Below are 54,715 nucleotides of genomic sequence, written 5' to 3'. Positions count from 1 at the left end.
CAGGTTCGCCTGAACGATTTTGTCCTGAAAGATGTCCCAGTCCTTCCGCATTATCTCGGTGAAGAATCCCCTCTCGTCTGCAAACCTTTTCAGGGGTTTGATAACTATACCCGGCAGCATAATCACACCTCCCCTAGGATATTCTTGACTACATTCAAAACCCTATCCAAATCTTCCAAAGGGTCTCCGGATAGGTAAGATGGCTTAATCTTCCCATCAACATCATGAAAGTGGTCTGGATACGTTTCAACAGATACATGGTGAGGTGCATTGTCCCAACCAGCTATCCGTCTGTCCTCTTTTATCAGCGTATAGCTGTATTTTCCGAGCGTTTGGTTGTGGTATACGTCAAAAATATACCCGCGAACCAGATAGGCCCTGACCTTAGTTCCAAAAAATTCCACTTTCAGTACGATATCGTAATCCAGCAACTTTTTTGCAACTTCCTTGAGAATTTCAGTCATTTAAGCTCCTCGATAAGCTTCTTCAGTTTTTCCACCTCTTCAACTGCGTTTCTCCACTCTATACTGTCTTCCCAGATTTCATGGCTGTCTAAAGGCACACCTTCTTTCTCGATTCTTCTTTCCAGCTCATTCAGTGAGCATCTGTATTTTTTTTCGAATTTAGTGACAATTGCGCTATAGTATTCAAGCTCGTTGAGAAGTCTCTTCACGATCTCATCGTGAACCTCACGCTTTATTGAAATCATGATATATCCTCTTTTTTAAATCTTAAAAACCTTTTTAGGACCTCACCCACAAAACATCTTCAGGGGTTTGATAACTGTGCCGGGGAGCATGACTATCGCTCCATTTCTCCCTTCAGCACCTTTAAAGCCTTTCTCAGCTCAAGGGGCTTCTCACTCAAGTATCTTGCAGCTTTTGAAACGTCAAGCGAGGAATCTCTCGGTCTTTTAGCGATCCAGTTTATCTCTTCCATCTTCGAGGGAATTATCAAACTCTCTTCCAGACCGAAGACTTCCGCAATCTCCTTGGCAAACTCGAACCTCGAAACCCTCGTTGCTCCGGCCAGGTGAAAAACTCCTCTATGCTCATTCTCCGCACATTCCAGGATCATCTTAGCGAGGTTCGTGTTGAGTGTTGGCGTAATATATTGGTCTGTGACAATTCTGACACTCTCTCCTTTCTCAAGCCTGTCAATCAGCCACAGAGCAAAGTTAACCTTGCCGCTCGCCGGCCTTGCTCCGTAAATAACACATGTCCTTGCGATGCAGAAGTCCTGACAGTGTTTCTCCCCAGCAAGCTTCGTGTAGCCGTAGTGGTTCACGGGATTCGTCTCATCCTCTTCCCTGTACATTCCCCTTTCACCATCGAAAACGTAGTCCGTCGAAACATACACGAGGAATGCACCTACCTCTCTCGCCACCTCGGCCACAACTTTTGTCCCCTCAGCGTTTATTCTGTGTGCCAGTTCTTTCTCCCTTTCACACCTATCGACATCGGTTAAAGCTGCAGTATGGATGACGACGTCCGGCCTCACCTCGCGGATAACTCCCCTGATGCTTTCCGGACTTGACAGGTCAAGTTTAACCGCCTCACCGAACTCGGGTTTGTGGCTGTGGTATCCTGAATAAACCTCATATCCTCTGTCAACCGCAATTTCTGCGATCTTGCTCCCCAGAAGACCACTTCCACCCGTGATGAACACATTCAAAGCATCTCACCCGAACTTACCATTTCAGCTTCCAGGGTGTGGGATGCAGGACTCTTTCATCCACGAGCTTCTCCCACCACCAGGTGTTCTCCCTGTACCACCTCACAGTCTCCTCGATTCCTTCGTCGAAACTGACCCTCGGCCTCCACCCCAGCTCCCCCCTTATTTTGGAGGAATCCAGACTGTACCTCACGTCGTGACCGGGTCTGTCCTCAACGAACTCTATCATGCTCTCATCCCTGCCAAGCATGTTCAAGATCGTTTTAACAACCTCCAGATTCGTCCTCTCCTCCCCGCTCGAGATGTTGTATATCTCGCCTTTCTCTCCTTCCTGCACCACCAGGTCAATCGCCCTGCAGTGGTCCTCCACGTACAGCCAGTCACGGACGTTCTGCCCAGTCCCGTACACCGGCACCTTCAGACCCATCAACGTTCGGATGATCGTCTTGGGAATCAGCTTCTCCGGGAACTGGTATGGCCCGTAGTTGTTTGTACACCTCGTGATCCTTGCATCAATGCCGTAGGTTCTTACGTACGACAGAACGAACAGGTCTCCGGCAGCCTTGCTGGCCGAATACGGTGAGGACGGCTTCAGCCTGTCATCCTCCTTAAATGATCCTTCCATTATATCACCATACACCTCGTCGGTGGAGATGTGAACGAAGACCGCATTGCTGTTGTGCTTCCTGATTGCCTCAAGGAGAGAATGCACCCCAACCACGTTGCTCCTCAGAAACGATTCTGGATTGGAGATGCTCCTGTCAACGTGTGTCTCTGCAGCGAAGTTGACGATGGCATCCACACCCTTAACCAGATCCTTTACAAGCTCGTAATCAGCTATGTCTCCCCTGATAAACGTGTATCTCTCGTCTCCCTCGATGTCCTTGAGATTGTCCGGGTTCGATCCGTACTTCACTGCGTCGAGATTGATAACCTCAATGTCCCTGTATTCTCGCAGAACATACCTGACAAAATTGCTCCCAATGAATCCCAGACCTCCTGTTACCAGAACCTTCATCGCTCCACCTCAGAGGATCACTTCTGAATTGTCGCCGATGACGAACCTGTGCCCTGAGGGCTTTATGCTGTCCTTCTTTATTCTGACACCCCTGCCTATCAGGCTCTCCACGATCCTGCCCGCCCTTTCTATGACGCTCTCGTCCAGCACCACGCTGTCCTCAATTTCCGTATCTCTGATAACACAACCGTTCCCGATTGCCGTGTAGGGGCCGATGTATGCGTTCTCAATCTTCGTGTTCCTGCCGATTATGCACGGCCCCTTGATGGTTGAATTCACAATCCTTGCCCCATCCTCCACAACAACCCTGCCGATAACTGTGGAGTCAGCAACTTCCCCGGAAATTCTCTCTCTGATGTCGTCAAGAATCAGCCTGTTTGCCTCGAGGATGTCCTCCGGCTTACCGGTATCCTTCCACCACCCTCTGACAATTGAGGCCTCAACGGAGTAGCCGTTCTCAACCAGCCACTGGATGGCATCTGTAATCTCGAGCTCGTTACGCCATGAAGGCTTTATGCTCTTACAGGCCTCGATTATAACGGGCTTGAAGAAGTAAATGCCAACAAGGGCAAAATTCGAAGGTGGTATCTTCGGCTTCTCCACCAGTCTCACCACATTTCCATTCTCATCGAGCTCGGCAACACCAAACCGGGATGGGTCATCGACCTCTGTCAGCAGTATGAGCGAGTCAGGGTCATTCTCCCTGAATTTCCGGGCATGATCCACAATTCCGTCCCTCAGTATGTTGTCCCCCAGATACATCACGAACTCCTCATCACCAAGAAACTCTTCGGCAACCAGGATCGCGTGTGCCAGCCCTTTGGGCTCGCCCTGGTGGATGAATGTTATTTCTGCATCCCACTCTGCCGAATTTACAGTTTCTATCACCTGCTCCCTGTTCGGACCGGTTACTATCCCTATCTCATCCACTCCTGCCTCTATAACGTCTTCTATGGCGTAGAAAAGGACGGGTTTGTTCGCAACAGGTATTAGCTGTTTTTGCTGGGAGTACGTTAGCGGACGGAGCCTCGTACCATGTCCACCTGAAAGAATGAGAGCTTTCATCGTTCTTAGATACTCATTAGGTTAATTTAAATTTTTTCGACATGACTTTAGAAAAAAATTGCCTAAATAGCTCTCTTCAAATTGTACGGCGAATAAAGCACTATGTCTGCCTTATGACAGGTCAAATTTTTGTGAGAAATTTAATGTCTGAAAACCCGTTTATCTCTTCTTCACCAATAACTGGCTTTGCGATCGGAATCATTCAACCACCTCAAGCCTGAAAATGACCTTTCCATCTCCATATGGCTTTCCCGGATCAGGGCAGGAAAGGAATATTTCCTCTGTCCCAAAAGCACTGGCATCCATTCCATGAGAAAGAGCATACGCTACATGGCTGATAGCAAAGACTGCATGAATACAGAGGGGCTTTTCAGACTCAATAAGGAAGCCATTCATGTAGAACACGTCTCTGGGTTGATAGCTGGCAGCACATTCATCTTCGACTTTTACAACCTCTATTTTGACTCTCACGTATCTGTTTGAGCAGACCAGAAATTTATATGTTGCTCCTTTCTTGAATAAATTCCCGTTAATTTTTTAACTATGCAGATCCGATAACTCTATCTGTGCAGGCCGTCATTCTTGCAGCAGGTGAAGGGACGAGAATGCGTCCGCTAACCTACACAAAGCCAAAAGTGATGCTTCCAGTGGCAAATAAACCAATTCTCCAGCACGTAATTGAGAATCTTGCCAGAGCCGGTGTCGATGAAGTTGTGCTGGTGGTGGGGTACAGGGAAGATACCGTCAGAGAGCACTTTGGCGACGAACTGGAAGGTGTGAGAATCAAGTATGTCAGGCAGACAAAGCAGCTCGGGACAGCCCACGCACTCCTCTCAGCGAAACATCTCCTCGATGACAGGTTCATGATGCTGAATGGAGACGCCATAGTCTTTGAGGATGATCTAAAACATCTCGTGAGGGAAAAGAGCGCAATCGCGGTCCGTGAAGTTTCAAATCCTCAGGATTTTGGGGTGGTAGATGTAGAAAACAACTCTGTGAAAGAAATTATTGAAAAACCAGAAAATCCTCCCTCAAATCTGATAAACGCTGGCATTTACGTTTTCACAAGGGAGATCGTGAATTACCTGGAAAAAACGCCCCTTTCTGTTAGGGGAGAATACGAGATCACCGACTCGATAACGATGGCGATTGCCGATGGTTTTGAATTCAAAGCGGTCCGGATTGAAGGGTGGATAGATGTCGGTTACCCCTGGGATCTCCTAAAAGCAAATGAAACTCTTCTGTCTCATGTTGAGTCGAAGATTGAGGGCGAGGTTGAGGACGGGGCTGTGATAAAGGGCAATGTTGTGATTGGGGAAGGAACGGTTATTATGGCCGGCAGCTACATTGTTGGGCCTGTGGTTATAGGGCAAAACTGCAGAATCGGCCCCAACTGCTACATAAGACCTTATACAGCCATCGGAGATAACTGTCACATAGGCAATGCTGTTGAAGTTAAGAACTCGATAATCATGAGCAGCACGAAGGTTCCTCATTTCAATTACATCGGAGATTCGGTCATAGGTGAAAACTGCAATTTCGGAGCGGGAACGAAGATCGCAAACCTCAGACTTGACGAAGGGGAGATTGCTGTGAATGTTAAGGGCAGGGTTGTAATAACTGGCAGGAAGAAATTTGGGGCAGCCATAGGTGACAATGTCAAAACCGGCATCAATGCCTCAATAAATGTTGGCACTCTGATAGGAAATAACGTTTTTATTGGTCCAGGGGCTGTTGTTGATGGAGTTGTTGAACCGAACTCGAAGGTGTATTAGGTGGGATGTATGAAAGCCGTCATTCTTGCAGCCGGAGAGGGCCAGAGGCTGAGGCCCTTTACAGCAAGCAAGCCGAAGGTCATGATCAAGGTCGGAAACAGGCCAATCCTCCAGTATGTGGTTGATGCTCTCAGAAATGCTGGCATTCACGATATCGTAATGGTTGTTGGCTACAGGAAGGACAGAGTAATGAGCTACTTTGGAGACGGGAAAAAATTCGGTGTCAAGATCGAGTACGCCTTTCAGGAACAGCAGCTCGGCACTGCTCACGCTCTCAAGCAGGCAGAAAGATTCGTTGAGGGGGAGTTTTTACTTGTTCCGGGAGACAACATAATTGATGTCAGAACGATAAACTGTGCCCTTAATGAGAAAAATTCGATTGTTTACAAGGTAATTGAGGGCGTATCGAAGTATGGAGTCCTGAGATTAAGGGATGACGGGACTGTATCCGAAATTGTCGAAAAACCGTCGGAAACTGTGAGCTACCTCGCCAACACCGGTGTTTATCATCTCGACTCGTCAATTTTCGATTACATTTTGAATGAGAGGGATTTAACGGCTGTGGTAAACTCCATGATTGGGAATGGTGTTGCATTCAGGGCGGTTGAGACCAGAGGTGTATGGCTGGACGTCGTTTATCCCTGGGATATTCCTGCTGTAAATGAGTATGCACTCAATTTCAGGGGTAGAAAGGTCTCGGGAAAGGTTGAAAGTGGCGTAACGATTGTCGGAGACGTGATTGTGGAAAATGGATGCGTGTTACGGAGCGGTTCTTACATAAAGGGACCTGTCATGATAGGAGAAAACTGTGAAATTGGGCCCAACGCTGTAATCGGTCCGGGAGTTTCCATAGGAAACAACACGAAAATTGAACCCTTCTCCGTTATAGAGAACAGCGTTATCGGGGATAATGTTAGAGTCGGGAGCGGTAGCAGAATTGAGGGTTCTGTGATCGACTCCGGGACGAGAATTATGCCGGGATTTACTGCGGTAAAGGACGCAGTATCAGTCGAGGTGGATGGTGCGGTCATTAGGATTGAAACCGGGACCTTCATAGGTGAGAGGTGCAGGATGGGTGCCAAGGCAACTGCAATGCCCGGTACGGTTGTGGGGAATGATGTTGAGGTTGCCCCCCTGAAGGTTCTCTCCGGAAAACTCCCCGATAAATCAAGGGTGTTGTGAATGTGTGGAATCGTTGGCTATCTCGGATTCAGAAGGGCAGATGGAGTTATAATTTCCGCTCTCAAGAGGCTTGAGTACAGGGGATACGATTCATGGGGTGTGGCAGTCAGAGATGGTAACGAAATCAGGATCATAAAGAAGGTGGGGGCGATAGGCGATGTTGACTCGTACAGCATAGCCGGGGGAAATCTGGGTGTGGGGCATACCAGGTGGGCAACTCACGGAAAACCGTCCGAAATAAACGCCCACCCCCATACTGATTGCAGCGGTAAAATTGCCGTCGTCCACAACGGGATAATCTCGAACTTTCAATCGCTGAAAGAGGAACTTGAAAGCAGAGGTCACCTGTTCAAATCTGAAACAGATACCGAGGTTATTGCACACCTTATTGAGGAATCCTATCGGGGTGATTTGAAGGAGGCTGTGATTGAGGCCGTTGAAAGGCTGAAGGGGTCTTACGCCATTGTTGCTCTCCATGCTGAAAAAGATGAGCTTGTGGCAGTGAGATACAAGAGCCCGCTTGTGCTTGGCGCTGGAGATGAGGAATGGATAATAGCTTCTGACGTACCTGCCATTCTGGATTACACGAACCGGGTTGTTTACCTTGAAGACGGAGATATGGTAGTTCTGAACAGAGATGGCTTTGAAGTGTGGAATAATGGAACGAGAGTTGAGAGAAGGATTGAGATGATTCCGTGGAGCATAGAGGATGCGGAGAGGGGTGGTTACGAGCATTTCATGCTCAAAGAGATACATGAAATCCCAAAGGTTATTGAGGATACGCTGTTTGAGTACCTCTCAGAAGATATAGAGATGGATGCCAGCTTTTCAGCAGGCATCTCCGAAATTGTGTTCATTGCCTGCGGCACCTCCTACCATGCAAGCCTCGTGGGCAAGTACCTGATTGAGAAACTCACAGGAATTCCGGTCAGAGTTGAGTTTGCGTCGGAGTTTATATATCACCAGCCACCAATGCACAGGGCCCTTACCATAGCCATAACGCAATCCGGAGAGACTGCAGACACGCTTGAGGCGATGAGGATTGCAAAGAAGCTCGGAGCAAAGACACTTGCCATAGTGAACGTCCTTGGAAGTACGGCGACGAGAGTGGCTGATCACGTTTTATACACGAGAGCCGGGCCAGAAATAAGCGTTGCGGCCACAAAATCATTCATCGCTCAGCTGATAGTTCTTTATCTTATCGCCTTGAAACTCTCAAGATTGCCGGGAAGCGAGGTTAACAGACTTATTGACGAACTGAGGGCAATGCCTGAGCTTGTCAGAAAGGTTCTGGAGCGGGAAGGTGAAATCGAACAGATTGCAGTTCTGATTTCTGGCTATGAGAACATGATGTACATAGGGAGGGGGATAGGAGTCCCCATTGCCATGGAGGGTGCGCTCAAGATGAAAGAGATATCCTACATTCATGCCGAGGCGTATCCTGCCGGTGAACTCAAGCATGGGTCTTTTGCACTGCTCGGAGAGAAAACTCCGGTTATTGCATCCCTGGTTCCTGACGAAACCTACGAGATAATGCTTAATAACATCAAGGAGGTTAAGGCAAGAGAGTCTGTTGTTGTTGCAGTAGCGGATGAAGACGACCAGGAAGTGGAGAAATATGTTGACTTTGTAATCCGAGTTCCAAAAACCGAACATATCTTCTCTGCCATAACCCACTCCGTTGTACTTCAGCTCTTGGCCTACCACACTGCAAGGAAGAGGGGCTGCGAGATAGACAAACCCAGAAATCTTGCGAAGAGCGTTACGGTTGAGTAGAAGCTTCACGTTTAAATTAATCTCCTAGTTTAGCGAATCTCTGGTGGTTAGTTGGTTGGGACTGCCAGATACATTTTGATGGTAGTTGAGAACAGGCTTGAGGGAAGGTTCGGGGTTAAGGTCAGGGACAGAGTGAAGCTGATAGCAAATCCCATAGAGAGGATGGGCTGTACAACGTCGGAGGGGGCTCTATGGAGAGTGTAAATCCAATATGTCGGAGCTGGACGTTGAGAATATTCTTCTTTTTTGCTCTTTCTGGAGACCTCTGGACACTCTACTGGCTCTTTGCTGAACAAAATGCTTAAGTATACACTGTAATAAAATGTAATCATGAAACTGGTAACAACTTCGGTAAGACTACCCAAGGATATTATCGATGAAATCGAAAAATTCAGTAAAGACGAGGGGATTGACAAAGGGACTTTCGTGCGGAAACTAATAGCTGAATCTCTCAGAGAATACAGAATTAAAAAAGCACTCGAACTTTACAGGGAGAGAAAAATCTCGCTCTGGAAGGCTGCTGAAATTGCCGGGATTACATACAGTGAGGCTCTGGAAGAGCTGAAGAGGAGGAATATTCCGTTCAAGTATGATCTTCAAGACTTGGAAGCTGACCTGTACTGGGCGATGAAATGAGTGCTGTAAGCAACGCTGGTCCACTCATACACCTCGCAAAAATCGGGAAGCTACACCTGCTGAAAGAAATATTTGGGAAAATACTGATTCCGCAAACTGTAAAGCTGGAGGTCGTTGACAGGGGGAAGGAGAGAGGGGAGCCAGATGCGTTTCTGATCGAGAGTATGGACTGGATCAGGGTTGTTAAGGATCCGTCTGGTGCAGACATCCTGTCGGATCGGGCAGGAATACATTTTGGAGAAGCCTGTGCAATCATTTTAGCCAGATCTCTTGGTGTTCCGGTTCTTCTTGATGATTCCGACGCAAGGAAATTCGCTCTGGGTTTGGGCCTGGAAGTTGTAGGGTCGCTGGGTGTAATCATCAAAGCGATAAAGGAGAACCTCATCTCAAAGAATGAGGGTCTGGCAGACCTGGAAAAGCTTGCAAACGTTATGTGGATTAATGTTGGAGTTTACGGGAAAGCGAGAAAGATCATTGAAACTCTGTGAGCATATCTGAAAAATTCTGTTGCTGTTATAACACAAGGGCGATGAAGGTGGTGTTGCACAATGCTTAAGTATTAAAATGAATAACTTTAATACATGCCCGTAACCTTAACAACGAGGGTTGATGACGATCTTGCGAAGCTCATCGACGATATTGCGGCAAAAGAGGGTATGGATCGGTCAACTGTCATCAGGAGATTTCTGACAAGGGCTGCAAAAGACTGGCTGATTGAGAGGAGCCTGAAGGATTACGAGGAGGGAAAAATAACCCTGTGGCAGGTGGCTGAGAGATGCGGTTTATCGCTCTGGGAAGCAGTAAGCGAGGTTGAGAAGAGGGAAATACACGTTCCCTACACCCCTGAAGATCTGGAAGAGGATCTTGAAGGCATATGATCGTCTCCAACGCAACTCCGCTCATCTACCTTGCAAAAGCAGGAAAACTGCATTTGCTTAAGATTTTTGGCGAGGTCGTAATCCCTGAGGAAGTGAAAATCGAGGTTGTGGATAGGGGAAAGGCGCTGGAAAAAGCAGACGCTTATGTTATCGAGAAGGCCATCAACGAGGGCTGGATCAGAGTGATGAAAGCTGAGATGGTAAACCTGGCGTTGGAACTTCACCCGGGAGAGAAGGCTGTTCTCTCACTCGCTAAGCATCTCGGTGTAAAAGAGGTTCTGGTTGACGAAAAACCTGCAAGGTTTGCTGCAAAACTGCTCGGCTTGAAGCCAAGGGGGACGGTATTCGTTCTGCTGAGGGCTTTACAGGAGGGTATGCTGGACTTTGACGGGTTCCTGGATATTCTTCATGAAATGCTGAAACATGGCTACAGGTTGAGAGAAGATGTTGCCGTTGAGGCGATAAAAGAGGCAAAGAGGATTGCCAGCCGGAAATAGAGAGCGCCTGTTTTCGCTTCGGTAAAATTTGATGTCCTGTGAAGAAGACCTCTTACCTGACCAAGAATTCTCCTCAACATTCACGGTTTCCTCAGCTCTTCCAAGGCTCTCTTTATCCTGTCAAGAAATTTTTCGGCATCCTCAATTATCTCCCTTGCTTCTTCTCTGTCGATTTTTCTTTCGACATCGTACTCTGCAGCTTCTCTCCTGTCTTTGGCATGAGCAAAAGCATATCCGTAAACTTCCTCTACAAATCCTTTCTTTACGAATTCAAGACCAAACTTTGAGATTACACCCCTGTGAGCCTTGGGCTAGATATCCTTCAGGGCTAAAAGTGCTTTAGCAGCATAAAACATGGAGTAGTAAGCCCTGCTCACGGCATCACTGTAAAACCCACCCTCAAAGAGATATTTTGCAATTTTGCAGCCTCCAGCTTCTCTTCTGCTATCCCTATGTATTTTTCCTGTAGCTCATGCAATCTTTATGCCCTCCCGCATCACATTCCTTATAAATGGCGTTTTTTGCTGTACATCCTCCGAACCGAGGATTTTTACAGATATGTGCTCCCCGGTATCAAGCAACACGTCAAAGGCGAGTCTGGTCATAGCTCTCCAGCCCTCAGCTTTCTTCCCGTTCCAGACAACCAGTATATCTATATCTGAATCCTCTTTAGCCTCTCCTCTCGCAACAGAACCAAAGAGGATGATACTTTCCACCATATCGCCGTATTCTTCTATGGCCCTTCTTACGAATTCATCGATGGCTTTTCGATAACGAGCCTCAATCATTGTAATAATTTTCTGTTAGAACCCAAATAAACATTTTGTTTACCGTGCTGGTATGATGTAGTGGGTTTTCTTTTCCGCCACTCTGTTGCTGTTTTATGTGTGAAAAGTCAATGAAATGTAGTCTTCACAGGTCGATAAAAATACCATTGAGATGATTTCTGTTTATGGGGTTTAAAAAAGAACATCGGGATAAATCTCCAGCTATCTATTCGGATTTGGGTGTTGAGACTGCTGTTGAGTCTCAGCCAAATGCTGATTGGTTACAGAATAGAACCTTGAGGTATATAATGAGTGGCTGGGGAAATACCCTGGCCAATAACCTTCAACTGGGAGTGGAAAATCCCACTGCCTGCTTGGCGCGATTTCCGATTTGCTATTGTATAAAAAAACATAATGTTAAAATTCTCGATTCAGCAACCTACTTTTTCCTTATCACGATCTTCCACTCGTCCTCGCCAATCTTCTCGATTGAAAGCACCTCGTGTCCCTCTGCCTGGACGCTTCTGGGCACGTCTCTGATTGCTGGTTCGTGATCGAATATCACTTCCAGAGTCTCCCCGCTCTCCATGTCCTCGAGTGCCACCTTGGTTTTGACGAACGTGAATGGGCAGACCTCTCCTCTCAGATCGAGCTTTTTCATAGCTGACAGCTCTCCGCGTACTTTTCCGGAATTATGTCCTTAACCTTTCCGCTGCATACCGGACACTCCGGATCCTTCTTCAGCTTGAGTTCAGTGAACTCCATGGTAAGCAGGTCGACGATGAGCATTCTGTTCTTGAGAGGTTCTCCGATGCCGGTCAGGAGTTTGATCGCCTCTACTGATTGCAGAGTCCCGAGAACGCCGACCGTGGCTCCAATAACTCCTGCCTCCTGACAGGTTGGAACGCTTCCCGGAGGGGGTGCGTGCCTGAAAACGCACCTGTAGCATGCAGTCTCTCCCGGAACGATCGTCATTATCTCTCCCTCGAACCTCAGCACGGCTGCGTGGACGAATGGTACTCCTTCTATGACGCATGCGTCGTTTATCAGAAACCTCGCCACGAAGTTGTCCGTGCAGTCCAGCACGACATCGTAGTTTCTGACTATCTCCCTCGCATTCTCGGGGTCAAGGTGGAATGGGTACACCGTAACCTCTACATCGGGGTTGAGCCTTTCGACGAAATCTTTTGCACTCTCTGCCTTGTTCTTGCCAAGGTTTCCTGCGTGGATTGTCTGTCTCTGCAGGTTGGATATGTCTACAGCATCACCGTCCACAATGCCGAGGTGGCCGACGCCAGCCCCGGCAAGATACTGGATTGCCGGGCTTCCGAGTCCACCGGCCCCAACCACCAGTACCTTTGACTCCAGCAGCTTCCTCTGGCCCTTAACTCCTATTTCGGGCATTATTATCTGTCTTGCATATCTCTTAATCTGCTCCTCGTTCATTTTCAACCTCCTGATATTGCGGGTATGAATGCGACCTCGTCGCCGCCCTTGATTTCCGTATCCAGACCGTTCAGGAACCTGATATCTTCTCCGTTCACGAATATGTTTATGAATGGACTTAGGTCTCCATCCTTTATGAGTCTTTCTTTCAGCTGGGGATAATCCTCGAAGAGCTTTTCGAGAAGCTGGGATACTGTGGTAACACCATCCACCTCGATTCTCCTCTTACCGGTTATCTGCACGAAAACGGTTGGGAACTTCACCCTGATCATGCTATCACCTCCTCGAAATCTTCAAGTCTCGGTCTTATCTTGAGCGTATCGTCGAGATAATCCACTATGGCCTCTCCGGTCTTGAGACCGTTTCCTGTCAGGTAAGCAACAACAACATCGCTCCTGTCTATTCTGCCTTCCTCAACAAGCTTCTTCAACCCCGCAACCGTAACGCCGCCCGCAAGCTCGGTGAAAATGCCCTCCGTTTTTGCGAGCAGTTTGATGCCCTCGATGGCCTCCCTGTCCACCGGATCTTCGGCATACCCGCCCGTTTTTTCGATGATTTCCTTGGCGAATATGCCGTCAGCCGGGTTGCCTATTGCAAGGCTGTGGACGATCGTGTCCATCTTCCTCACCGGTTCAACCCTGGTTCCAAGCTTCACGGCTCTGGATATTGGCAGTCCGTGGGGCTGGGAGCCGTTGAACACCACATCCTTCTCATCGACCAGCCCAACCCTCTCAAGGTCTCTGAATCCCCTGTATATTGCGCACAGCAACGCTCCCGACGCCATCGGGACAACAACCTGATCCGGAAGTGTCCATCCGAGCCTTTCAGCAGCTTCGTAAGCAAGGGTCTTGCTGCCCTCTGCATAGAACGGCCTCAGGTTTATGTTCACGAACCCCCAGTCCGGATGCTCCTCAGCAACCTCAGTTGCGATTCTGTTCGCGTCATCGTAAGTGCCGTCCACCTCTATCACGTTTGCCCCATGCACGAGCGCCTGGATTATCTTGTTCTTCTCTATACCCCTCGGGACGAAAATGTATGCCGGCAGTCTGGCCTTTGCGGCATGCGCGGCAATGCTGCCCGCAAGGTTTCCCGTCGAGGCACATCCGACGGCCTTCATTCCGAACTCCTTGGCCTTCGTAACCGCAACGCTCACGACCCTGTCCTTGAACGAGTACGTCGGGTTCGTGGAATCGTCTATCAGAAACAGGTTTTTGAGGCCGAGCTCCTCACCCAAGTTACTCGCCCTGATGAACCTGGTGAATCCCGCACCGAGGTCAACAGGTTCGCCATCAACCGGAAGGAAGTCCTTGTACCTCCAGAGGGATTTTGGACCCTTCTCGATTTTTTCCCTGCTGACCCTGTTCTTTATCCACTCCCAGTCGTATTTTACCTCGAGCGGGCCGAAACAGTTATCACAAGTGTAAAGCGCTTCCGGAGGAAACTCTTTACCGCAAATCCTGCACCTCAGTCCTGTAACCTTCATGGAGTCAGCATAGCCCCATGAATATAAATAATTTTCGACGGTGTTAAAATTAACATTTGTAATTTCAGATGAAGATGACTTTCTCACCGGTCATAAGCTGCTCCGCAAGCCCCCCAACTCTGTCAACCCACTCGGGCAGATCATTCTCGCTGTATCCGAGAATGTCCAGGCTTCCGCTGCAGACTACGATTTCCACATTCCCGAACTGCTTTCCAAGCTCGATCATCTCTCCAAGTGATTTCATTTTACCGGAATCCATCGCCTTTTTTATGATATCGTCCTTTCTCTCATCGCCGGTCTCTGCAGTGTCTCTGACAACCGTGTCGATTGCCCAGTACGTGAGAAAAATGGAAACTTTCTCTCCCAAAGCTGAATAGGTCGATGCCATGCTGAACGCATGGTATATTCGGTCCCACTCACCGCTGTGAACGATTATGCTGATCATCAACTCACCTCAGGTTGATTCATCAACCACGAAGGGATTATCAAATTTTCTCACAGTGTCCAGCACCTCGTCCCTGATGTACTCGCACCTGTGGTTGTTCAGCAGGCAGTTTCTGACGTACGTCCCCGAAAAATTGCTCGCTTCATGCGGACAGACACTCTTGCTGATAATTCCGCACCTGTCACAGCAGTGAAACTCCTTGAAGAAGAGCGGCTTTATCTTCAGGTCGTCATGCTCCATCAGCTTCTCATGAGCCTCGTATGGTTTGTAGTAGCTGCCCACACCTGCATGGTCCCTTCCCACAATGAAGTGGGTGCATCCGAAGTTCTGCCTGACGATGGCATGCAGCACAGCCTCCCTTGGCCCGGCATACCTCATCTCCGTTTTCCAGATTCCAAGGAAGGTTTTGTCCTTTCTGTAATAGCTGTCGATGAGGGTTCTGTATGCTTCGATGATGACCTCATCTCTGAAGTCTCCGGGTTTCTTCTTCCCGATAACCGGATTTATGAACAGTCCTGCCTCTTTACCGGTGTATGCCTCAACAGCCATTACTGCAGTCTTCTGCACGTACTCGTGGCCTATGTGGGGTGCATTTCTCGTCTGGAACGCAACCACATAGTCCCATTTTCTGAAAATCTCTCTCGTAACTTCGGGCGGGAAGAAATACTCGCTGAATCTGTTATCTGCAGTTTCGATGAACCAGACCTTTCCCCCTGCGAGCCTGTCACCGAATGATTTAACCCTCCTCACGCCAGGATGTTCGGCATCGGTTGTTTTGAAGACCTGCCTTGCGTATTCTTCCTTGTCGTAGCTGTAAACGTCCTCGACCTCTATGACACCGACAATCGTGTCTCCGAACTTCAGAGCGTAGCTCTCCCCTTCCCTGACATCGGCATCAAGCACTATTGGTATCGTCCAGGAAAGCCCGTTTTCGAGCCTGCCCTCCCACAAAACCGATTCGAAATCGTTTGAGCATAGAAACCCTTCAAGAGGGCTGTATATGCCATAACCTATGTTTTCAACATCCAGGGCACGTTCTCTGTCTATGCTTATGCTGTCCAGCTCCCTTGCCTCCTCTCTGAGCCTTTCATCGGCAATCCTCTTTACGAGCCTGCCTCCATGCGGTTCAATCATTTTCTCACCTGGATTTTCATCTCATCGATTTTCCTTCCTTCAAACAGGATCTGGAATATCATGCTTTTGCCCTCATCTTTAACAAGCATCTCGTAGCGCTGATCGCCTATGTGAGGGGGAAGTCTGAGCCTGATCGCCTCGGCCGGACACTCCTTTATGCACGCACAGCAGTGCCAGCACTTTTCCGGATATGCGAGGCGGGGGAATTCATCAAAGCCAATGGTGAGTGTGGGACAGATCCTTTCACACTTTCTGCATTTTATGCATTTTTCGAGATCGAAGACAATCATGTGTAATCCCTCCTGTAAGCGATCTCTCCATTCTCGAGTCTGGATACGAGAAGGTAGTTCGAGTTACTCCATTCGGGATAATCGCTCCTCATCTGGAACGGCGGCATTCTCGTCTCTCTTCTTTCGATCATGTGGTGGAGCATTGTCTTTGCCGTCACAAGCCTGTCGCGGGTTTCCAAGCATCTGAGCCTGTCTCCTCCGAGCTTCAGCGTCAGAAGTTTGTTCACCTCTGCGAGAGCGATTCTTGCTGACTGTTCGTTGTATATGTAATATCGGGAAAGACCTCCCGCATAATGCTCCAGAACGAACTTCATCCTCTCCTCCGCATCCTTCCAGCTGTAATCTCCAAATTCAGGAATTCTCTCCTCCGGTTTGAGGTCGTTTGCTCTTTTCGTTCTGGATGCAGTTCTCGCGGCTATTATCCCCTCAGCCAGAGCCCCTCCAACGTGTTTCAGGGGAACCCCGCCGGCAGCATCTCCGGCAGCGAGCAGGTATTTGATCGATGTCATCCTGTCCTCGTTAACCCATATCCCTGCAACCGTGTGTGAGCCTGAGATGTATGGCTCGCATGGCATGACCTCGAGGAGTTTCTCCTTAAGGTCTATACCCCTGGCGTTTATGAACAGGTAGAACAGGGGCCAGGCGTTGAGGTACAGCCTGAGAAGCCTTTCCTTCTGCTCGTCCGTTATCTCTGAGGTGTCTATGTATACAGGAAACCTGCCCTCAGCGTACTCTCTTATCGGCCCTAAGGCTCTCAGAGCTATTGGCGACCCCTCACCGCCGTACTCCGCAAACTTCTCCTTCATGAACTCCTGTCCTTCTGAATTTCTGAGAGGTGCCTTGAAGCCAACGGCGGTAACACCTATTGGGCTGTTCACGTCCTTTATTCTCGGTGGAATGAATCTGAACTCGAAACCCTCTATCTCTGCCCCGGCCCTTATTGCCAGGGAGTATCCCGTTCCGGCGTTTGACGGGGGATACCATGGAACAGTGTAATTCATGTACAGCCCGCTCGCCCCTCCGGTTGCGATCAGCACAGATTTTGCTCTCACGAAAAATGTCTCGTCGTTTTTGAAATCGTAAACATAAACTCCCGCAACCTCGCCATTCTCAACGGCAAGCTCGAATGGATATGCTCTTTCAATTATGTTTTCCGTGCTGTCCCTCGCTATATCTGCGAGAATTGGCTTTATATGCTCTCCGTAAATTCTCATCCCGAATCTTCCCTGCCTTTCATGGAGAACGGGAAGACCGTATTTTTCCAGAATCTCGACGGCGTAGGGGGTCTCTTTAATGAGGGTCAGGGCAAGGTCTCTCCTCGCAAGACCCATTCCCTGATGTTTCACGAACTCGTAATAATCCTCCGGTTTTTCACCCTCGTGGAGGTAGGAATATATCGCATTGACACCCGGGGCGAGACACCCGCTCCTCCTTATGCTGGCCTTTTCTATTATGAGATTTTCAATTCCTTTCTTATTTGCCTCATAACTTGCCATGCAGCCCGCTGTTCCACCGCCTATTATCGCGAGTTCAGTGTTGATTATTTCCATATCTTTATCCTCCAGTGATCACCCTCTTTTTCGGATTCCACCTGGTATCCTCTTTTTTTGAGAACGATTGGTAAATCTCTGGCCGATGGAGGATTGTCCGTGATGACCTCAAGCCTCGCATCTCCGATTTTTTTCAGGGCAAGCTCCGTGTATATCTGCGGGAACGGGCATGCATTGCCCCTGACGTCAAGCTCAAAAACTCCGTCTTCAATCTGTTTCAGTTTCAGTTCCATTTTTTATCCCCTCCAGCAGTTTTTCAAATTCCTCGAACAGCTTATCTCCATACAGTCCTTCAGCATGAACCTTCGCCATTTTCAGCCCGGCGAAATCTCCGCCGTAGAGAAGGTCGTAACCCTGGACGATACCCTCATCCGTCTTGACCAGCCTCCCAACAAGTCCGATTTCGCCAACATGGTGGCATCCACATGCATTTCTGCATCCGGAAACGTGTATTCTGACGTCTTTAATTCCCTTCCTCTCGCATATCTCCATCAGCTTTTTGAGAACATCCTTTGCGTGCGGCTCATTCGTTCTGCCGCAGAAGTTGGATGCACATCCGATTGAGGAATAGTACATGGCACCTTCCTTAACATCAAAAACCCTTGAAAGGTCTTCTTTCAGCTTTTCAACATCCTTAACATCGACGAAGGTTACGTTCTGTTCCGGTGTTAGCCTAACCTCGCCATCCCCGTGTTTGTCTGCCATGTCTGCAATGAAGACGAGCTTCTCGGCATCGAGAACGCCCCCAACAAGGGGCAGCGTGTAGTAGTAAAGACCATTGACCTGCTCTCCCGACCCGTTATGGTCGGAAGGTGCGGGTGTGAACATCTCCACTCTCTCGAATTCACCCGTTATGCTCTCGATCTCATCCCTCAGCCTCTCGATGCCCCACTGGTTCACGAGGTTTTTGAATCTCGCCTTGACCTTGCTCTCCCTGCTTGAATTGTCCCTGTGTATCTCAACCACGGTCTTCACGAAGTCGAATGCTTTTTTCTCTGGCACGAATATTCCGAGGCTCTTTGCGAGGTTCGGTCCGGGCTGACTTGCACCAATGCTGCCTCCGACAAACGGAACGAACCCGTGCTCCCCCTCATACTCCATCCCGAACATTCCCAGGTCGTTGATTCCAAGCCTAACGCAGTCTCCGCCGCATCCGGTAAAGGCTATTTTGAATTTTCTCGGCAGATCGAGGAATTCCGGATTTCCCGTGAAATACTCTGTCAGCTTTATGGCATGTTTTGAAACGTCGAAATCAGTTATCTTGCCGCTGAGCGGACAGGACACGATGTTTCTGACGTCTCCAAAGCACGCACCGCTGAAGCCCTGGCCGCACATGTCTGTGTAGTACCCCATTTCGTAGAGGTTTTCGAAGATTTCCAGTGCCTTTTCCGGCTCGATCCAGTGAAGCTGAATGCTCTGCCTGTCAGTAACTTCTGCATATCCTCTCCCATATTTTTCCGAAAGCGCTGCTATCTTTCTCAGCTTTTCAGACTCCACCTGACCGGCGGGTATCTTGATCCTCAGAAAATGAGCCGAACCACTGCCATTGTCCCTACCGAGCGAGTATTTTCCCACAAATTTTGAAATGTCTCCAATATCTATCGAAATCTCCATACTGCATCATCTCCTCATATGTGCATGTTTAAAGCAGGTGATATGTTTTTTAAATCTTGACTTTTTCGTTAAATATTAATATCTGAACTTAAATTTAACGGTGTTAAAGGTGATCCAAAAATGCTGGAGATATTGGGATTTGCGGTGGGGCTGCTCGTGGGGCTGACAGGGATAGGAGGAGGGGCGCTCATGACTCCACTTCTGATCCTCTTTGGAATATCTCCGAAGATTGCAGTGGGGACGGATCTCGCATACGCTTTCTCTGTCAAGTCCTTTTCGGCCGCTGTTCATAAAAGGGGCGATAATTTCGACTTCAGGCTTTTCAGATTCACAGCTCTGCCGGGTGTTTTCGGGATTATTGCGGGTCACATATTCTTCAGCAGGGGTCTGATAGATGAGGGCATGATCACAATCACCCTCGCAGCAGTTCTTCTCGTTTCCTCTCTTCTGATGCTTTATACCAGCAAAACCAGCAGAATTAAAACAGAGTGCTTTATATGTGACAAATACTGCGAGAGCTTTCACGACAACAGCCTGAAGGTTTACATCCTGATTCCCGTGGGATTTATCGTCGGGTTGCTGGTTCAGATTACGTCCGTCGGGGGTGGCACTCTGCTAACCTTCGCAGTACTCAATCTGACGAACCTCAAGCCCAACCGGGTTGTTGGGACTGATTTAGCCACATCAACGCTGTTCTCAGCAGTTGCTCTGATTTCGCACGGTTCTCTTGGAAACGTGGACCTCGGACTTGCGACACAGCTGATTCCGGCGGGACTGGTTGGATCGCTCATCGGGTATTACCTCTCGAAGAGATGCTCCCCCGGATTTCTGAGAATGGCAATAACTGCGAGCATCGGGTTTGCGTCTCTCGTGATAATAGCGAGCAAAATTTAAATAACTAAACACCGTTAAGGAGAGGGATGGAGCTGTCGAGATATCACCCGAACAACCTGAAGAGAATCTCTGAGGGGATGATAAACATACATCCCATCCAGAGAGGCGGAATTTTGACTGAGGAGGCGAAAAAAATACTTTTAAGCTGGGCAGATGGTTACTCTGTCTGTGACGTCTGTCTTGAAGGCAGGGTTGATCTCATAAAAAATCCTCCGATAAATCAGCTCAAACAGGATGTTGCCGAATTTCTCGGAATGGATACTGCCAGGTTTACTGCGGGGGCGAGACACGCAAAATTCGTTATAATGTCCGCCTTCAAGGGCGGCACTCTCGTTCTCGACTCACTCGCACACTACACATCATACATTGCGGCTGAACTGAACGATATGAAAATATATGAGGTTCCCAATTCGGGTTATCCCGATTTCAGAATAAATCCTGAGGGTTATGCTCAGACCTTTGAAAGGGTGAAGGAGGAAACGGGTAGGTATCCGGACATTGCCCTCCTGACCCATGTTGATTACAGGTACGGCAATCTGGCCGATGCGGAGAAGGTGGGTAGGATTTGTGAGGAATATGAAATACCTCTCGTTCTGAACACAGCATACACCTCCGGTCTTATGGAGATAAATGGAAAGAAGCTGAAAGCGAGCTTTATAGTTGGTAGCGGTCACAAAAGCTGGGCAGCCACCGCTCCAATTGGCATTCTTGCCACCAATTACGAGCTTGCTGACCGGGCTTTTCAGACGTCAAAGGTCAGGGGAGAATGGAGCGGCAGAGCATTTACAAAGAAGGAGCTATCCATGTTTGGATGCTCACCGGTTTACGGACTGCCAGTCATAACGCTGATGGCCTCATTTCCGAAGGTGGTCGAAAGGGTTAAGCACTGGGATGAAGAGGTTGAGAAGGCGAGATGGTTCGTGAGGGAGATGGAAAAAATCGAGGGGCTCCAGCTCATAGGTGAGAGGCCCAAGAATCACACGCTGATGCATTTCGAGTCTCCTGCGTTCCACAGCATAGCAAAAAGCCACAAGAAGAAGGGCTACTTCCTGTATCATGAACTGAAGAAAAGGGGAGTCTTTGGTGTGCAGGCTGGCATGACCAAAAACTTCAAGGTGAATACCTACGGGCTTTCGTGGGAGGAACTCGAGAAGGTTGCAAATGCTTTTAAAGATATTGCCGAAAAATACGGGGTGGAGGTGGAGGATTGAACTTCAGAGATTACTTTGAAATCCCGCTCAATCCCGTAGCAGTCATCTTTAGAAAGGAAGAAATGGACGCTGAGGGCGAATACCGGTTCTGTGAGGCCGTCAGGATAGTAGCAGAGCATGGAGAGAGGATTGTAATCAACGAATTCAATCTGATGTGTGCCGGAGCGCTGGTCTCTCTCGGCTTTGTCACCGAAATGGCTGAAGAGGGCGAAACGAGGAGCATAGTGCTTGAGCCGTACAGGGGTCAGGAATGTGATGTGGTGCTCGTTGTGGCAACACCTGACAGAATAATGCGGATTTCCTCTTACTACAAGAACCTGTTCGATGAGGAGCTCAAGGCGCAGTTCGCTGGAGAAACTGCGGTTTGTGGAGAAGCGACTGCAAGAGTGAGAGACACAGGCGAACCGAACATATCCTTCCTCTGCCCGGGAGCGAGGGAGATTGGGAATTACAGGAGGGAAGAGGTGGTCATAGGATTTCCAAAGGACGTATTCGTCAGAATTGAGACAGCGATAAGAAAACAGGAAGTCAAGGCGCTGTGCGGGTGTCTGATGGACGATCTGCCCAAGGACCTCATTGAAAGGTTTGAGCAGATGGGCTTTGATAAGTCAACCGACCACTTCTTCGGCTTTGTCAGCGGCAAGAGCGTGAAGCTGTACATTTTCAAGGGAGAAAAGAACACGCTTGGAATCTACACATCAGTCAAGTTCAAAAGCGAAGAAGAGGCTGAGAGGGTTGCTGAGAGCTACGCTGGAGAGTACGTCCTCATGCCGAGGGAAAACTGGATCGAAATCATGAAGGTGTCTGACATTGATGTCTTTCAGGAATACCGGAAACCAGACTTCGAGAAAAGGTTAAACTCAGAGATTGAGAAAATAGTCGAGGAAGCGAGGAGGATAAAGGGGTTGAAGGCAAGAGCATGAGGGTGTACGTCGTTCATTACTCGGAAATCGCATTGAAGGGGAAAAACAGGAGCTATTTTGAGAAGAAGTTAGTCAGCAACCTCAAAAGGAAGCTTGGTGATGACAGCATAAAAATCAGGAGAGAGTACGGAAGGATTGTGATCGATTCCGGGGAGGAAAGGATCGAAAACGTGCTGAGGAAAACTCCGGGAGTTAAATATTCTGCACTTGCAGAGATGGTTGAGCCTGACGTTGAACTGATTGCAGAAAAGGCGATAGAGTTTGCGCCCGACTCAGGTACGTTCAGGGTTGAGACGAAGCGAAGCTACAAGGAGTTCCCCATGAACTCGATGGAAGTGAACAGGCTGATTGGCGAAAGGATACTCAGGGCGAAGAAAAATCTGAAGGTTGATCTCAGGAATCCGGAAAACACGGTTTACATAGAAATCTCAAAAGATCACGCTTACGTTTACTCCGGGAGAATTGAAGGTGTTGGCGGTCTGCCGACAGGAGTTTCGGGCAAGGTGGTCACCCTGATTTCCGGAGGTATCGACAGCCCCGTGTCAGCATTCATGGCGATGAAGAGAGGGGCGGAAGTTGTGGCGGTGCACTTCTTCAATTCCACGATTCATTCTCCTTCCGTCAGGAAGAAGATTCATGATCTCGCCAGAAAACTTTCGGAGTATCACAGGATCAAGCTATACATGGTTCCATTTGTGCAGATTCAGAGGGAGATTATAGCAAAGATACCTGCCGATTACAGAATGGTGGTTTACCGGAGGAGCATGATGAGGATGGCATCGATGATTGCTGAGAAAGAAAACGCCAAGGCAATTTTCACCGGGGACAATCTCGGACAGGTTGCATCCCAGACACTCGACAACATGCGAACGATTTATGAAGCAGCACAATACCCTGTTCTCACACCACTCATTGGACTTGACAAGGATGAGATAATCGAGGTTGCGAGGAAAATAGGCACTTACGAAATCTCCATTCTCCCTTACGAGGACTGCTGTTCTCTGCTTATGTCGAGGCATCCCGTTACCAAAACAACTCCTGAAGACGTCATGAGATTCGAGGGTTTCTGCAACCTTCAGGAAGAGGAGGCCGTTGAAAACGCCGAGGTTTACGAATACGGTTTTTAATTTTCTGTAACTCCAGCGAAACCAATATATAAATTAACATTGTTAATTTCGTGATGAAAGAGAAATCTGTGGACTGCATTGGTATGTTCTGTCCCATGCCTCTTTTCCTCACGAGAAAGGCGATAGAAGAGGTCGAAGTTGGGGACGTTATCGAGGTTCTTGCCGACGACCCCTCAGCCAGAAAGGATATTCCCGAGTGGGCTGAGAGGGCCGGACATAAAGTTTTAAGTGTTGAGGAAGATGATGGAATATTCATAATCAGAATTCAGAGAGGTGTCTGAAAAATGCCGTATATGGACTATGTGGCCGGTTCTCCGGTTGATGAACGTGTAATCGAGGAGATGCTGAAGTATTTCAGGCATCCCGGAAACCCGTCATCAATTCATTCGAAGGGTCTTGAGGCGAGACAGATTGTGGAAGATGCGAGAGCCAAGGTGGCCGGGCTTGTAAATGCGGACAGCTCTGAAATAATCTTTACGAGTGGAGCAACTGAATCCAACAACCTTGCAGTGATCGGGTATGTGATGAGGAACAAAAATAAGGGCAGGCACATTGTGGTGAGCGCAATTGAGCACATCTCCATAATCAATTCTGCCAAGTTTCTGATGAAGAACGGATTCGAAGTGGACTTCGCACCGGTTGACAGCCATGGAAAGGTCAGGCCTGATGAGCTCGAGAATCTTATCAGGGATGATACGATTCTGGTGTCAGTCCAGCATGCGAATCCCGAAATAGGGACGATTCAGGATATTGAGAAAATCAGGGAGATTTTTGACTGTGCGTTTCATGTGGATGCCACCGCTAGCCTCGGAAAGATAGAGGTTGATGTTGAAAAACTTGGCGTGGATATGCTCACACTCTCCTCAAACGACATCTATGGCCCGAGGGGTGTTGGGGCGCTGTACATTCGCAAGGGTGTCAGGGTGAACCCGGTCATACTGGGTGGCGGGCAGGAAAGAGGCCTCAGAGGTGGAACGGAGAACGTGGCAGGAATAGCCGGTTTTGGAAAAGCTGCAGAGATTGCGAGCGAGGAATGGAGGGCAGAATCTGAAAGACTTCAGAAAATGAGGGACAGGCTGATTGAGGGAATGCTAAAGATTGAGGACACGTATCTCAACGGACATCCCGTTGAGAGGCTCCCGAACAACGCCAGTTTCAGGTTCAGCTACATAGAGGGTGAGTCAATACTTCTAAGCATTGATATGGAGGATATTCAGGCATCCACAGGCTCGGCATGCACTTCAAAAACACTACAGCCCTCTCATGTACTCATGGCGATAGGTCTCAAGCATGAGGAGGCACATGGAAGTGTCGTTTTCAGTCTCGGAAGGTGGAGCAGGGAAGAGGACGTGGATTATGTCCTTGAAAAGCTCCCACCCGTCATCGAGAGGTTGAGGATGATGTCTCCTCTTTACATGAAAAGGAAGAAAGGGGGTGATTGACTTGTATAGTGAAAAGGTCCTTGAGCATTTCAGGAATCCCAGGAACGTTGGCGTTATAGAGGACGCTGATGGTGTTGGAACCGTGGGTAACCCTGTATGCGGAGATTTAATGACCATGTACATCAAGGTTGAGGATGACAGAATCGTTGACATAAAATTCCAGACATTTGGCTGTGGTGCGGCGATAGCAACCAGCAGCATGGCGACAGAACTTGCGAAGGGCAAAACGCTCGAGGAGGCATTGCAGATCACAAAGCAGACCGTTGCTGAAGCTCTCGGGGGTTTACCTCCCCAGAAAATGCACTGCTCAAATCTCGCTGCAGATGCGCTGAAAAGGGCAATTGCAGACTATCTGAAAAAGAATGGGAGGGTAGAAGATCTGAAAAGACTCGGTCTTGACAATCTTCCCGATGAAGACGAACATGATGACCATGGAGAACTCTGTCCGATGTAAATTTTAAGTTCCATTGAGCGTTAAATTTAATTATTTTTGATTTCAATTTACTCTATGCCAAAGCTGTTTTCCGAAGAATGGGTAAAGGAGTACATGAGGTTGCTGAACGAAAGTGAAGAGTATGCACAGGCTGCAAAGGACTGGGAAGGGGATTTTCTTTTTGTGGTGGAGCCGGACGAGGGGCTGACTGAGCCGATGTACATCTACCTCGACCTCTACCATGGAAAGGCCAGAGACGGGTACATGGTGAAGGACCCTTCCCAGGTGAGTGCGGCGTTCGAGTTCAGGGGGAAGTATTCGAACTGGAAGAAGCTTTTAAACGGCGAGATAGACCCCATAAAGGGGCTTGTAACCGGCAAGTTCAAGCTCAGGGGGAATATGGCGAAGGTCATGAGGTATGCCAAGGCTGCCAAAGCCCTCGTAGAGGTGGCTCAGAAGGTCGAAACAGAGCTGCCGGAGTAGATGTCCATGTGGAATTTTTTATCTCCAAAAATCGTCTTCGGGGAGGACTCTGTCGAATTTCTTGAAAGGTTGCAGGGTAAGAGAGCTGTTCTGATCTCGGACGAGGTTGTGGGTGAAAAATTTTCAAAAATTCTGGAAAATTACGCTGATTTTGCCGGGAGGATTTATCTCCCTGCAAGAGAGCCGTACAGAGAGGACGCAGAGGATGTGGCTGAGAGACTCAGGGAAATTGAACCGGATTTCATCGTGGCCCTCGGTGGTGGAAGCGTTCTTGACGTTGCGAAGGCAGCAAGGATTCTTGCAGAGCTTGACATTCCTCCTGAGGAGATAACACCCTTCACCGATCTCGAGGAAATGGGCTATTCCGGCAGGATGAAGCTGGTTGCGATACCCACCACAAGCGGAACGGGCAGTGAGGTAACCTGGGCAATAGTTCTCAAGGACAGGGGCGAGAGAAGGAAGATTGTAATGGCAAACGAAAAGGCGATGCCCGAGATTGCTCTGGTTGATCCAGTCTTCGTTTACGAAATGCCGGAAAGCATCGCAATCTCTTCGGGCTTCGACGCTCTGAGCCATGCGGTTGAGGCTTACCTTTCAACCTTCAGCAATCCCTTCAGCGATGCTCTCGCTGTGAAGGCTGTAAGGCTCATCGCTGATAGCTTTGAACAATCGGCTGAGGGTGACAGGAAGGCGAGAGAGAACATGCACCTGGCCGCCACGATTGCAGGTCTGGCTTTCAGCAACTCCCAGGTTGGAGTAGTGCATGCTCTCGCACACGCCACCGGAGCGGTTCTGAACATGCCCCACGGGATTGCGGTTGCAGTATATCTGAAACCGGTTCTCGAATATTATGCTGAAAAAGGTATTGAGAGGGTCGCTGAGCTTTCGCATGAGACAGGCATGGATGTCATGGCCCTGATGCAGAATCTGTATTCGAGATTCAGCGTGGAGGGCCATTACGATTCTTCCGAAATCAGGAAAAACAGCGAAGGGATAGTGAAAAGGGCGATGGAGGATAGCTGCATAGTTACCGGACCTTTTGTGCCTGAAGAGGATGAGCTTTTCGAGATTATCGGAAAGGTGATTGGATGATGTATACAGGAAAGCTTTTGAGAATCAATCTTGAAAGCGGAGATGTTAAAACCTTCAGGCCCGGAAAAGACCTTTACAGGGAGTTTCTCGGTGGTGGCGGTCTGGCCGTGAACCTGCATCTCGACATGGGGTCGTACAGCGCCGACCCACTTGGCCCTGAGAACCCGCTGATTCTCATGACTGGCCCGCTCACCGCCTCAGCCCCTTCATGTTCAAGACTGCAGTTCACGGCAAGGTCTCCCCTCACTTATGCGTGGGGTGAAAGCAGCGTTGGGGGCAGAATTGCAACGTACATCAAGAGGGCAGGATGGGATGGACTGATCATTGAGGGAAAGAGTAACAGGCCAGTTTACCTAACCGTCAGCTCTGATGGGGCTGAAATCAGAGAAGCAGACCACCTCTGGGGTAAGACGACTTACGAGACTCAGGAAGAGATAATGAAAGACGAAGGCGAAGCGTCAACAGCAGTGATTGGTCCGGCTGGGGAAAATCTGGTGAGGTATGCATGCGTTCTGGTCGACAACTCGAGAGCAGCCGGAAGAACTGGAATGGGGGCGGTTATGGGCAGCAAAAATCTCAAGGGTATTGCGGTGCTGAAGGAGGATGAATTCACTCCGGAACCCGAGAACCCGGAAGCTTACAGAGATGCCGTAAAGCAGCTTGCCGACAGGATAAAGGAGAACTTCACGGCAAACATGCTTAAGGAAGTGGGTACGGGGGGTTACGTTGAGTCGGCGGAGATGTTCGGTGATCTGCCCGTCAGGTATTTCACCTCCGGAGTTTTCGGTAAAGCTGAGAAAATCTCCGCAAACTATCTGGTGGAGAAGTACCTCAAGAAACACGACGGGTGCATGGGATGTGCAATAAGGTGCGGCAAGGTCCTCGATTACAATGGGGGAGAATATCATCTGCCGGAATATGAAACCCTCGCATCTTTCGGCTCTCTTCTGATGATTGATTCTGGAGAGAAGCTGATTGAGATGAACCACGCTGCCAACGCCCTTGGTATGGACACGATTTCGGCAGGAGTTACCATCGGCATGGCGATGTATCTCACTGAAAACAACCTTGCTGACTTTGGAGTGAGGTTCGGTGATGCTGAAGGGGCTGTCAGCCTTCTACACGACATAGCGTTCAGAAGGGGGAACGGCGACCTCCTCGCAGAGGGTACGATGAGGGTTGAGCAGAAGCTCGGCCTGAACGGAATTGCAGCCCACGTCAGGGGCCTTGAGATACCGATGCATGATCCGAGGGCGTTTTTCAGCCTTGCGGTGGCCTATGCGACAAACAACAGAGGAGCATGCCACCTGCCCCACCAGATGTACAATGTCGAGATGGGCCTGAAAATAAAAGCATACGGCATTGAGAGCGAGGACAGATTCGAAAACAGGGGTAAGGGAATAATAACTGCCAGAATGCAGAACTTCACGGAGATTTTCAATTCTCTCGTAATGTGTGCATTCGTCCCTGCAAAGCCGTCCCACATAGCCTCCCTTCTCACCCATGGACTCGGAGTGGATTACTCTGTTGAGAGGATATATGAAATCGGAGAGACGACCTTCCTGGCGAAGAGGAGATTCAACGAGCTTGCTGGGAGGGGAAGGGACCATGACAGGCTACCCGAGATAATTTTGCAGCCTGTGGATGGTGGAAGCGAGGGCAACGTCCCTGATGTTGAGCTCCAGCTTAAGGAATATTACGACTTCAGGGGCTGGAACTGACCCCTTTTATTTTTCAGGGTCTGAAGAACGACAGGCACCGATATAAGCAGGGAGAAGAGTATGTATGGCGATTCGAAACCAACGTATCCACTCATCATACCGGCGATCAGCGGGCCAGCGGTCAATCCTGCGGTTATAACAGAGGAGAGAATGCTCATGGACATTGCATAGCTCAGACCGCTCCTCTCGGCTATGGTGACTGTGGCTGATGTGTAAACAAGCGCCACGATAAACCCCTGAATGAACCTGACACCGAGAAAAACGTAGATGTTCGGAATCAGAATCAGGAGGGAAGTAACTGATATCAGGAGAGACGAGATTGTGTACGATTTCAGTCCACCGTGCCTGTCTGTCAGATATCCGGCATAGGTGTTTGATAGTGTTCTGGTGATGAGGTAGATGCTGAAGGACAGCCCGAATTCCAGCGGGGTGATGCTCAGCCTCTCGAGGAACGAGTTTTCGAGGGGTACTATTGAGGACATGAGTGCAACGACGAACATTAGAGACACGAGGATGGGATATATCTCCCTGCTGACATCTCTGAAACCGCCCTTTCTCTTTTTCATCTCCGAAATTTCGGGCTCATCCACCAGCATGAATACGCCCATGGAGGATACCAGAACGAATAATGCCGATATGTAAAATACAATGTTCAGGTTGAGGCTTATGAGAATGCCCGCCATGATGGGAGAAATCGAAAACCCCAGATCTGTGAACGTGTTGTAGATACCAAAGCTCTGCCCCTTCTTCTTTCCAGCAAGAGAAATGACGAGCGTGAGGCTCGATACCATGAGAAAGCTTTCAATAATTCCAAGCACGACCCTGAGGAAAAGAAGCTCCTCAACCGTCCTTATGGATGTGTAGAAGAAAATTAGGATTGCCGTGAGCAGCAGAGAGAGTGAGAGGATTTTCTTCGGTCTTGATGATCTTTCAATCACCTTTCCTGCCAGAGGCTGAACGAGAGTTGCCACAAGACCCCAGATGGATATGACTATGCCTGAGACAAGGTCTATTGGAAGGCTGTATACTGAAAGTGACGAAATCAGAATTGGCAGTGCAAAATAGGCCATACCACTTCCCACTGAATCCGCGAATCTTGCGATGGACACCGTCAGTATTCTGCGCTCCACTCCTGCAGAAAATGCGGGCCGGAATATAAAAAAAGTGTGAAAAATTTTAACACATATCTGCATTTTTGTCTCAAGTTGAACCCCTGGCGAAATAATGTATTTATTCTGATTTTTTACAGAGAGCATGTGAAGCTTGCAGATGGTGTTTACCTCATCGAGGGTCAGAACAGGGGCAGGTTTCCCTACTGCAACTGTCTGCTTGTCGATAATCTTCTGATTGATTCAAGCTGCGGAAAGGACAGGCTTGAGGCAGTTCTTGACAGATTCGACGAGCTTGTTCTCACCCACACACATCCCGACCACGCATCCGGAGCATGGCTTGCTGAAAAATACGGGAAGAGCGTATACACTCCGCATCCGGCCACGACGGTGGAAGAGCTTGCCAGAAGGTTTGCTCCGGAAGTCGCGGATGAGTGGATGGATTTTGCAAGAAACATGGCCGGTCTGAGGGACTTCAGCGGCATTCTGTATGATGAAAGCCACGATTTCAGCACGAAAAACCACGAGGTTGAGCTGATAAAGACTGAGGGACACACGGTGGACATGCACCTCTTCCTGATCGATGGCAGAATTCTGTTTTCGGCTGACATAGACCTGACACCATTTGGCCCCTGGTATGGAAATCCGGAGAGCGATCCGGAGATGTTCAAGAAGAGCATAGAGATTCTTTTTGACTACGATTTCACGGTGATTGTTCCATCCCACCGCAAACCTGTCGAGGGCAGGGAGAACATTGAAGCTCTCCTGACTGAATTTCTCGAGCATTTCGACAGAAGGGATGAGCTGATCTCCGAGCTTCTGGGCAGGGGTTACAACATTGACATGATTGTTGAACACTCTCCAGTTTACAGGGGCAAGAAACCGGCCTGGAGGAATATTCTCGACTACTTCGAGAGGAACATGGTCCTCAAGCATGTGAAAAAACTGGAGGGAAAAAATTAGTGGGCAAACTCTTCGAAAACTGACAGGGCAAGATCAACTTCTTCTCTGCTTATTGTCAGTGGCGGGATTATTCTCACGTCTCTCTCGGATGTTGCGTTTACAAGCACACCTCTGCCCATGGCAAACTGGGAAAAACCCTTCGCATCACTTACACTAAGACCAACCATCAGCCCGAAGCCCCTCACATCCTGAACGAAGTCAAAACCTTCAAGTCCCTTTCTGAATCTCTCCCCCATTTTCCTCGAATTCTCCAGAAGGTTGTTCTGCTCCATGTACTCTATGGTTGCGAGAGATGCCGAGCATGCGAGCGGGTTTCCGCCAAACGTTGATCCATGATCTCCCTTCTGGATTCCGGAATGCACCTCCTCGCTTACGGCAACCGCCCCGATGGGGAACCCGTTGCCCATGGCCTTTGCGAGGGTCATGATGTCTGGCTCGAACCCGTAGATATCCTTGGCAAACCACTCCCCGGTTCTGCCAAATCCGGTCTGCACCTCATCGAAGATTATGAGAAAGTCATGCTCCTCCTTAAGCTCAAACAGCCTTTTCATGAATTCTTTTTTCGCAGGATATACTCCTGCCTCTCCCTGAACGGGTTCCATTATCACCGCCGCGGTCTCTCCGTCCACAGCATTTTCCAGACTCTCTAATGAGTTGAATTCTGCAAAGCTCACCGGCTCTATCAGAGGCATGAACGGCTCCCTGAACTTTTCCTTCCATGTTACTGAAAGCGCACCCATACTCCTGCCGTGAAAGTCGCCCGTGAACGAGACGAATTTCTTTCTGCTTGTAACTCTCCTGGCTATTTTTAAGGCAGCCTCTACACTCTCGGTCCCTGAATTCGTGAAAAAGAATCTATCCATTCCGCTTATCTCAGCAAGTTTCTCCGCAAGCTCGACCTGGGGCTTGGTGTAAAACAGGTTTGAAACGTGGATGAGCTTTTCAGCCTGCTCTCTCACCCTTTCAATCACGTATTCGTTGGAATGGCCCACCGACACGCAGGCAATTCCTGCTATGAGGTCAAGGTATTTTCGCCCGTCTTCGTCAAAAATCCAGCACCCCTTCGCTCTTTCGATTACGATTGGATATCTGTTAAAAAACTGGATGAATACCTTCTTTTCCCTCTCGATGATCTCACTCATACTCGATCGTGGCGGGTGGTTTTGGAGTTATATCATACACGACTCTCACAACCTCAGGAATCTCCTCTGTTATCCTTCTCATGATTCTCCTGAGGATTTCGTAATCAAGCCTGAGGGGTTCTGCAGTCATGGCGTCCCTGCTCTCAACCGCTCTTATTGATATTATGTAGCCGTAAACCCTCTCATCGCCCTTGACACCTGTGGCTCTCCCTATGACTGCTGCGAATGCCTGCCACTTCGGAATGTCCTTGAGCTCCTCCTCGACAATTTTGTTCGCCCTTCTGACCACTTCGACCTTTTCCGGCGTGACTTCTCCGAGCACCCTCACAGCCAGCCCCGGTCCGGGGAATGGCATCCTCTCTGAGATCTCTTCTGGCAGTCCAATGTATCTCGCTACCTCTCGGACCTCGTCCTTGTACAGTTCCCTCAGAGGCTCTATGACCCCTTTAAACGTGTAGTGTGTGGGGAAACCGCCGACATTGTGGTGGCTCTTTATCCCGCCCTGGCTCTCTATTATGTCCGGGTATATCGTTCCCTGAATGAGATAATCGGCTTTTTCCTCTTCCGCAACCTTCTCAAATACCCTGACAAAAAGCTCTCCTATGACCTTCCTCTTTTCCTCCGGATCAACAACACCCTTCAGAGCATTGAAGAACTCGTCCCTCGCATCCACAAATTTGAGATTCATGTACCCGAAGATTTCCTTCACCCTCTCTGGCTCGCCTGCTCTCATAAGCCCCGTATCAACAAAAACGGGTATCAGCTTATCTCCAATGGCTCTGTAAGCCAGAACAGCACAAACGGAACTGTCAACTCCTCCGGATAACGCTATGATTGCCTTTCCGTCACCAACCTGTTCCTTAATCTCCTGAATTGCTTTTTCCACAAATCTTTCAACTTTAACCATTCATTTCCCTCCTGTATTCCAGCGCAGCCCTAACAAACCCGACAAACGGTGGTGATGGGGCAAATGGCTTGGCCTTAAACTCCGGATGGAACTGGGTAGCGAGGAAGAATCTTTTTTCTGGAATCTCCAGGATTTCCATCCTCCTTCCACCGTCTGAGTAACCCGAAAAAACAAGCCCGTTTTTCTCAAGCTCGGCTATGTATTCCGGATTGACCTCATACCTGTGCCTGTGCCTTTCCAGGATTTTTTCGGTCTGATAGAGACTGTGGGCAATTGTGTTCTCCTTGAGAGTTATTTCTATGTCTCCCAGCCTCATCGTCCCTCCCAGTTCATCTATCTCCTTCTGCTCCGGAAGCAGGTCGATAACAGGATGGGGTGTATTTTCATCAAACTCCGTGCTGTTTGCCCCATCGTATCCGAGGACATTTCTGGTGAATTCTATGACAGAAAGCTGAAATCCGAGACAGATGCCGAGGAACGGTATGTTGTTTTCTCTGGCGTATTTGATCGCCATTATTTTGCCCTCAACACCCCTTGAACCGAATCCACCCGGCACAAGTATTCCGTCTGCCTCAATCTCAATCTCCTCAAAATCCTCGAAGTCCTCACTGTCAATCCAGAGATAGCTGACCTTCGTGCCGCTGTAAACTCCGGCTATTTTGAGGGCCTCCCTTATGCTTATGTACGCATCTCTGACATCCATGTATTTGCCGACAATGGCGATTGTTACGTTTTCACCGGCGTTTTTAAGTTTTGAAACGAACTCCTCCCACCTATTCTCGCTTTTGGCCCGATTCAGTCTCAGTTTTTCGGCAATGTATCTGTCGAGCTTTTCCTGTTTGAAAAGCAGTGGAACCTCATAAATGTCGTCTGCGTTTTTCGCGCTTACAACCGCTTCGACGGGAACATCACAGAAGAGCGAAATTTTTCTCTTGGTGCTTTCGGTCAGCTCCTCCTCGCACCTTCCGACGATAACATCGGGATGGAGTCCCAGGCTCCTCAGCTCCTTGACGCTGTGCTGTGTTGGCTTTGTCTTCTGCTCGCCACCGCTGTCGAGCGGAACGAGAGTTACATGGACGAGCAGGAAATCCTCCTCTTTCTCTTCGTTGTGCATCTGTCTTATTGCTTCAAGAAACGGCATGCTCTCGATGTCTCCAACCGTTCCGCCAACCTCGATGAGACAGATATCTGCGTTTTTCTCTTCTGCAACACTCCTTATCCACCGCTTGATCTCGTCGGTAACGTGAGGTATGATCTGGACAGTCTGACCGAGATACTCGCCCTTTCTCTCCTTCTCGATCACATTTCTGTATATCTTTCCGGTCGTGATGTTGTGTTTTCCGGTAAGCTCCATTCCTATGAACCGCTCGTAGTGTCCGAGGTCGAGATCGACTTCTGTTCCATCTTTAAGCACGTAAACCTCGCCGTGCTGGAACGGGTTCATGGTCCCGGCATCGATGTTTATGTACGGATCGATTTTTATCGGCACGACCCTGTAACCCATGTCCACGAGAATTCTGCCTATGCTCGCTGCTGTGATGCCCTTTCCGAGGCCGCTCATCACTCCTCCTGTAACCACTATGAACTTCATACCGTCTCCCTCAGTTCAGGGGGAAGCATGTTTGGTATCCCATCCTCAATCGGATATTCAGCCCCACAGGACTTGCAGATCAATCGTCCCCACACTATCTCTTCTTCGTTCTCCTCCTCGACTTCCACGTCAAGATCTCCTTTGCAAACAGGGCATGCGAGAATTTCAAGAAGTTTCCTCCTCATAACGCTCCACCTCTCACACCGCAAAATATTAAGTTTTTGATGCTGAATAATGGGGATTAAAAAAGGCAATCAGAGTCTTTCATCTCTCAGATCAATTATCTGTTCGAGAGATGGGCCGGTTGAAATGAGTGTAACGGGAACGCCCGTGTCATCCTCAACTCTTTCAACAAACTCCTTTGCCTTTGGTGTCAGTTTTCCCCACTCGGTCACCCCATAGCACTCCTTGTCGAGTCTGTCAATTCCGGTTATGGCAATCTGCGTCGCTCCGTTGATCATGGCCGAGTATCTCGCAAGCTCCGGGTCCCACCATCCGACCCTTCTCCTCCTGCCCGTGACTGTCCCGTACTCCACTATTCCGAGGCTTTCTGCCTCCTCCTGGCTCATCTCTGTCGGGAATGGACCTGAACCGACCCTTGTAGGGAATGTTTTGAAAACGACGACCACATCGTCTATCTTCGTTGGCCCGACTCCAACGTCTGCGGCTATTGACGATGCCGAAACGTCCTTGGATGTTACGTATGGGTAGGTTCCGTAGTAAAGGCTTAGGGCAAAACCCTGAGAACCCTCTATCAGGACGAACTCTCCGCTGTCAATCGTCTCATTTACCTCGAGGGGAACGTCGGTAAGGAATGGCTGGAGCTCCACAACGTCCTTTGCAAGTCTGGCGACCCTCATCACTCTGTCTGCGTTTGCCGGCCCACATCCGCTCCCCGTGCTTCCTATTTTGCCTGCAAGGTGTTCCGAGCTTTTGTCAGCTTCAATGTGCTTTGGCTCGATGATTGCACACCTGTAATCGATTCTTGCCCGCTCCTCCACATTGAGCATTTTAACCTCGTTCAGAAAAACTTCTGGATTGACGAGAACTCCAGCTCCGATCAGGAGCTTCGCATCACCGTAAACGAAGCCGGAAGGGATCATTCGAATACCGAACGACTTTCCATCGAATTCCACTGTATGCCCTGCATTTGGCCCTACACCACCTCTTGCAATTACTTTCGGTTTATCGGAGTGTGCAATGTGCGCTATTATCTTTCCCTTTCCTTCGTCACCCCAGAATCCACCAACGACAATTGTAGCAGACATTGAATTCCACCCTCCCTTTTTTCGCAGGCATATTATTTAAAATTTGACATAGTCATAATGAACTTATTGTAGTATCCCAAAATTATTTCACAACCCTAAACCCAACTCTTGTGAGAAAACTAACGAACAAGAAAATCAAATGGATCATCAAGCAGCTCAACAAGGGAACTCCAGTCAAAGAAATAGCGGCTGTAATGAGAGTAACACCAAGAAGAATTTACCAGATCAAGAAGCAATACGAAGAAACAGGCAAGATACCAGAATTAAAACAACCGGGAAGGGAACCAAAGCTAATACCCAAAGAGACAGAACAAGTAATCCTGCAAACCTACAACAAATATAGACTCAGCCCGGTACTGCTGGAAAAGCTGATAGAAAGAGATTACAATATCCACATCCCTCACAACACCATATACAAAGTTTTACTCAAACACGGTTTGGTAGAGGGGAACATGAACAAGAAGAAGAGGAGGAAATGGGTTCGATTTGAAAGAACTCATTCCATGAGTCTGTGGCAGGGAGACTGGAAAAGGCTTGGAGAAGAGTGGATAATAGCCTTCATGGATGATGATTCTCGCTTCATAACCTGCTACGGTGTTTTTGATTCAGCAACTACAGAGAACACGATTAAGGTACTCAGAGAAGGATTCGCTGAATATGGCATTCCAGATGAAATTCTTACCGATCACGGAACCCAATTTGTTGCTGCAAAAAGCAGAGAGAAAGCTAAGCACAGGTTTAAAGAATTCCTGAAGGAGAATGGAGTTAAGCACATTGTTGCCAGAGTAAACCACCCTCAAACCAACGGGAAGATAGAGAGGTTCTTTGGCCTGATGGAGCAGAAGCTAAGCTTGTTTAATTCTGTTGAGGAATTTGTTTACTGGTACAATCACGTGAAGCCTCACATGAGCCTGAATTTTGATGAGCTTGAGACTCCTTATCAGGCGTTTCTGAGAAAGTTGCCTGCCGAAAGGGTGTTCGAGTTTAGCGGGAGGTGGTTGTTTGAAGAGTGAAATTATTTCGGGATATTACAGTCATAATGAACTTATCAAAATCTTTAAAAAAAGCGTCCATGACGTGGGGTCAATGAAATTAAGAGGGCGAGCCTGGAAGTTTGGAGATGATATTTCGACTGACCACATCACACCCGGCCGGTACTATCATTTGAGGAGCAACATGCCGGAGCTTGCCAAGCACGTTATGGAGGATGCTGACCCTAATTTTCCATCGAAGATGAAGCCCGGAGATTTTATAGTTGCCGGAAAGAATTTTGGGATGGGCAGCAGCAGGGAACACGCTCCTCTTGCAATCAAGATTGCCGGAATTTCGGCGGTAATTGCCAAATCCTTTGCAAGAATATTTTACCGCAATGCAATAAATGTTGGCCTCCCTGTGCTGATTGCCGATACTGACCAGATTGACTCCGAGGATGACCTTGAGGTTGATCTCTCGACAGGTATTATCAGAAACCTGACAAAGGACATTGAGATTCAGGCGAAACCGCTTCCGGAAATCATGATACGGATTCTGGACGAGGGTGGGCTCGTGGATTATGTCAGGAAGTACGGTGATATCGTAGTATGATGGGGGAGATGAGATGTCCTGTCTGCAACAATCAGGCGTATTTTTTAAATACCCCTGATGGTATATACTGTGCGATCTGCAACAGCAGAATAAGCTCCAAGATGTGAGCGTGCCGCCGTAGCTCAGCTGGTCAGAGCGGGTGACTCGTAATCACCAGGCCGCGGGTTCGAATCCCGCCGGCGGCTCTTGCTCTTTTTCTGTTTTCTGGACGGAAGATGACATCAAGAACGTTATTCTCCAGATTGGGATGTCCAGCTGGGACAGGAAGTATGTGAAAGCCATGCGACGGAGATTGGTGCGGTTCTCCGAGTGGTGTTCATACCAGGATGCTTATGGGATAAAAGCAGCACTAAATCTGGACGAAATTCTCTGGAGGAGGGCTGTCACGAAAACATCTATGGATTGAAAGCTTGTAAGAGGTTAATCCCATTTCCAAAAATTTTTAATCTGTTTTGCCAAATTACATAGCATGGCAAAACTGGAGATTAAGATCATCAGGGGCCACAAATATGTTTACATCAAAGATAAGGTTAGGGTTAACGATAAATACCTATCTGTTACCGTATACGTTGGCAGATTGGAGAAAACAACCACAGAACAGTTCATCAAAAAATTGGGTGAATATCAGATAGCTAAGTTAAACATCTTCACGGACTTCTGGCTGAAAAAGAAGCGTTCGTATCTCGATGATGACAAAGCACTCAATTTAGAGGAACTTCACTACAGCTACAGGCTATTTGGAGAGCACTATCCAGACGAGATGAAGAGATATGAGCAATCTGTCTTCGCAAGATATGTGCAGGGAACAACGGCAATTGAGGGCAACACCATAACTCTAAGGCAGGCTGAAGAGCTGCTTGAGCACAACATAACTCCTGCTGGCAAGTCTGTCAGAGAGGTCTATGAAATATTGAATTTCAGAAAACTGAGAGATTTCTTGGAAGAATATGAGGGAGACGTATCCGAGAGACTCATTAAAAAGATGCATTCCATAATCATGGAAAATTTGCTCGAATCTCCCGGAGAATACAGGAAAATTCAGGTTCTGATAGAGAAAGCTGAGCATGAGCCTCCACCAGCTTTTGAGGTTCCGGAACTCATGAGGGAGCTTGTGGAGTGGTACAGAAAAAACAGGCGATCAATGCACCCATTCGAGCTTGCCGTACTGCTTCACACGAAGTTCGTAACCATACATCCTTTCGTGGACGGTAACGGCAGGGTTGCGAGAGCGTTGATGAACTTCGTGCTGGAGAGAAATGGTTATCCAACACTCTATCTCGGCTTGGAGGATAGAGCGATGTATCTGGATGCTGTGGCGGAGGGTGATAAGGAAAATTATCAGCCAGTAATTGATTTCATGTATAAAGTTTACGTCAATCAACACAGGATGATTCTGAATGAAATTTACGGTAAAATAAAGAATGGGGAGATCAGGGCATTTCCGGAGATGGATGAATTGCTCAAACAATTTATGAAGTTGAAGCTTAAGGGCTAACTTTTCTTTTTACTTTCTCAATCAAACTAAGACCTCTCGACAAGATACACTCCCAGGACTATATGGATTCCACCGAGAACCGTGAACAGCCCGATATCTTCTCCAATGGTGAAATACGCCATCACCGCTGTAAAAAGAGGTATCAGGTATACAAAAACCGCAACTTTCGTCGCCTCCATGGCTGAGAGAGCGGAATACCACACAACATAGCCAAAAACCGAGCAGAACAGGGCCAGGAAGGTAATGGAGACCCAGGTCATCGTGGAAAATGCGACTGGATTGGCCATGCCTTCCACATACGCAAAGGGGAGGAGCAGAACCGCTCCGATGGCGAAGGCATAGACAGTGAGGGTTTCCGGATTGTATTTCTCAAGGAGTCTTTTTCCGGCGAGGGTGTACAGCGCCCACAGAAAGCCGTCGAAAATCATCAGCAGATCTCCTTTCAGAGTTTCGGCATGAATGAAGTCCAGATTGCCCTTTGATGCCGTAAGCACAACGCCTGAAAACGCGAGGATCAGAGCCAGGAACTTTCTGCCCGTGAGTCTTTCGCCGACAGTGAACGAGAGAACGGAAACAAATATTGCGGACGTGTTGATCAGGATGGACGAGTTGGTTGCGGTGGTGTAAACGAGAGCGAGAAACTGCACGGCGTAAAGCAGTGTAACTCCAGTCAGAGCAAGAAAAACCAGTCCCGGAAGGTCCCTCTTTGAGACAGGGACGATCTTGCCGGAGAGCTTCATAATTATGTACAGCACCGGAGCCGCCATCAGGAACCTGTAGAGTGCGAGGTTGAAAGGACCAATCTCCCCGAGACTTATCTTGACGAAGATGAACGAGGCAGCCCAGACGACAACTGTTCCGAGCAGAGCCAGAACGTACTTTCTCTCTGAATCCACCGGATAAGGTGTGGCCTGCGTTTTTCAATTTTGCGGGATACTGAGTGGCACAACTTCTCAGCTTGGAATTATCTCACCAGACTCCGAAAGCTACTTAAAATCATTTTGAATATATATTCACTATGAAGGTCGCAATCCCGACAGATGATGGAACGCTTGTTTCGGAACACTTCGGAAGGGCGAGGTATTTTTACATCACTGACGGAAAGAATGCAAAGCTGGCTGAAAACCCTCACAGAGAGCATGCAGGCAGACATGAAAAACACAGGCGAAAACACGAGCTTGTAAATCTTCTCGTGGGGGAAGGTGTTGAGGTAGTCTATGCACTCCATGTCGGGGAGGGGATGCGGAGAAATCTGGGAGAGGCGGGCATAAAAATAGAAACTGTTAAAGAGAGGGATATCGAGAAACTACTGCATGGACACAGTTGAGATTCTGAAGGATCTGATAGAGATTGACACGCGAAACCCTCCCGGCAATACGGAGGGGGCCGTGGAGTACCTTCAAAACCTTTTTTCGAGTTACAGCACGAGGATTTACGGTAAGGACGGAAAGCTCAACATTGTTGTTGAGATATCCAAAGGAGACCCAGAATTCCTGTTCACGTCTCATCTGGACACCGTCCCCTCAGATGACTCGCTCTTAAAACCCGTCATTGAGGGTGGAAGGGTCTACGGACGGGGAAGCTGCGATGCGAAGGGATGTGTTGCCTCCATAATCTCTGCGTTTCTGGATCATGAGCCCGAATCTGGGGTAAAACTGGCCTTCACGGCTGATGAGGAGATTGGGGGGAAGCTTGGCTTGGGAGAGGTGATGAAGCACGAGGAGCCCGACTTCGTAATCATTGGCGAACCTTTCGGCTCTGACAGAATAGGCATAGCTCAGGCTGCGGTTGTTGCTCTGAAAATCGTGGTTCACGGAGAGAGCGGACACACTGCAATGGCCGATGTTAAGAAAGGAGCGGTTTACAGAGCATCGGAAATCATAACCGAAACGGTAGATCGATTCGAGAAAATCAGGGGAGATAGAAAAAAGTTTTTTGACGAAATTTCCAGAATCGGCCTTGAGGTGGAGTTCAGGGGTAGCGGCGATGCGGTTTTCAATCCGTCTGTTGTGAGGGCCGGCATAAAGCGCAATGTCGTTCCCGATCGCTGTGAGATTGATGCCGACATCCGGGTGGCTCCCTGGATAGACGTGAGCAGCCTTAGGGATGAATTTCAGTATGAGGGCACGGACTTCTTCGTAACCGGATTTCTCAGGCCTTTTGGCTACATGCTCGACGGAGTGAATCCCGACCTTGACAGACAGCTTGTAAACCTGATAAGCGGTGCGATCAGGCGGGAGGGAATGGTTCCCAAGGCCGTTGTAACTCTCGGAGTTGGGGACATAAGGCATGTGAGAAATAGAGGCATTCCAGCGTTTTATCTCGGTCCCAGGGGCGAAAATCTTCATTCCGACGGCGAGTTTGTGTACATCGACGAGCTGTACACTGCATCAAGAATATACCGGAACATTGCTAATCTTTCAGGAAAATAATGTTACCCCTGCCTTTTTTGACCTTCTCCACAACACCTCTGCGTTCGAGGTCTGCGAGCATCAGGCTGATTTTGGCATCGCTGTAGCCAGTTTTCTGCCTCAGCTCTTTCTGGGTTATCCTACCTCCAGCCTGCCTGATTATTTCCACGATTTCGCTCAGGTCTTCCGGCAGCGTTTCGTGCGAGACAATCTCATAAACCTCCTCAGATCTCCTCTTTCTGAGCATGTACGCTCCGGTGAACAGCAGGGCAAGCAGCAGTGCCACGCCAGTCCAGTAATATCTCGTGTTTGACGGAGTCTTGCCGTCTTCCACGTTGAATTCGAGATTCAGCTCCTCGCTCATGTTTCTGTCCAGCTCCTCAACCAGCGGATAAGCGAGGATATCTATCCTGTAGGTCCCGTTCTGCTCCACAACGACGGTTTCGTTGGCGTAGAGTGTCAGGTCGTTGTAGTGGTAAACTTCGATTGAATAAACTCCGGGTGGCACCTCGAACATGTAACTGCCGTCCTCGCTGACGATTCTCTGCTGGGGAGTGGTGTTTATCGTGATTATGACGTTTTTAAGGGGTTCGAACGTCTCCCATGAGAATACAGTCCCCTGTATTTTTGCCCCGCTTGCCGTTGATGCGATCAGCAGCAGTGCAAGGATCACCAGGATTTTCTTCACAAGAATCTTTTACCGGAACGTATTATAAAAAATTTTCAAAAGAATGAGTTAAAATTCAAAGCTTTCTCCCGGTTTCAGCACCACTACGCTAACACCCTCAACTCTGCCCTCAACAGCTTTTTTGAACTCCTCAGGATTGGTCTCTATGACCGGAAACGTGTTGTAGTGCATGGGTATGGCGTATCTGGGCCTGACAAGCTCCACAGCTTTGACAGCCTCCCTTATCCCCATCGTGTACCAACCGCCGATCGGCACAAGCATAACTTCTGGCTCATAAAGCTCGCCTATGAGCTGCATGTCCATGAAAACATCCGTGTCTCCACAGTGGTAAACCTTCTGACCATCCATCTCAACCACAAACCCTGCGGGGTCGCCGGCAGGTATGAGTTCTCCGTCCTCCTCAACATCTGCGGAGTGGAACGCCTTGACCATCGTGGCGGCTATTCCGGAAAGTTTTGCGGTTCCGCCAATGTTCATACCCACGGCCTCAACACCCTTAGCGGAAAGTATCCTTGAAAGCTCATGGATTCCAACAACCGGACAGTCGTTGTTCCTGGCGATTTCAACAGCATCTCCCAGATGGTCTCCGTGACCGTGGGTTACCAGGATTACGTCTGCGGTTACCTCATTTGGCTTCACAGGAGCAAGCGGGTTTCCGGTAAGGAAGGGATCTATCAGCACCTTCTTGCTGCCCTCCAGCATAAAACAGGCATGCCCGTACCAGGTTACTTTCAACAGCACCACCTCCTGAATCTGTGCCTTTGAGAGATATTGAACCGGGACTTATTATGCTTTACTCTTGCATAATTTACCTGAGCCTGTGAGTGGCATGCTCCCGGCTTATACCAAAAAAGATTTATTGGGTTCTCACGATAATGATAATAAGAGGTGGAGGAATGACAAGGAAAAAGGTTATGATTGTTGAAGACGACGATGCGGTTCTTGAGGTTCTCAAAGTGATGCTCTCGAAGGGTAACTGCCAGATCCTCGTGGCCAAAAACGGTCAGGAGGCCATAGACCTCTACAGGTTTGCAAAGCCGGACCTGGTTTTGATGGATATCGAGCTTCCGGTCATGGATGGGATAACCGCAACGAAGGAAATCAAGAAGCTCGACCCTGGAGCCAAAATAATCGGTGTTACTGCCTATTCGAGGTCAAAGGGCAAATACCTGATTGAGGCCGGGGCGCTTGACATAATTGACAAGCCATTCACCAAAAAAAAGATATTTCAAATTCTTGAAAAGTACACATCAGTCTGTTAGTATTTTCCTCACCTTCTCAATTCCTGTCTCAAGCAGCTCCTTTGCCTTCTTCTCGTCCTTCGCCTCGGCGAAAATCCTTGCTATTGGCTCCGTGCCGGATGGTCTGATCAGCAACCATCCGTCCTCGAAGTCTATCCTTGCACCGTCGGTGAAATTGGCATCTTCAAACTCTGCTTTCAGACCATCAAGCAGCTTTTTCTTGTCTCTGCATTCGACCTTCGTTTTCAGAGTAACGTAGTGCGGTATATCCTTTACAAGCTCCGACAGCGGTTTGTTCTCCTCAGCCATCAGCTCAAGAACCTTGGCGAAACTCATCCCGCCATCCCTGGCAAGCAGGTGTTCAGGGAAAATAAGCCCTCCGTTTCCTTCTCCACCAAAAACGGCGTTTTTCTCCTTCATCACCTTTGCCACAACGGGTGAGCCGACGGCAGTGTAGATCACTTCACCCCCGGCATCTCTGACAGCATCCTCGACGCATCTTGATGTGCTTACAGGCGTAACCACGACTCCACCGCCGTTTCTCTCGACATAGTATTTCGCCATCAGGGCCAGCATGACGTCCTCGCTGACGAAATTTCCTTTTTCATCGACAAAGGTGGCTCTGTCTGCATCACCATCATGTGCGACCCCGAGGTCAGCCTTCACTGCTTTAACAACCTCCTTAAGCTCAGAGACGTTCTCCTCTACAGGTTCAGAGGCTCTCGCTGGAAATCTGCCGTCCGGATAGCAGTTGATTGTGTATGTTCTGCAGTTCAATCTTCTTGCAATTTCCGGGCTTGTAAACGATGCGGCACCGTTTCCACAGTCTATGACTACTCTGTATTCCTTTTCGGCGATAATGTCTGTATTCACCCTGTTCAGTATGCCGGTAACGTAAACCCTGTTTGCATCATCTGTAAAAACACTTCCCACCTCGTTCCAGGCTGCTCTTCTGAATTTCTTGCTCAGAAGCACTCTTTCTGCTTCAGCATCCTCCTCTCTGCTGAACTCCGTTCCATCCTCACTTACGAATTTAATTCCGTTGTATTCTCGCGGGTTGTGGCTGGCCGTAACTATGACTCCTGCTTTTGCTTTTGTGCTTTTAACGTAATACTGAAGAGAGGGTGTTGGAGTCACCCCAACGTCAACAGCATCACTTCCGGCAGACATTATCCCTGCAAGAACTGCCGACTTCAGCATTGGGGATGATATTCTCGCGTCCATTCCAACGGCAATAATTCCATCTCTCAGGGAGGCTATCGTTCTGCCAAGATCGAGGGCGAGTTCGGCTGTAAGCTCTTCATTTGCAATACCCCTGACACCGTTCGTGCCGAAAAGGGAGCGTTCCATATTCCCAGTGGAATCAAGGATTATATAATCTGTTCGGAAAATTCGACGGGTCCCTGACTTGTCCTCATCATCCGCATAGTCTTGAGAGGGTCAGATGGATAGTCTTCTGGGTTCATTCGAAACGGTTATTAATTTACTGGAGAAGTTTTGAGATATAATTGACAGAATTTCAAATCTTGAAAATGCATACGTCACGTCCCGTTACCTACCATTCGAGTTTGAGAAAATTGAAATTGAAAACATGTTTAGTATTTCGGAAAAAGTACGAAAGCTGGTTGATGGACTATGAATTTCGACGCGAGAATAGAAAATGCGAAAGAAGAGAGTAAGTACTTTGAGAACTGGATGCACTATGCAAGATTGATTTCCAGAATTGCGACTGAGATTCTTGGAGATGCGAGAGTCTATGTATTTGGCTCTGTAGTTGATGGAAGACACACGCTGGCCAGCGATATAGATGTGCTGATAGTTTCATCCAACACTCCTGAAAGGCTGGAGGGCCGGGCAAAAATTACTGGTAAAATCACGAGGAAGATAGGAGTGTTCTCACCGTTCGAATTTCGCATCGTCACACCGAAAGAGTTTAAGTGGTATCAGAGGTTTGTGAAGAGGCTTGTTGAGATCAGGTGATGCTGTTTTTGGCAAAACTTGTCGAACACGGTTCATGTAATATACCGTCAGCCGTTGGGAGATCAGGTTTTTACTTTTCCAGTTTCACAGGAGATTAGGCTGGGGACTCAAAAAGGAGTGTCGCCCGCTCTGTGGAATCCCCATCATCATTTCAGGGGACGCATGGCCGGCGGGCACGTATTATTGTTCAGTGAAGTATATAAAATCTTCTGATGGTTTTGATCCCTTCATAATCTTAAAATTTTAATATTGCCCGGCTTTCCTTGGCGTATGAAATACAAAGTTGCCGTGCTCGGAGCGACCGGAATGGTCGGGCAGAAGTTCATCCAGCTCCTCGAAAACCATCCCTGGTTCGAGATTTCTGCACTGATGGCGAGTGAGAGGAGGGTTGGGAAGGCTTACGGAGACGAGGTGGAATGGCTCATCTCATCCGATGTACCTGAAAATGTAAGGGACATGGAAATGCTGCCGATGGACCCCAGAAATGTGGATGCTGATATCGTTTTCTCCGCCCTTCCCGCGGACATTGCAAGAGAGGTCGAACCCAAATTCGCTCAGGAGGGTTTTGCTGTAGCGAGCAATGCTTCTGCCTTCAGAATGGAGGAGGACGTTCCGCTGGTCATTCCTGAGGTGAATGCCGAACATCTCGGCCTGATTGACGTGCAGAAAAGGAACAGGGGCTGGGATGGGTTCATCGTAACGAATCCCAACTGCACGACCATCATGCTTGTTCTGACACTGAAACCGCTCTTGGACCTCGGGCTTGCCAAGGTAAACGTTGCCACGATGCAGGCGCTGAGCGGAGCTGGTTATCCCGGAGTGCCATCAATGTCTGTTATCGACAACGTTTTACCCTTCATCAGGGGTGAGGAGGACAAGGTTGAGACCGAACCGCTCAAACTGCTTGGAAAGTTCACGGGCAGCGGTATCGATTTTGCCAGCATAACGGTTTCAGCCTCATGTCACAGAGTTCCGGTCATTGACGGACACCTTGAGGCAGTTTTTGCCGAGTTTGGTGGAAATATAGAAGTGAACGATGTTATTGAAGCTTTCAGGAGCTTCAAGCCTATTGAAGGATTGCCCACGTCTCCGGAAGAGGTTATCGTGGTGAGGGATGAACCCGACAGACCTCAGCCGAGACTTGACAGAGATGCAGGAAATGGCATGAGCGTTGTCGTTGGGAGAGTGAGAAAGGATGGAGACAGCGGGATCAAATATCTCGTTCTCGGACACAACACTGTCAGGGGTGCTGCTGGAGCAAGCATACTGAATGCTGAGTTGATGGTAAAAGAAAAGTTAATATAGTGGTAGGTTTTTCGGGATAAAAACAAGGAGGTAGATGGGAATGGCAGAAAACGCTGTGTTTGTAGGAAACAAGCCTGTAATGAACTATGTTCTGGCAGTTCTGACCCAGTTCAACGGCGGTGCAAAGGAAGTCGTTGTTAAGGCAAGGGGAAGAGCGATCAGCAGGGCTGTCGATGTTGCAGAGATCGTCAGGAAGAGATTCCTTCCAGATGTTGAGGTAAAGGACATCAAGATCTCAACCGAGAAGGTTGAGAGCGAGCAGGGCGAGGCAAACGTCTCTGCTATTGAGATTGTTCTCGGTAAGAAGGACTAATTCCATTTATTTTATCTTCTTTTTGCCCCCATTCTGCTTTTCAAAAACTTTTTAATTTCAGGCCGGGATTTCTGATTGATGATTGAGGAGTATCCGACTCTGGATGACATTGATTATTCAGGCAGGAGCGTCCTCGTTAGGGTTGACATTAACGCACCCATCGTTGAGGGAGAGATTCTGGACACGACGAGATTCCGGGCCCACATTCCAACGATAAGAGAGCTTGAGGACTGCAGGGTTGTTCTGCTGGCCCATCAGTCGAGACCCGGAAAGAAGGATTTCACGACGCTGAAAAAGCATGCTGAAGTCTTTTCAAGGCTGCTTAACCGGGAAGTTGAGTATATTGATGAGGTTTTTTCCGAATGTGCCGTAAAGAGGATTCTGGAGATGGATGCTGGCGATATACTCTTGCTTGAGAATGTCAGGTTTTATTCTGAAGAGGAACTGAAAAAAACACCCGAAGAGCATGCCGGCTCATATATCGTATCAAAACTCTACAGGTATTTTGATTTCTATGTCAATGATGCCTTTTCCGCATCACACAGGGGTCATGCGAGTCTTGTGGGATTTCCTGTTGTTCTGCCCTCGGTGATTGGAAGGCTGGTTGAGAAGGAGGTCAGGGCATTATCGAATGCGCTCGGCAGTGAGGGTGAAAAGGCATTCGTTCTCGGCGGAGCGAAGATAAGCGATTCTGTCAACGTCATGAAAAACGTTCTTGAGAAGGGCATTGCTGAGAGGGTCTTCCTCACAGGAGTTGTTGCCAATTACTTCCTCATGCTCATGGGATACGACCTCGGAGAGAAAAACATCAGGATTGTGGAAGATAACAAGGAGGGTATTGACGATTCAGAGATGAAGAAGCTGCTGAAGAACTATGAAGACAGAATAGTCCTTCCCGTGGACTTTGGCTGTGAGATTGGAGGGGAGAGGGTCGATATTTCCGTCGAGGAGTTTTTCAGGATGGATGACAAACCGCCCATAAAGGATATTGGGAGAGAGACGGTGGAGATGTTTTCCAGAGAAATTGAGAGCTATGATATAGCCGTGATAAACGGCCCCGCCGGAGTTTTTGAAGAGGAGGAATTTGCCTACGGGACGTTTGAGATTCTCAGGGCAGTATCGAGGGCAGGATTTTCAGTGGTGGGTGGAGGACACATTTCATCTGCGGCAAGACTTGCTGGGCTTGAGGACAAGGTGAGCCACATCTCCACGGGAGGCGGGGCGAGCATAAGATTCCTGAGCGGTGAAAAGCTGGTTGCTCTGGAAACCATCAAAAAGTACTGGAATGAGAAATGGTGTCACTCCCACCGCCTGTAATCGACCTGCACTCCGAGAACCTCAGCAACTCTCGAAGCAAAATGGTCAACAATGTCCTCTATTTTTTCCGGCCTGATGTAGAAGGCCGGTACTGGAGGCATGACCACTCCCCCTGCCTCGGTAACCCTCACCATTGCCCTCAGGTGGTTTATGTGGAGTGGGGTCTCCCTAACGGCCAGAACGAGTTTCCTCCTCTCTTTCAGAGTAACGTCTGCAGCTCTCGTTATGAGGTTGTCCGCCATCCCGTAGGCAATTGATGAGAGCGTTTTGATGCTGCAGGGTACGATTGCCATACCATCGTGCCTGAAGGATCCGCTCGCAATCCTTGCGGCTATATCGTCCTCAGAATACACGAAATCGGCCAGTTTTTCAACCTGGCTCAGGGGAACGTCCAGCTCATGCTCTGCCGTGATTCTTGCAGCGGATGAGATTACGAGATGGATTTCTGCATGATCTCTTAAAATTTCGAGGAGTCTGACTCCGAAAATCTGGCCTGATGCACCTGTCATCGCAACTATGAATCTCATAATCCCAGCCTCGTCAGCTCCTTTGCGTGCGCCTTCATTATATCACTCCTGGTTATTATTCCAAGCAGTCTGCCCGCATCATCCACGACCATGAGCCTTCCGATGTCCTTTGCGATTAAGAGCTTGAGGGCTTTTTCGAGGTTCTCGTCAGGCTTGACTGCGAGGGGGTTACGGGTCATTATGTCCTCCACCTTTATGTTCTCCTTCATCTCGTCGGAAACCCTGTTGATGTCGCTGAGTGTAATGACGCCGATGAGCTTCCCCTCATCGACAACCGGGAACCCCAGATGGCCTGTGAGCTGTATGAGCTGCAGCACATCATCGACGGAATTGTTTGGCGAGACTGTTATCAGATTCTCCGAACTCATCGCCTCTCTCACGGTGAGGTTCTCCAGAACATCCTTAATCATTTCCCTTCTGTGGGCAGGACTGTCGGCCCTCGTATCAACCTGTTCGCTGTAGATGCTGTAGTTTCCTGAGAGCAGGTATGAGATGGCCGAGGCAGTCATTATTGCTGGAAGAAGCTCATAGCCCCCGCTCATTTCGAGAACCATTATGATGCTTGCTATCGGCGTCTTTGCAATGGCGGAAATGAATGCACCCATGCCCACGAGTACGAAAGCTCCTATGGGGAGGGAGCAGTCCGGCAGTATTGACTGGGCAAGGAAACCTGTCAGTGCGCCCACCATGCTGCCGATAACTATTGATGGGGCGAATACACCTCCACTTCCTCCGCTGCCCACGGTAAACGAGGTGGCGAGTATTTTTCCGAGAAGAAGCGAGAGTGCCATGATCACAGTCAGCTTTCCGTCTATTGCGAGCTGAACGTAGCCGTAGCTCATACCCATGGCAGGAGGAATGAGATAGATTATGGCTCCGGTAAGCAGGCCTCCGGCCACAGGCTTCATCCAGCTTTTCATTTTCAGATTTTTGAATATGTTATGGACTGAGTAAAAGGTCTTGATGTAGACTATACCCACAATGGCAGAAAGAAGGCCGGTCAGTGCGAAAAACGGAACTTCCTCAAAGCCTGTGAGTGCAAAGGAGGGTGTGGCGAAGATACTCGTTGGCATAGAATGTCTCATAGAGTACAGAAAGCCAACGAACACGGTGTAGGAGATTATCGATGAGAGGAACGCATATATCAAACCCTCTGTTTCGGTATCTCTCCTGTAAAGCACTTCAACGGCAAAAAGCGCCCCTCCAAGGGGAGACCTGAAAATCGCACCTATACCTCCCGCAACACCAGAAATCAGCAGGATTCTTCTTTCTCTGTCGCTGAGGTCGAAGAATGTGGACAGTACGGAGCCAAAACCGGCACCTATCTGCGCGATAGGTCCTTCCCTTCCTGCACTCCCTCCTGTGCCGATTGTGAACGCCGTTGCCAGAGCCTTGACAAATGGGACCCTTGCCCTGATCACACCTCTCTCCCTGTGGAATGCTTTTATCACTGCATCTGTCCCGTGACCCTCTGCTTCTGGTGCGAGAGTGTAAACGATGTATCCGCTCAGCAGACCTCCAATGGCCGGAAGGAGGTAATAGGGAACCCTGACACCGGAGAAGCTGAAAGAGAACATTTCGGGTTCGCCTGCCGGTGCGGGGAGTGTAATGTTGCCAAGGGAGCCTACGAAGAATGCGTTGGTCATGTCTATTAGCAGATACAGCGCAATGGCCCCCAATCCTGACACGATCCCCGTGAGAACAACGAGAAACAGGAAATGACCTTTTGAGTAGGATGATCTCACGTTTGGGCCTTATGTGGGGTGTTGTGTAAAAATTTTTTCATTTTTCATTTGAGCTGGAGGTACATGTCGAACTCATGCTCTGGATTGACTATCCTGAATCCGAATTTCTTGTAGACGTGGACGGCCCTGTGGTTGTCTCTCTCTGTCACGAGCATTATTCCGTCGAAACCCATTCTCTTTGCGTAGTCTATTATGTGTCTGAGAAGGGCCTGCCCTATCCCTCTGTCCTGATAATCCTGGTGGACGAATATTGACAGGTCCACCTTCTTCCAGTCTGCTGTTGGGACAATAACACAGTGTCCAATCAGCTTCCCTCCAAGCTCCGCTACAATGGCGAATCCGTTTTCTGCAAGATAGTCTATCCAGTTCTCAATGGCTATTCTCGTTGACGGTGGGAGTCCGAGACATCTGTTGTCCGGGGAGAAGCTTTCGTACATGCTGATCAGCCTTTCCCTGTCCTCTTCATGGTGGTACTGCCTGATGGTGACCTCGTCCCCTTTCCTGTCCTTGAAAATTACTGGCTCGAATTCCAGGAATTGCCTTTTCACTTCTGAAGACATCATTTGCTGTAATTTACGCAGCAGAAGTATTTATTATTTACTCGAAATTATTAATAGTGTTATTACAAAACAGATATATAAACCACACCTTCTACCGCTCCTGAAATTATTTTATAGCCGAGAATTCCAGCAACTCCCGTGAGGTTAAAACATCTGTTCGTGGAATTTTTAAAAAGCCGGGGGATAGAATGCATATCAACAAACTCCAGAAAGGTGCTGGGCGAGGACCCCATTGCATACATTGCCAGAAATTTTGTTTCGGGAAAGTTCAGAATTTTTGAAGGCCAGGGGAGGTTTTCGTTTGATCTTGATGGAAACAGGATTGATGCCTGCAGGTATGTTGCATGGAAGAGCCGTGAGGGAATTGGCAGGGAAGAGATAGAGGACAGACTGGGAGATTTTCCATACTTGGTTGTGGACTGCTCTCTTGCCGGATTGCACAGCGAAAAGGAGCTGAGGAGCCTCAAAAAGCAGGTTAACTGGACCCTGAGAGTGGTAAGGGAATTCATGTGGGACGAGAGGTATGTTGTGGCGGGAATGGATACAGGCACTTCCGCACAGCACTTCCCATCGGTCGAGGATTTTCTTGACCAGGTCAGACCGGGAAAGGTAATTTTGCTCGATCCCGGTGCAGAGGAAGAGTTCAGGGGAGAAAATGCGGACTGCTACATCATAGGGGGAATTGTTGACAAAACCGGTAACAAGAGGGGCACCACAGCACTGATATATGAAAGACTTGTAAAGAATGGCTATTCTGTTGAAAGGAGGAAGATACTTCTCAGAGGTGATGTTATAGGTGTTCCGGACAGAATAAACCACATCGCCGAAATTGTGCTGAGAGCCGTGATGGATGGAACGAGTGTTGAGGAGGCCATTCTATCTGTTCAGAGCAGAAAAATTGCCAGGTGGAGGCTTAGAAAGGAAATTGTGAAAAATTCTGAAAAGATTAAGAGAAACAGCAGGTCTTTCAGGGTTATCAGAAAGTCCTTCTTTGAGGATGTGAAAACCTGGCTGAACGTTGAGCTGGAGGATTTTTACAGGTGTGCATCGGATATGGGCATAATCGTGGTTGATGTGGATTTCAATCCAGCAAAAATTTTTAATGTATGTGGCTGAGATTTAGCCTTATGGACGAGATTGAGAAAATCCGGCAGAAGAGGATGATGGAACTCATGCAAAAGATCGGTGATAAAGACGATCAGCCTGTTCAGAATGCTGTTGATCACCCGATAAAGGTGGATGCATCAAATTTTGATGAGGTTCTGAAAAAATACGGCAATGTTGTTGTTGATTTCTGGGCGGAGTGGTGCATGCCGTGCAGAATGATTGCCCCGATTGTCGAACAGCTGGCAAAGGAGTATGCCGGCAAGGTGGTATTTGCAAAGCTGAACACCGACGAGAATCCAATGATTGCCAGCAGGTATGGGATCACAGGAATTCCGACTCTGATCTTCTTCAAGGACGGCAGACCAGTTGACAAGGTTGTTGGCGCACTTCCGAAAGCCGAGCTGAAGAGATGGGTTGAGAGAAACATCTGAACTTTCCAAATTTTTAACAAAAATGTTTTTGTATTCTCCATCAAATTCAACCTGATGATAGCAAGGGAGGTTGAATTTGAGGGCCATCTTATAGATTCCAACATACTGCCAAAGGTTCTGGATCTGATTCTTGATCTTGATGGTGAATTTGAAATAACTGAATTCAGGATTGGAAAAAGGAAAGAGGACACCAGCTACGCCAGACTTATTGTTTTTGGGAGGGATGAAAACCATCTCGATGAGCTTTTGAAGGAACTCCACAAGCTCGGTGCAAGGGTTGCGGATGCTGAGGATGCTGAATTTGCTGAGGCACCCGATGATAGAGTTCTTCCCGATGGTTTTTACGTAACGACAAACAATCCCACCTTCGTAAGGCTGAACGGCGAGTGGATAGAGGTTGAGGACATAGGAATGGACAGGGTCATCGTCGTTGATCCTGAAGGGAAAAGAGCTTACTGCAGGTTCCTCAATGAGATAAAGAAGGGAGACCTCGTTCTGATTGGCGAGAAGGGTGTCAAAATAATCCCTCCAGAAAGACCGAGAAAGTCGACAACGTTTGAGTTCATGGGAGGGCACGTCTCTACCGAGAGACCTACCCCCAACGTGATAAAGGCGATAGCGAGTGAAATCGTTAATTTGAAAAGGAATGGAGGAAAAATCGCCGTGGTTGCAGGGCCTGCGGTGGATCACACGGGTGCGAGGGATGCTCTGGCCGGAATGATCAGAGATGGGTATGTTGACGTCCTCCTCTCCGGAAACGCTCTTGCAGTTCATGACATGGAAATCTCCATATTCGGCACGTCTCTCGGAATGGACATCAGGACGGGAAGGCCCGTGCCTGGTGGAAACAGGCACCACATTCACACCATCAGCAAAATCATAGCTGCTGGAGGCATAAAGCAGGCCGTTGAGAAGGGCATTGTAAGGGATGGCATAATGTATGAATGTGTCAGAAACAACGTCCCCTTCATTCTCGCTGGATCAATAAGGGATGATGGGCCTCTTCCAGAGGTTGTAACCGATACAATGGAGGCCAAGAAGGCCATGAAGAACGCCCTCAAGGGTGTGAACATGGTGATAATGCTGGCCTCGATGCTTCACAGCATAGCGGTTGGAAATCTCCTCCCCTCGGTCGTGAAGACAATATGCGTTGATTCAAATCCGTCCACCGTTACAAAGCTGGTTGACAGGGGAAGCCATCAGGCCATCGGAATTGTAACTGACGTTGGGCTGTTCTTGCCTGAGCTGTATGAAAACATAAAGGAGCTGGAAAAAGAGAGCTGAAATTTTATTATTTTGTTATTATCAGCTCTCTGACCGATTTGTTGATTGCAATCTCTCCAATACTTTTGATCCGTCTCGATATGTCTATGAGCGGATACATTATTGTCGGATTTTCCCTGCCCTCTTTGATGCTTGCGAGCAGATCGTTCTCTATTCCGTCAGCTATGTCTATCGCATCGTTTGCTGCTTCGGTGCTTGACTTCATGTACGAGTCCATCACTTTCCTGAACACATCCTCAATCCTTGAGAGAATCTCGAGATACTGCTTTGAATCTTCCGAAAAGTTGTCGAGCGAGTAGAGTGCGTCTGAAAAATCATACAGCGAGTCTGAGATCTCCTCAAGGGTTTTTGCTACAATCCTCATTCCGAGTATGTTTCTCGTCTCGCTCCACTTCGATGGGGACATCAGGTCCCTTATAACCCTGTTTTCAAGTCTGACAGCCAGCATGTACAGCCTGTCGCTGTCTTCCTCAAGCTTCTGGATCTCTTTCAGCCCATCTCTGTCATCAATGTTGATGCTGTCTATTATGCTGTCTATAATGCCGAGAACAATCTGGGACATTCTCTTAAGCACGCCTATTATGTCAAATTCTGCGGTTGTCAGGCTCCTGAGCACAATCGTGTTCTCCTGAGCATCAATTACCTCAAAACCTATAATCTCATGCACGATTCCGCTGATCCTGCTCACGAGCTTGGGAGAGAGCATTTTGTCCCTGATCTCTATTTCGTCCAGCCCCTGTATGTACAGCGCAATGATGAAGCGCCTCAAAAACCGCTCGTCATAAGCAGGCAACTTCTCAATAATGGCCTTTACGACCTTGCTCTCCTCAGAATACTTTTTTGGCATTATTTTGATTACGTCCTCATCGATGTCGAGAATTATATCGTCGCCCTGGTCGAGATTGTTTTTCTTGATCCAGTTCTTTGGCAGGCTAACCATGAAACTTGATCCGCCAATGAGCTGAAGTTTGCGCACTTCCACATTAATATGCATATAAAGAGGTTAAAATATTTTACCGTTGGCACAAAAATTTTCAGGAAGAATACGTAGGGTCATCCTCATAGCCAAGAGACAGGTCCTGAATCATTTTGGTTACAAGACCAAGCAAAATCCTGTCGTCAGAGAGAATTTCCCTGATTATCATCAGAGACGTTGCCTCCTTTAGCTCCTGGCTCTTCAGCCTTTCGAGA

General features: G+C 48.5%; 66 protein-coding genes, 1 tRNA gene and 1 pseudogene (2 of these 68 only partly in view). 34 read left to right on the top strand and 34 right to left on the bottom strand.

Features of this window, described 5'->3' with window-relative positions:
* The 7 genes from LPQ35_RS00680 to LPQ35_RS00650 form a co-directional block, all read right to left on the bottom strand.
* A protein-coding gene (locus LPQ35_RS00680) for a dTDP-4-dehydrorhamnose 3,5-epimerase family protein (RefSeq protein ID WP_193808549.1) crosses the window boundary here: on the bottom strand, positions 1–120 show its 5' end (the start). The gene continues 378 nt to the left of window position 1, outside the view; 120 of the gene's 498 nt are visible here — the first part of the coding sequence; the start codon lies at positions 118–120; its stop codon lies off the left edge, out of view.
* Positions 121–122: 2 nt separating this feature from the next.
* On the bottom strand, positions 123–464 hold the full coding sequence (locus LPQ35_RS00675; RefSeq protein WP_193808548.1) for a toxin-antitoxin system TumE family protein: 342 nt from the start codon (positions 462–464) through the stop codon (positions 123–125).
* Positions 461–709, bottom strand: coding sequence for a hypothetical protein (locus LPQ35_RS00670; RefSeq protein WP_193808547.1), 249 nt, complete (start codon positions 707–709; stop codon positions 461–463). Before LPQ35_RS00670 ends, LPQ35_RS00675 begins: the two co-directional genes overlap by 4 nt.
* A 92-nt stretch (positions 710–801) precedes the next feature.
* Positions 802–1,668: a dTDP-4-dehydrorhamnose reductase gene (gene rfbD / locus LPQ35_RS00665; RefSeq protein ID WP_346297732.1), complete on the bottom strand. Its 867-nt coding sequence runs from the start codon at positions 1,666–1,668 to the stop codon at positions 802–804.
* Positions 1,669–1,690: 22 nt separating this feature from the next.
* Entirely contained in the window at positions 1,691–2,692 is a 1,002-nt protein-coding gene (gene rfbB, locus LPQ35_RS00660) for a dTDP-glucose 4,6-dehydratase (RefSeq protein ID WP_193808545.1), read from the bottom strand.
* Positions 2,693–2,701: 9 nt separating this feature from the next.
* Positions 2,702–3,757 carry a glucose-1-phosphate thymidylyltransferase gene (locus LPQ35_RS00655; protein ID WP_193808544.1) on the bottom strand — a complete coding sequence of 352 codons (1,056 nt, stop codon included), beginning with the start codon at positions 3,755–3,757 and terminating at the stop codon, positions 2,702–2,704.
* Between the two features lie 198 nt (positions 3,758–3,955).
* Positions 3,956–4,228, bottom strand: coding sequence for a TIGR04076 family protein (locus LPQ35_RS00650; protein WP_193808543.1), 273 nt, complete (start codon positions 4,226–4,228; stop codon positions 3,956–3,958).
* A 95-nt stretch (positions 4,229–4,323) separates the two neighbouring features.
* Between LPQ35_RS00650 and glmU (LPQ35_RS00645) the strand changes: the two genes are divergently transcribed.
* From glmU (LPQ35_RS00645) to LPQ35_RS00610, 8 genes are all read left to right on the top strand, one after another.
* Positions 4,324–5,532 carry a bifunctional sugar-1-phosphate nucleotidylyltransferase/acetyltransferase gene (gene glmU, locus LPQ35_RS00645; protein WP_193808542.1) on the top strand — a complete coding sequence of 403 codons (1,209 nt, stop codon included), beginning with the start codon at positions 4,324–4,326 and terminating at the stop codon, positions 5,530–5,532.
* A gap of 9 nt (positions 5,533–5,541) precedes the next feature.
* Entirely contained in the window at positions 5,542–6,714 is a 1,173-nt protein-coding gene (gene glmU, locus LPQ35_RS00640) for a bifunctional sugar-1-phosphate nucleotidylyltransferase/acetyltransferase (RefSeq protein WP_193808541.1), read from the top strand.
* Complete coding sequence (gene glmS / locus LPQ35_RS00635; protein WP_193808540.1) at positions 6,715–8,490, top strand: glutamine--fructose-6-phosphate transaminase (isomerizing); 1,776 nt, start codon at positions 6,715–6,717, stop codon at positions 8,488–8,490.
* Positions 8,491–8,568: 78 nt separating this feature from the next.
* Positions 8,569–8,694, top strand: coding sequence for a hypothetical protein (locus LPQ35_RS00630; RefSeq protein ID WP_346297654.1), 126 nt, complete (start codon positions 8,569–8,571; stop codon positions 8,692–8,694).
* A gap of 126 nt (positions 8,695–8,820) precedes the next feature.
* Positions 8,821–9,126 (top strand): UPF0175 family protein, encoded by a 306-nt coding sequence (locus tag LPQ35_RS00625; RefSeq protein ID WP_193808530.1) that lies wholly within the window; start codon positions 8,821–8,823, stop codon positions 9,124–9,126.
* On the top strand, positions 9,123–9,614 hold the full coding sequence (locus LPQ35_RS00620; RefSeq protein WP_193808529.1) for a hypothetical protein: 492 nt from the start codon (positions 9,123–9,125) through the stop codon (positions 9,612–9,614). Before LPQ35_RS00625 ends, LPQ35_RS00620 begins: the two co-directional genes overlap by 4 nt.
* Before the next feature lie 93 nt (positions 9,615–9,707).
* The gene (locus LPQ35_RS00615; RefSeq protein ID WP_193808528.1) at positions 9,708–10,004 is read left to right on the top strand and encodes a UPF0175 family protein; all 297 of its coding nucleotides are present in this window, start codon (positions 9,708–9,710) and stop codon (positions 10,002–10,004) included.
* Positions 10,001–10,501: a DUF3368 domain-containing protein gene (locus LPQ35_RS00610; RefSeq protein ID WP_346297653.1), complete on the top strand. Its 501-nt coding sequence runs from the start codon at positions 10,001–10,003 to the stop codon at positions 10,499–10,501. The genes LPQ35_RS00615 and LPQ35_RS00610 overlap by 4 nt, the downstream gene beginning before the upstream one ends.
* Positions 10,502–10,581: 80 nt before the next feature.
* Here the strand turns inward: LPQ35_RS00610 and LPQ35_RS00605 are convergent.
* From LPQ35_RS00605 to LPQ35_RS00550, 12 genes and pseudogenes are all read right to left on the bottom strand, one after another.
* Positions 10,582–10,878: pseudogene (locus LPQ35_RS00605) on the bottom strand (HEPN domain-containing protein).
* A gap of 93 nt (positions 10,879–10,971) precedes the next feature.
* Positions 10,972–11,289, bottom strand: coding sequence for a nucleotidyltransferase domain-containing protein (locus tag LPQ35_RS00600; RefSeq protein ID WP_193808644.1), 318 nt, complete (start codon positions 11,287–11,289; stop codon positions 10,972–10,974).
* Positions 11,290–11,707: 418 nt separating this feature from the next.
* Entirely contained in the window at positions 11,708–11,929 is a 222-nt protein-coding gene (locus LPQ35_RS00595) for a sulfurtransferase TusA family protein (protein ID WP_193808643.1), read from the bottom strand.
* On the bottom strand, positions 11,926–12,714 hold the full coding sequence (locus tag LPQ35_RS00590) for a molybdopterin-synthase adenylyltransferase MoeB (RefSeq protein WP_193808642.1): 789 nt from the start codon (positions 12,712–12,714) through the stop codon (positions 11,926–11,928). Before LPQ35_RS00590 ends, LPQ35_RS00595 begins: the two co-directional genes overlap by 4 nt.
* A 2-nt stretch (positions 12,715–12,716) precedes the next feature.
* Positions 12,717–12,986 (bottom strand): ubiquitin-like small modifier protein 1, encoded by a 270-nt coding sequence (locus LPQ35_RS00585; protein ID WP_193808641.1) that lies wholly within the window; start codon positions 12,984–12,986, stop codon positions 12,717–12,719.
* Positions 12,983–14,197: a threonine synthase gene (thrC, locus tag LPQ35_RS00580; RefSeq protein ID WP_193808640.1), complete on the bottom strand. Its 1,215-nt coding sequence runs from the start codon at positions 14,195–14,197 to the stop codon at positions 12,983–12,985. Before thrC ends, LPQ35_RS00585 begins: the two co-directional genes overlap by 4 nt.
* Before the next feature lie 64 nt (positions 14,198–14,261).
* Positions 14,262–14,642 (bottom strand): DsrE family protein, encoded by a 381-nt coding sequence (locus LPQ35_RS00575; protein WP_193808639.1) that lies wholly within the window; start codon positions 14,640–14,642, stop codon positions 14,262–14,264.
* Positions 14,643–14,651: 9 nt separating this feature from the next.
* Positions 14,652–15,776: a sulfate adenylyltransferase gene (locus LPQ35_RS00570; protein ID WP_193808638.1), complete on the bottom strand. Its 1,125-nt coding sequence runs from the start codon at positions 15,774–15,776 to the stop codon at positions 14,652–14,654.
* Positions 15,773–16,066, bottom strand: coding sequence for a 4Fe-4S binding protein (locus LPQ35_RS00565; RefSeq protein WP_193808637.1), 294 nt, complete (start codon positions 16,064–16,066; stop codon positions 15,773–15,775). The genes LPQ35_RS00570 and LPQ35_RS00565 overlap by 4 nt, the downstream gene beginning before the upstream one ends.
* Positions 16,063–17,616 (bottom strand): FAD-binding protein, encoded by a 1,554-nt coding sequence (locus tag LPQ35_RS00560; protein WP_193808636.1) that lies wholly within the window; start codon positions 17,614–17,616, stop codon positions 16,063–16,065. Before LPQ35_RS00560 ends, LPQ35_RS00565 begins: the two co-directional genes overlap by 4 nt.
* Positions 17,607–17,849 carry a sulfurtransferase TusA family protein gene (locus LPQ35_RS00555; protein WP_193808635.1) on the bottom strand — a complete coding sequence of 81 codons (243 nt, stop codon included), beginning with the start codon at positions 17,847–17,849 and terminating at the stop codon, positions 17,607–17,609. The genes LPQ35_RS00560 and LPQ35_RS00555 overlap by 10 nt, the downstream gene beginning before the upstream one ends.
* Complete coding sequence (locus LPQ35_RS00550; protein ID WP_193808634.1) at positions 17,824–19,230, bottom strand: nitrite/sulfite reductase; 1,407 nt, start codon at positions 19,228–19,230, stop codon at positions 17,824–17,826. Before LPQ35_RS00550 ends, LPQ35_RS00555 begins: the two co-directional genes overlap by 26 nt.
* Before the next feature lie 120 nt (positions 19,231–19,350).
* Here LPQ35_RS00550 and LPQ35_RS00545 point away from each other — a divergent pair, with 120 nt between their 5' ends.
* Genes LPQ35_RS00545 through LPQ35_RS00500 form a run of 10 tightly spaced genes read left to right on the top strand, consistent with a single transcriptional unit; the run spans position 19,351 to position 28,556 of the window.
* Positions 19,351–20,124: a TSUP family transporter gene (locus LPQ35_RS00545; protein WP_193808633.1), complete on the top strand. Its 774-nt coding sequence runs from the start codon at positions 19,351–19,353 to the stop codon at positions 20,122–20,124.
* 26 nt (positions 20,125–20,150) lie between these two features.
* A complete protein-coding gene (gene pscS, locus LPQ35_RS00540) occupies positions 20,151–21,335 on the top strand; it encodes an O-phospho-L-seryl-tRNA:Cys-tRNA synthase (protein WP_193808632.1) in 1,185 nt (394 codons plus the stop codon).
* A complete protein-coding gene (locus LPQ35_RS00535; protein WP_193808631.1) occupies positions 21,332–22,258 on the top strand; it encodes a DUF169 domain-containing protein in 927 nt (308 codons plus the stop codon). Before pscS ends, LPQ35_RS00535 begins: the two co-directional genes overlap by 4 nt.
* Positions 22,255–23,385: a tRNA uracil 4-sulfurtransferase ThiI gene (thiI, locus tag LPQ35_RS00530; protein WP_193808630.1), complete on the top strand. Its 1,131-nt coding sequence runs from the start codon at positions 22,255–22,257 to the stop codon at positions 23,383–23,385. Before LPQ35_RS00535 ends, thiI begins: the two co-directional genes overlap by 4 nt.
* A 53-nt stretch (positions 23,386–23,438) precedes the next feature.
* Entirely contained in the window at positions 23,439–23,666 is a 228-nt protein-coding gene (locus LPQ35_RS00525; RefSeq protein WP_193808629.1) for a sulfurtransferase TusA family protein, read from the top strand.
* 3 nt (positions 23,667–23,669) lie between these two features.
* Complete coding sequence (locus LPQ35_RS00520) at positions 23,670–24,827, top strand: aminotransferase class V-fold PLP-dependent enzyme (RefSeq protein WP_193808628.1); 1,158 nt, start codon at positions 23,670–23,672, stop codon at positions 24,825–24,827.
* 1 nt (position 24,828) lies between these two features.
* Complete coding sequence (gene nifU, locus LPQ35_RS00515) at positions 24,829–25,281, top strand: Fe-S cluster assembly scaffold protein NifU (protein ID WP_193808627.1); 453 nt, start codon at positions 24,829–24,831, stop codon at positions 25,279–25,281.
* 54 nt (positions 25,282–25,335) lie between these two features.
* On the top strand, positions 25,336–25,743 hold the full coding sequence (locus LPQ35_RS00510) for an SCP2 sterol-binding domain-containing protein (protein WP_193808626.1): 408 nt from the start codon (positions 25,336–25,338) through the stop codon (positions 25,741–25,743).
* Complete coding sequence (locus LPQ35_RS00505) at positions 25,744–26,835, top strand: iron-containing alcohol dehydrogenase (RefSeq protein ID WP_346297652.1); 1,092 nt, start codon at positions 25,744–25,746, stop codon at positions 26,833–26,835.
* Positions 26,832–28,556: an aldehyde ferredoxin oxidoreductase family protein gene (locus tag LPQ35_RS00500; protein WP_346297651.1), complete on the top strand. Its 1,725-nt coding sequence runs from the start codon at positions 26,832–26,834 to the stop codon at positions 28,554–28,556. The genes LPQ35_RS00505 and LPQ35_RS00500 overlap by 4 nt, the downstream gene beginning before the upstream one ends.
* Here the strand turns inward: LPQ35_RS00500 and LPQ35_RS00495 are convergent.
* On the bottom strand, positions 28,532–29,686 hold the full coding sequence (locus tag LPQ35_RS00495; protein WP_193806730.1) for an MFS transporter: 1,155 nt from the start codon (positions 29,684–29,686) through the stop codon (positions 28,532–28,534). The two genes, LPQ35_RS00500 and LPQ35_RS00495, sit on opposite strands and share 25 nt — an antisense overlap.
* Before the next feature lie 75 nt (positions 29,687–29,761).
* On the opposite strand from LPQ35_RS00495, the gene LPQ35_RS00490 reads away from it, so the two are divergent.
* Positions 29,762–30,628 (top strand): MBL fold metallo-hydrolase, encoded by an 867-nt coding sequence (locus LPQ35_RS00490; protein ID WP_193806732.1) that lies wholly within the window; start codon positions 29,762–29,764, stop codon positions 30,626–30,628.
* Here LPQ35_RS00490 and LPQ35_RS00485 read toward each other — a convergent pair.
* The 5 genes from LPQ35_RS00485 to LPQ35_RS00465 form a co-directional block, all read right to left on the bottom strand.
* Positions 30,625–31,770 (bottom strand): acetylornithine/succinylornithine family transaminase, encoded by a 1,146-nt coding sequence (locus tag LPQ35_RS00485; RefSeq protein ID WP_193806734.1) that lies wholly within the window; start codon positions 31,768–31,770, stop codon positions 30,625–30,627. The genes LPQ35_RS00490 and LPQ35_RS00485 overlap by 4 nt on opposite strands.
* Positions 31,763–32,677 carry a glutamine-hydrolyzing GMP synthase gene (guaA, locus tag LPQ35_RS00480; RefSeq protein WP_193806737.1) on the bottom strand — a complete coding sequence of 305 codons (915 nt, stop codon included), beginning with the start codon at positions 32,675–32,677 and terminating at the stop codon, positions 31,763–31,765. Before guaA ends, LPQ35_RS00485 begins: the two co-directional genes overlap by 8 nt.
* Positions 32,670–34,268, bottom strand: coding sequence for a glutamine hydrolyzing CTP synthase (gene pyrG, locus LPQ35_RS00475; protein WP_193806739.1), 1,599 nt, complete (start codon positions 34,266–34,268; stop codon positions 32,670–32,672). The genes guaA and pyrG overlap by 8 nt, the downstream gene beginning before the upstream one ends.
* Positions 34,265–34,453: a methytransferase partner Trm112 gene (locus LPQ35_RS00470; RefSeq protein ID WP_193806741.1), complete on the bottom strand. Its 189-nt coding sequence runs from the start codon at positions 34,451–34,453 to the stop codon at positions 34,265–34,267. The genes pyrG and LPQ35_RS00470 overlap by 4 nt, the downstream gene beginning before the upstream one ends.
* Positions 34,454–34,522: 69 nt before the next feature.
* Entirely contained in the window at positions 34,523–35,536 is a 1,014-nt protein-coding gene (locus LPQ35_RS00465; protein WP_193806744.1) for an adenylosuccinate synthetase, read from the bottom strand.
* 110 nt (positions 35,537–35,646) lie between these two features.
* On the opposite strand from LPQ35_RS00465, the gene LPQ35_RS00460 reads away from it, so the two are divergent.
* The 4 genes from LPQ35_RS00460 (at position 35,647) to LPQ35_RS00445 (ending at position 38,615) form a co-directional block, all read left to right on the top strand.
* Positions 35,647–36,549 (top strand): IS481 family transposase, encoded by a 903-nt coding sequence (locus LPQ35_RS00460; RefSeq protein WP_193806746.1) that lies wholly within the window; start codon positions 35,647–35,649, stop codon positions 36,547–36,549.
* Between the two features lie 73 nt (positions 36,550–36,622).
* Positions 36,623–37,120: a 3-isopropylmalate dehydratase small subunit gene (locus tag LPQ35_RS00455; RefSeq protein ID WP_193806747.1), complete on the top strand. Its 498-nt coding sequence runs from the start codon at positions 36,623–36,625 to the stop codon at positions 37,118–37,120.
* Between the two features lie 111 nt (positions 37,121–37,231).
* Positions 37,232–37,305: transfer RNA gene (locus tag LPQ35_RS00450), tRNA-Thr, on the top strand.
* 284 nt (positions 37,306–37,589) lie between these two features.
* A complete protein-coding gene (locus tag LPQ35_RS00445) occupies positions 37,590–38,615 on the top strand; it encodes a Fic family protein (protein ID WP_193806748.1) in 1,026 nt (341 codons plus the stop codon).
* A gap of 26 nt (positions 38,616–38,641) precedes the next feature.
* On the opposite strand, the gene LPQ35_RS00440 is transcribed toward LPQ35_RS00445, so the two are convergent.
* Positions 38,642–39,511 (bottom strand): EamA family transporter, encoded by an 870-nt coding sequence (locus LPQ35_RS00440; protein WP_193806749.1) that lies wholly within the window; start codon positions 39,509–39,511, stop codon positions 38,642–38,644.
* A 122-nt stretch (positions 39,512–39,633) separates the two neighbouring features.
* Between LPQ35_RS00440 and LPQ35_RS00435 the strand changes: the two genes are divergently transcribed.
* Complete coding sequence (locus LPQ35_RS00435; protein WP_193806750.1) at positions 39,634–39,942, top strand: NifB/NifX family molybdenum-iron cluster-binding protein; 309 nt, start codon at positions 39,634–39,636, stop codon at positions 39,940–39,942.
* Positions 39,929–41,047 carry a M20/M25/M40 family metallo-hydrolase gene (locus LPQ35_RS00430; RefSeq protein ID WP_193806751.1) on the top strand — a complete coding sequence of 373 codons (1,119 nt, stop codon included), beginning with the start codon at positions 39,929–39,931 and terminating at the stop codon, positions 41,045–41,047. Before LPQ35_RS00435 ends, LPQ35_RS00430 begins: the two co-directional genes overlap by 14 nt.
* On the opposite strand, the gene LPQ35_RS00425 is transcribed toward LPQ35_RS00430, so the two are convergent.
* Together LPQ35_RS00425 and LPQ35_RS00420 are read right to left on the bottom strand one after the other, a co-directional pair.
* On the bottom strand, positions 41,028–41,714 hold the full coding sequence (locus tag LPQ35_RS00425) for a DUF7343 domain-containing protein (RefSeq protein ID WP_193806752.1): 687 nt from the start codon (positions 41,712–41,714) through the stop codon (positions 41,028–41,030). The genes LPQ35_RS00430 and LPQ35_RS00425 overlap by 20 nt on opposite strands.
* A 48-nt stretch (positions 41,715–41,762) precedes the next feature.
* The gene (locus LPQ35_RS00420; protein ID WP_193806755.1) at positions 41,763–42,449 is read right to left on the bottom strand and encodes a metal-dependent hydrolase; all 687 of its coding nucleotides are present in this window, start codon (positions 42,447–42,449) and stop codon (positions 41,763–41,765) included.
* Between the two features lie 161 nt (positions 42,450–42,610).
* Between LPQ35_RS00420 and LPQ35_RS00415 the strand changes: the two genes are divergently transcribed.
* Positions 42,611–42,976 carry a response regulator gene (locus tag LPQ35_RS00415; protein ID WP_193806757.1) on the top strand — a complete coding sequence of 122 codons (366 nt, stop codon included), beginning with the start codon at positions 42,611–42,613 and terminating at the stop codon, positions 42,974–42,976.
* Here the strand turns inward: LPQ35_RS00415 and glmM are convergent.
* Positions 42,965–44,305 carry a phosphoglucosamine mutase gene (gene glmM / locus LPQ35_RS00410; RefSeq protein ID WP_193806759.1) on the bottom strand — a complete coding sequence of 447 codons (1,341 nt, stop codon included), beginning with the start codon at positions 44,303–44,305 and terminating at the stop codon, positions 42,965–42,967. The genes LPQ35_RS00415 and glmM overlap by 12 nt on opposite strands.
* Positions 44,306–44,459: 154 nt before the next feature.
* Between glmM and LPQ35_RS00405 the strand changes: the two genes are divergently transcribed.
* From LPQ35_RS00405 to LPQ35_RS00385, 5 genes are all read left to right on the top strand, one after another.
* A complete protein-coding gene (locus LPQ35_RS00405; RefSeq protein ID WP_193807544.1) occupies positions 44,460–44,594 on the top strand; it encodes a HEPN domain-containing protein in 135 nt (44 codons plus the stop codon).
* Positions 44,591–44,935, top strand: coding sequence for a nucleotidyltransferase domain-containing protein (locus LPQ35_RS00400; RefSeq protein ID WP_193806761.1), 345 nt, complete (start codon positions 44,591–44,593; stop codon positions 44,933–44,935). Before LPQ35_RS00405 ends, LPQ35_RS00400 begins: the two co-directional genes overlap by 4 nt.
* A 270-nt stretch (positions 44,936–45,205) precedes the next feature.
* The gene (gene asd / locus LPQ35_RS00395; protein ID WP_193806763.1) at positions 45,206–46,240 is read left to right on the top strand and encodes an aspartate-semialdehyde dehydrogenase; all 1,035 of its coding nucleotides are present in this window, start codon (positions 45,206–45,208) and stop codon (positions 46,238–46,240) included.
* A 40-nt stretch (positions 46,241–46,280) separates the two neighbouring features.
* Positions 46,281–46,553, top strand: a complete 273-nt coding sequence (gene albA, locus LPQ35_RS00390; protein ID WP_048093681.1) for a DNA-binding protein Alba — start codon at positions 46,281–46,283, stop codon at positions 46,551–46,553.
* Positions 46,554–46,631: 78 nt separating this feature from the next.
* Positions 46,632–47,870: a phosphoglycerate kinase gene (locus LPQ35_RS00385; RefSeq protein WP_193806765.1), complete on the top strand. Its 1,239-nt coding sequence runs from the start codon at positions 46,632–46,634 to the stop codon at positions 47,868–47,870.
* Here LPQ35_RS00385 and LPQ35_RS00380 read toward each other — a convergent pair.
* Genes LPQ35_RS00380 through LPQ35_RS00370 form a run of 3 tightly spaced genes read right to left on the bottom strand, consistent with a single transcriptional unit; the run spans position 47,852 to position 50,702 of the window.
* Positions 47,852–48,397: a UbiX family flavin prenyltransferase gene (locus LPQ35_RS00380; protein WP_203218957.1), complete on the bottom strand. Its 546-nt coding sequence runs from the start codon at positions 48,395–48,397 to the stop codon at positions 47,852–47,854. The genes LPQ35_RS00385 and LPQ35_RS00380 overlap by 19 nt on opposite strands.
* The gene (locus tag LPQ35_RS00375; RefSeq protein ID WP_346297650.1) at positions 48,394–50,142 is read right to left on the bottom strand and encodes a chloride channel protein; all 1,749 of its coding nucleotides are present in this window, start codon (positions 50,140–50,142) and stop codon (positions 48,394–48,396) included. Before LPQ35_RS00375 ends, LPQ35_RS00380 begins: the two co-directional genes overlap by 4 nt.
* A 44-nt stretch (positions 50,143–50,186) precedes the next feature.
* Entirely contained in the window at positions 50,187–50,702 is a 516-nt protein-coding gene (locus LPQ35_RS00370; protein WP_346297649.1) for a GNAT family N-acetyltransferase, read from the bottom strand.
* Positions 50,703–50,840: 138 nt separating this feature from the next.
* Here LPQ35_RS00370 and LPQ35_RS00365 point away from each other — a divergent pair, with 138 nt between their 5' ends.
* Genes LPQ35_RS00365 through LPQ35_RS00355 form a run of 3 tightly spaced genes read left to right on the top strand, consistent with a single transcriptional unit; the run spans position 50,841 to position 53,524 of the window.
* Positions 50,841–51,818, top strand: a complete 978-nt coding sequence (locus tag LPQ35_RS00365) for a tRNA (guanine-N1)-methyltransferase (RefSeq protein ID WP_193806769.1) — start codon at positions 50,841–50,843, stop codon at positions 51,816–51,818.
* Positions 51,819–51,829: 11 nt separating this feature from the next.
* Positions 51,830–52,240: a thioredoxin gene (trxA, locus tag LPQ35_RS00360; RefSeq protein WP_193806771.1), complete on the top strand. Its 411-nt coding sequence runs from the start codon at positions 51,830–51,832 to the stop codon at positions 52,238–52,240.
* Positions 52,241–52,294: 54 nt separating this feature from the next.
* Complete coding sequence (locus LPQ35_RS00355) at positions 52,295–53,524, top strand: TIGR00300 family protein (protein ID WP_193806774.1); 1,230 nt, start codon at positions 52,295–52,297, stop codon at positions 53,522–53,524.
* Positions 53,525–53,531: 7 nt separating this feature from the next.
* Here LPQ35_RS00355 and LPQ35_RS00350 read toward each other — a convergent pair whose 3' ends face one another.
* Complete coding sequence (locus tag LPQ35_RS00350) at positions 53,532–54,506, bottom strand: AbrB/MazE/SpoVT family DNA-binding domain-containing protein (RefSeq protein ID WP_193806776.1); 975 nt, start codon at positions 54,504–54,506, stop codon at positions 53,532–53,534.
* A gap of 52 nt (positions 54,507–54,558) precedes the next feature.
* Positions 54,559–54,715: the 3' portion of a hypothetical protein gene (locus LPQ35_RS00345; RefSeq protein WP_048091755.1), read on the bottom strand. 113 nt of this gene lie beyond the right edge of the window; only the last 157 of its 270 coding nucleotides appear in the window; its start codon lies beyond the right edge, outside the window; its stop codon occupies positions 54,559–54,561.

This window comes from Geoglobus acetivorans (genome assembly GCF_039641995.1).
Lineage (GTDB): Archaea > Halobacteriota > Archaeoglobi > Archaeoglobales > Archaeoglobaceae > Geoglobus > Geoglobus acetivorans.
Note: the sequence above shows the minus strand (reverse complement) of the source record. Positions and strands in the feature narration are given on the sequence as shown.

Bases quoted from the DNA above. Each gene is read 5' to 3' on its own strand.
- LPQ35_RS00675 (WP_193808548.1), bottom strand. From the start codon at position 464: ATGACTGAAATTCTCAAGGAAGTTGCAAAAAAGTTGCTGGATTACGAT.
- LPQ35_RS00670 (WP_193808547.1), bottom strand. From the start codon at position 709: ATGATTTCAATAAAGCGTGAGGTTCACGATGAGATCGTGAAGAGACTT.
- rfbB (WP_193808545.1), bottom strand. From the start codon at position 2,692: ATGAAGGTTCTGGTAACAGGAGGTCTGGGATTCATTGGGAGCAATTTT.
- LPQ35_RS00655 (WP_193808544.1), bottom strand. From the start codon at position 3,757: ATGAAAGCTCTCATTCTTTCAGGTGGACATGGTACGAGGCTCCGTCCG.
- glmU (WP_193808541.1), top strand. From the start codon at position 5,542: ATGAAAGCCGTCATTCTTGCAGCCGGAGAGGGCCAGAGGCTGAGGCCC.
- glmS (WP_193808540.1), top strand. From the start codon at position 6,715: ATGTGTGGAATCGTTGGCTATCTCGGATTCAGAAGGGCAGATGGAGTT.
- LPQ35_RS00630 (WP_346297654.1), top strand. From the start codon at position 8,569: ATGGTAGTTGAGAACAGGCTTGAGGGAAGGTTCGGGGTTAAGGTCAGG.
- LPQ35_RS00625 (WP_193808530.1), top strand. From the start codon at position 8,821: ATGAAACTGGTAACAACTTCGGTAAGACTACCCAAGGATATTATCGAT.
- LPQ35_RS00620 (WP_193808529.1), top strand. From the start codon at position 9,123: ATGAGTGCTGTAAGCAACGCTGGTCCACTCATACACCTCGCAAAAATC.
- LPQ35_RS00615 (WP_193808528.1), top strand. From the start codon at position 9,708: ATGCCCGTAACCTTAACAACGAGGGTTGATGACGATCTTGCGAAGCTC.
- LPQ35_RS00610 (WP_346297653.1), top strand. From the start codon at position 10,001: ATGATCGTCTCCAACGCAACTCCGCTCATCTACCTTGCAAAAGCAGGA.
- LPQ35_RS00600 (WP_193808644.1), bottom strand. From the start codon at position 11,289: ATGATTGAGGCTCGTTATCGAAAAGCCATCGATGAATTCGTAAGAAGG.
- LPQ35_RS00595 (WP_193808643.1), bottom strand. From the start codon at position 11,929: ATGAAAAAGCTCGATCTGAGAGGAGAGGTCTGCCCATTCACGTTCGTC.
- LPQ35_RS00590 (WP_193808642.1), bottom strand. From the start codon at position 12,714: ATGAACGAGGAGCAGATTAAGAGATATGCAAGACAGATAATAATGCCC.
- LPQ35_RS00585 (WP_193808641.1), bottom strand. From the start codon at position 12,986: ATGATCAGGGTGAAGTTCCCAACCGTTTTCGTGCAGATAACCGGTAAG.
- thrC (WP_193808640.1), bottom strand. From the start codon at position 14,197: ATGAAGGTTACAGGACTGAGGTGCAGGATTTGCGGTAAAGAGTTTCCT.
- LPQ35_RS00575 (WP_193808639.1), bottom strand. From the start codon at position 14,642: ATGATCAGCATAATCGTTCACAGCGGTGAGTGGGACCGAATATACCAT.
- LPQ35_RS00570 (WP_193808638.1), bottom strand. From the start codon at position 15,776: ATGATTGAACCGCATGGAGGCAGGCTCGTAAAGAGGATTGCCGATGAA.
- LPQ35_RS00565 (WP_193808637.1), bottom strand. From the start codon at position 16,066: ATGATTGTCTTCGATCTCGAAAAATGCATAAAATGCAGAAAGTGTGAA.
- LPQ35_RS00560 (WP_193808636.1), bottom strand. From the start codon at position 17,616: ATGGAAATAATCAACACTGAACTCGCGATAATAGGCGGTGGAACAGCG.
- LPQ35_RS00555 (WP_193808635.1), bottom strand. From the start codon at position 17,849: ATGGAACTGAAACTGAAACAGATTGAAGACGGAGTTTTTGAGCTTGAC.
- LPQ35_RS00550 (WP_193808634.1), bottom strand. From the start codon at position 19,230: ATGGAGATTTCGATAGATATTGGAGACATTTCAAAATTTGTGGGAAAA.
- LPQ35_RS00545 (WP_193808633.1), top strand. From the start codon at position 19,351: ATGCTGGAGATATTGGGATTTGCGGTGGGGCTGCTCGTGGGGCTGACA.
- pscS (WP_193808632.1), top strand. From the start codon at position 20,151: ATGGAGCTGTCGAGATATCACCCGAACAACCTGAAGAGAATCTCTGAG.
- thiI (WP_193808630.1), top strand. From the start codon at position 22,255: ATGAGGGTGTACGTCGTTCATTACTCGGAAATCGCATTGAAGGGGAAA.
- LPQ35_RS00525 (WP_193808629.1), top strand. From the start codon at position 23,439: ATGAAAGAGAAATCTGTGGACTGCATTGGTATGTTCTGTCCCATGCCT.
- LPQ35_RS00520 (WP_193808628.1), top strand. From the start codon at position 23,670: ATGCCGTATATGGACTATGTGGCCGGTTCTCCGGTTGATGAACGTGTA.
- LPQ35_RS00510 (WP_193808626.1), top strand. From the start codon at position 25,336: ATGCCAAAGCTGTTTTCCGAAGAATGGGTAAAGGAGTACATGAGGTTG.
- LPQ35_RS00505 (WP_346297652.1), top strand. From the start codon at position 25,744: ATGTCCATGTGGAATTTTTTATCTCCAAAAATCGTCTTCGGGGAGGAC.
- LPQ35_RS00500 (WP_346297651.1), top strand. From the start codon at position 26,832: ATGATGTATACAGGAAAGCTTTTGAGAATCAATCTTGAAAGCGGAGAT.
- LPQ35_RS00485 (WP_193806734.1), bottom strand. From the start codon at position 31,770: ATGAGTGAGATCATCGAGAGGGAAAAGAAGGTATTCATCCAGTTTTTT.
- guaA (WP_193806737.1), bottom strand. From the start codon at position 32,677: ATGGTTAAAGTTGAAAGATTTGTGGAAAAAGCAATTCAGGAGATTAAG.
- pyrG (WP_193806739.1), bottom strand. From the start codon at position 34,268: ATGAAGTTCATAGTGGTTACAGGAGGAGTGATGAGCGGCCTCGGAAAG.
- LPQ35_RS00470 (WP_193806741.1), bottom strand. From the start codon at position 34,453: ATGAGGAGGAAACTTCTTGAAATTCTCGCATGCCCTGTTTGCAAAGGA.
- LPQ35_RS00465 (WP_193806744.1), bottom strand. From the start codon at position 35,536: ATGTCTGCTACAATTGTCGTTGGTGGATTCTGGGGTGACGAAGGAAAG.
- LPQ35_RS00455 (WP_193806747.1), top strand. From the start codon at position 36,623: ATGAAATTAAGAGGGCGAGCCTGGAAGTTTGGAGATGATATTTCGACT.
- LPQ35_RS00445 (WP_193806748.1), top strand. From the start codon at position 37,590: ATGGCAAAACTGGAGATTAAGATCATCAGGGGCCACAAATATGTTTAC.
- LPQ35_RS00435 (WP_193806750.1), top strand. From the start codon at position 39,634: ATGAAGGTCGCAATCCCGACAGATGATGGAACGCTTGTTTCGGAACAC.
- LPQ35_RS00430 (WP_193806751.1), top strand. From the start codon at position 39,929: ATGGACACAGTTGAGATTCTGAAGGATCTGATAGAGATTGACACGCGA.
- LPQ35_RS00415 (WP_193806757.1), top strand. From the start codon at position 42,611: ATGACAAGGAAAAAGGTTATGATTGTTGAAGACGACGATGCGGTTCTT.
- glmM (WP_193806759.1), bottom strand. From the start codon at position 44,305: ATGGAACGCTCCCTTTTCGGCACGAACGGTGTCAGGGGTATTGCAAAT.
- LPQ35_RS00400 (WP_193806761.1), top strand. From the start codon at position 44,591: ATGAATTTCGACGCGAGAATAGAAAATGCGAAAGAAGAGAGTAAGTAC.
- asd (WP_193806763.1), top strand. From the start codon at position 45,206: ATGAAATACAAAGTTGCCGTGCTCGGAGCGACCGGAATGGTCGGGCAG.
- albA (WP_048093681.1), top strand. From the start codon at position 46,281: ATGGCAGAAAACGCTGTGTTTGTAGGAAACAAGCCTGTAATGAACTAT.
- LPQ35_RS00385 (WP_193806765.1), top strand. From the start codon at position 46,632: ATGATTGAGGAGTATCCGACTCTGGATGACATTGATTATTCAGGCAGG.
- LPQ35_RS00380 (WP_203218957.1), bottom strand. From the start codon at position 48,397: ATGAGATTCATAGTTGCGATGACAGGTGCATCAGGCCAGATTTTCGGA.
- LPQ35_RS00370 (WP_346297649.1), bottom strand. From the start codon at position 50,702: ATGTCTTCAGAAGTGAAAAGGCAATTCCTGGAATTCGAGCCAGTAATT.
- trxA (WP_193806771.1), top strand. From the start codon at position 51,830: ATGGACGAGATTGAGAAAATCCGGCAGAAGAGGATGATGGAACTCATG.
- LPQ35_RS00355 (WP_193806774.1), top strand. From the start codon at position 52,295: ATGATAGCAAGGGAGGTTGAATTTGAGGGCCATCTTATAGATTCCAAC.